The sequence below is a fragment of the Acidimicrobiia bacterium genome (assembly GCA_016650365.1).
Taxonomy (GTDB): domain Bacteria; phylum Actinomycetota; class Acidimicrobiia; order Spongiisociales; family JAENVV01; genus JAENVV01.
In genome coordinates, this window is sequence record JAENVV010000188.1 from 1 (window position 1) to 53,708 (window position 53,708).

General features: G+C 60.5%; 43 protein-coding genes and 1 tRNA gene. 11 read left to right on the forward strand and 33 right to left on the reverse strand.

What is annotated here, in order from left to right:
* Window positions 1-233 precede the first annotated feature (233 nt).
* The gene (locus tag JJE47_11295) at window positions 234-662 is read left to right on the forward strand and encodes a Uma2 family endonuclease (protein MBK5268006.1); all 429 of its coding nucleotides are present in this window, start codon (window positions 234-236) and stop codon (window positions 660-662) included.
* Here the strand turns inward: JJE47_11295 and JJE47_11300 are convergent.
* Together JJE47_11300 and JJE47_11305 are read right to left on the reverse strand one after the other, a co-directional pair.
* On the reverse strand, window positions 652-1,113 hold the full coding sequence (locus JJE47_11300; GenBank protein MBK5268007.1) for an NUDIX domain-containing protein: 462 nt from the start codon (window positions 1,111-1,113) through the stop codon (window positions 652-654). The genes JJE47_11295 and JJE47_11300 overlap by 11 nt on opposite strands.
* A complete protein-coding gene (locus JJE47_11305) occupies window positions 1,110-1,808 on the reverse strand; it encodes a DNA alkylation repair protein (GenBank protein MBK5268008.1) in 699 nt (232 codons plus the stop codon). Before JJE47_11305 ends, JJE47_11300 begins: the two co-directional genes overlap by 4 nt.
* Before the next feature lie 18 nt (window positions 1,809-1,826).
* Between JJE47_11305 and JJE47_11310 the strand changes: the two genes are divergently transcribed.
* Window positions 1,827-2,330 (forward strand): YgaC family protein, encoded by a 504-nt coding sequence (locus tag JJE47_11310; GenBank protein ID MBK5268009.1) that lies wholly within the window; start codon window positions 1,827-1,829, stop codon window positions 2,328-2,330.
* Window positions 2,331-2,353: 23 nt separating this feature from the next.
* Here the strand turns inward: JJE47_11310 and JJE47_11315 are convergent, their stop codons facing one another.
* The 6 genes from JJE47_11315 to JJE47_11340 all read right to left on the reverse strand — a co-directional run bounded on the left by JJE47_11315 (window position 2,354) and on the right by JJE47_11340 (window position 8,797).
* Complete coding sequence (locus tag JJE47_11315) at window positions 2,354-3,952, reverse strand: ABC-F family ATP-binding cassette domain-containing protein (GenBank protein ID MBK5268010.1); 1,599 nt, start codon at window positions 3,950-3,952, stop codon at window positions 2,354-2,356.
* Between the two features lie 134 nt (window positions 3,953-4,086).
* A complete protein-coding gene (locus JJE47_11320; protein MBK5268011.1) occupies window positions 4,087-4,905 on the reverse strand; it encodes a methyltransferase domain-containing protein in 819 nt (272 codons plus the stop codon).
* Between the two features lie 14 nt (window positions 4,906-4,919).
* The gene (locus JJE47_11325; protein MBK5268012.1) at window positions 4,920-5,765 is read right to left on the reverse strand and encodes a PIG-L family deacetylase; all 846 of its coding nucleotides are present in this window, start codon (window positions 5,763-5,765) and stop codon (window positions 4,920-4,922) included.
* Between the two features lie 22 nt (window positions 5,766-5,787).
* Window positions 5,788-6,090, reverse strand: coding sequence for a DUF2087 domain-containing protein (locus tag JJE47_11330; GenBank protein MBK5268013.1), 303 nt, complete (start codon window positions 6,088-6,090; stop codon window positions 5,788-5,790).
* 245 nt (window positions 6,091-6,335) lie between these two features.
* Window positions 6,336-7,382, reverse strand: a complete 1,047-nt coding sequence (locus JJE47_11335) for a hypothetical protein (protein MBK5268014.1) — start codon at window positions 7,380-7,382, stop codon at window positions 6,336-6,338.
* Window positions 7,382-8,797: an MBOAT family protein gene (locus tag JJE47_11340; protein ID MBK5268015.1), complete on the reverse strand. Its 1,416-nt coding sequence runs from the start codon at window positions 8,795-8,797 to the stop codon at window positions 7,382-7,384. The genes JJE47_11335 and JJE47_11340 overlap by 1 nt, the downstream gene beginning before the upstream one ends.
* Window positions 8,798-8,870: 73 nt before the next feature.
* Here JJE47_11340 and JJE47_11345 point away from each other — a divergent pair, with 73 nt between their 5' ends.
* The gene (locus JJE47_11345) at window positions 8,871-9,878 is read left to right on the forward strand and encodes a beta-lactamase family protein (protein MBK5268016.1); all 1,008 of its coding nucleotides are present in this window, start codon (window positions 8,871-8,873) and stop codon (window positions 9,876-9,878) included.
* A 24-nt stretch (window positions 9,879-9,902) separates the two neighbouring features.
* Entirely contained in the window at window positions 9,903-10,343 is a 441-nt protein-coding gene (locus tag JJE47_11350; protein MBK5268017.1) for an SRPBCC family protein, read from the forward strand.
* Window positions 10,344-10,403: 60 nt separating this feature from the next.
* On the opposite strand, the gene JJE47_11355 is transcribed toward JJE47_11350, so the two are convergent.
* From JJE47_11355 to JJE47_11405, 11 genes are all read right to left on the reverse strand, one after another.
* Entirely contained in the window at window positions 10,404-10,730 is a 327-nt protein-coding gene (locus tag JJE47_11355) for a F0F1 ATP synthase subunit epsilon (GenBank protein MBK5268018.1), read from the reverse strand.
* A 1-nt stretch (window position 10,731) separates the two neighbouring features.
* Window positions 10,732-12,156 (reverse strand): F0F1 ATP synthase subunit beta, encoded by a 1,425-nt coding sequence (atpD, locus tag JJE47_11360; GenBank protein MBK5268019.1) that lies wholly within the window; start codon window positions 12,154-12,156, stop codon window positions 10,732-10,734.
* A gap of 22 nt (window positions 12,157-12,178) precedes the next feature.
* Window positions 12,179-13,063: a F0F1 ATP synthase subunit gamma gene (locus JJE47_11365; GenBank protein MBK5268020.1), complete on the reverse strand. Its 885-nt coding sequence runs from the start codon at window positions 13,061-13,063 to the stop codon at window positions 12,179-12,181.
* 4 nt (window positions 13,064-13,067) lie between these two features.
* Window positions 13,068-14,579, reverse strand: coding sequence for a F0F1 ATP synthase subunit alpha (locus tag JJE47_11370; protein ID MBK5268021.1), 1,512 nt, complete (start codon window positions 14,577-14,579; stop codon window positions 13,068-13,070).
* Between the two features lie 15 nt (window positions 14,580-14,594).
* Window positions 14,595-15,131, reverse strand: coding sequence for an ATP synthase F1 subunit delta (gene atpH, locus JJE47_11375; GenBank protein MBK5268022.1), 537 nt, complete (start codon window positions 15,129-15,131; stop codon window positions 14,595-14,597).
* 6 nt (window positions 15,132-15,137) lie between these two features.
* Window positions 15,138-15,680, reverse strand: a complete 543-nt coding sequence (atpF, locus tag JJE47_11380; GenBank protein MBK5268023.1) for a F0F1 ATP synthase subunit B — start codon at window positions 15,678-15,680, stop codon at window positions 15,138-15,140.
* 5 nt (window positions 15,681-15,685) lie between these two features.
* Window positions 15,686-15,940, reverse strand: coding sequence for an ATP synthase F0 subunit C (gene atpE / locus JJE47_11385; protein ID MBK5268024.1), 255 nt, complete (start codon window positions 15,938-15,940; stop codon window positions 15,686-15,688).
* A gap of 51 nt (window positions 15,941-15,991) precedes the next feature.
* Window positions 15,992-16,774: a F0F1 ATP synthase subunit A gene (atpB, locus tag JJE47_11390; GenBank protein ID MBK5268025.1), complete on the reverse strand. Its 783-nt coding sequence runs from the start codon at window positions 16,772-16,774 to the stop codon at window positions 15,992-15,994.
* Window positions 16,771-17,205, reverse strand: a complete 435-nt coding sequence (locus JJE47_11395; GenBank protein ID MBK5268026.1) for a hypothetical protein — start codon at window positions 17,203-17,205, stop codon at window positions 16,771-16,773. The genes atpB and JJE47_11395 overlap by 4 nt, the downstream gene beginning before the upstream one ends.
* Entirely contained in the window at window positions 17,192-17,443 is a 252-nt protein-coding gene (locus tag JJE47_11400) for an AtpZ/AtpI family protein (protein ID MBK5268027.1), read from the reverse strand. The genes JJE47_11395 and JJE47_11400 overlap by 14 nt, the downstream gene beginning before the upstream one ends.
* 110 nt (window positions 17,444-17,553) lie before the next feature.
* Window positions 17,554-19,083, reverse strand: a complete 1,530-nt coding sequence (locus JJE47_11405; protein MBK5268028.1) for a DUF2339 domain-containing protein — start codon at window positions 19,081-19,083, stop codon at window positions 17,554-17,556.
* Between the two features lie 391 nt (window positions 19,084-19,474).
* Between JJE47_11405 and JJE47_11410 the strand changes: the two genes are divergently transcribed.
* Together JJE47_11410 and JJE47_11415 are read left to right on the forward strand one after the other, a co-directional pair.
* Window positions 19,475-19,858 (forward strand): hypothetical protein, encoded by a 384-nt coding sequence (locus tag JJE47_11410; GenBank protein MBK5268029.1) that lies wholly within the window; start codon window positions 19,475-19,477, stop codon window positions 19,856-19,858.
* Between the two features lie 21 nt (window positions 19,859-19,879).
* Complete coding sequence (locus tag JJE47_11415; protein MBK5268030.1) at window positions 19,880-20,563, forward strand: DUF3159 domain-containing protein; 684 nt, start codon at window positions 19,880-19,882, stop codon at window positions 20,561-20,563.
* An 89-nt stretch (window positions 20,564-20,652) separates the two neighbouring features.
* Here the strand turns inward: JJE47_11415 and JJE47_11420 are convergent, their stop codons facing one another.
* Window positions 20,653-21,924, reverse strand: coding sequence for a serine hydroxymethyltransferase (locus tag JJE47_11420; GenBank protein MBK5268031.1), 1,272 nt, complete (start codon window positions 21,922-21,924; stop codon window positions 20,653-20,655).
* A 73-nt stretch (window positions 21,925-21,997) separates the two neighbouring features.
* Between JJE47_11420 and JJE47_11425 the strand changes: the two genes are divergently transcribed.
* Together JJE47_11425 and JJE47_11430 are read left to right on the forward strand one after the other, a co-directional pair.
* A complete protein-coding gene (locus JJE47_11425) occupies window positions 21,998-22,471 on the forward strand; it encodes a VOC family protein (GenBank protein MBK5268032.1) in 474 nt (157 codons plus the stop codon).
* Window positions 22,472-22,642: 171 nt separating this feature from the next.
* Window positions 22,643-23,068, forward strand: a complete 426-nt coding sequence (locus JJE47_11430) for a GNAT family N-acetyltransferase (protein MBK5268033.1) — start codon at window positions 22,643-22,645, stop codon at window positions 23,066-23,068.
* On the opposite strand, the gene JJE47_11435 is transcribed toward JJE47_11430, so the two are convergent.
* From JJE47_11435 to lysA, 10 genes are all read right to left on the reverse strand, one after another.
* Window positions 23,069-23,641: a threonylcarbamoyl-AMP synthase gene (locus JJE47_11435; GenBank protein ID MBK5268034.1), complete on the reverse strand. Its 573-nt coding sequence runs from the start codon at window positions 23,639-23,641 to the stop codon at window positions 23,069-23,071. It lies immediately after the preceding gene.
* Entirely contained in the window at window positions 23,638-24,444 is an 807-nt protein-coding gene (prmC, locus tag JJE47_11440; GenBank protein MBK5268035.1) for a peptide chain release factor N(5)-glutamine methyltransferase, read from the reverse strand. Before prmC ends, JJE47_11435 begins: the two co-directional genes overlap by 4 nt.
* A complete protein-coding gene (locus JJE47_11445; protein MBK5268036.1) occupies window positions 24,441-24,977 on the reverse strand; it encodes a hypothetical protein in 537 nt (178 codons plus the stop codon). The genes prmC and JJE47_11445 overlap by 4 nt, the downstream gene beginning before the upstream one ends.
* A gap of 26 nt (window positions 24,978-25,003) precedes the next feature.
* A complete protein-coding gene (prfA, locus tag JJE47_11450) occupies window positions 25,004-26,083 on the reverse strand; it encodes a peptide chain release factor 1 (protein ID MBK5268037.1) in 1,080 nt (359 codons plus the stop codon).
* A gap of 2 nt (window positions 26,084-26,085) precedes the next feature.
* The gene (locus JJE47_11455) at window positions 26,086-27,030 is read right to left on the reverse strand and encodes a DUF1385 domain-containing protein (GenBank protein ID MBK5268038.1); all 945 of its coding nucleotides are present in this window, start codon (window positions 27,028-27,030) and stop codon (window positions 26,086-26,088) included.
* A gap of 57 nt (window positions 27,031-27,087) precedes the next feature.
* Window positions 27,088-27,354 carry a 50S ribosomal protein L31 gene (rpmE, locus tag JJE47_11460; GenBank protein ID MBK5268039.1) on the reverse strand — a complete coding sequence of 89 codons (267 nt, stop codon included), beginning with the start codon at window positions 27,352-27,354 and terminating at the stop codon, window positions 27,088-27,090.
* 79 nt (window positions 27,355-27,433) lie between these two features.
* Window positions 27,434-28,999: a transcription termination factor Rho gene (gene rho / locus JJE47_11465; GenBank protein ID MBK5268040.1), complete on the reverse strand. Its 1,566-nt coding sequence runs from the start codon at window positions 28,997-28,999 to the stop codon at window positions 27,434-27,436.
* A gap of 164 nt (window positions 29,000-29,163) precedes the next feature.
* Window positions 29,164-30,567 carry a threonine synthase gene (locus JJE47_11470; GenBank protein ID MBK5268041.1) on the reverse strand — a complete coding sequence of 468 codons (1,404 nt, stop codon included), beginning with the start codon at window positions 30,565-30,567 and terminating at the stop codon, window positions 29,164-29,166.
* Window positions 30,560-31,846, reverse strand: a complete 1,287-nt coding sequence (locus tag JJE47_11475; GenBank protein MBK5268042.1) for a homoserine dehydrogenase — start codon at window positions 31,844-31,846, stop codon at window positions 30,560-30,562. The genes JJE47_11470 and JJE47_11475 overlap by 8 nt, the downstream gene beginning before the upstream one ends.
* Window positions 31,847-31,893: 47 nt before the next feature.
* The gene (gene lysA / locus JJE47_11480) at window positions 31,894-33,138 is read right to left on the reverse strand and encodes a diaminopimelate decarboxylase (GenBank protein ID MBK5268043.1); all 1,245 of its coding nucleotides are present in this window, start codon (window positions 33,136-33,138) and stop codon (window positions 31,894-31,896) included.
* Window positions 33,139-33,283: 145 nt separating this feature from the next.
* Between lysA and JJE47_11485 the strand changes: the two genes are divergently transcribed.
* The 3 genes from JJE47_11485 to JJE47_11495 are packed head-to-tail and all read left to right on the forward strand — an operon-like array spanning window position 33,284 to window position 37,797.
* A complete protein-coding gene (locus JJE47_11485) occupies window positions 33,284-33,586 on the forward strand; it encodes a hypothetical protein (protein ID MBK5268044.1) in 303 nt (100 codons plus the stop codon).
* A 36-nt stretch (window positions 33,587-33,622) separates the two neighbouring features.
* The gene (locus JJE47_11490) at window positions 33,623-33,868 is read left to right on the forward strand and encodes a hypothetical protein (GenBank protein ID MBK5268045.1); all 246 of its coding nucleotides are present in this window, start codon (window positions 33,623-33,625) and stop codon (window positions 33,866-33,868) included.
* Window positions 33,865-37,797: a hypothetical protein gene (locus JJE47_11495; GenBank protein MBK5268046.1), complete on the forward strand. Its 3,933-nt coding sequence runs from the start codon at window positions 33,865-33,867 to the stop codon at window positions 37,795-37,797. The genes JJE47_11490 and JJE47_11495 overlap by 4 nt, the downstream gene beginning before the upstream one ends.
* Window positions 37,798-37,879: 82 nt before the next feature.
* Here the strand turns inward: JJE47_11495 and JJE47_11500 are convergent.
* From JJE47_11500 to JJE47_11510, 3 genes are all read right to left on the reverse strand, one after another.
* Window positions 37,880-37,951: transfer RNA gene (locus JJE47_11500), tRNA-Arg, on the reverse strand.
* Window positions 37,952-37,982: 31 nt separating this feature from the next.
* Entirely contained in the window at window positions 37,983-38,411 is a 429-nt protein-coding gene (locus tag JJE47_11505) for an aminotransferase class I/II-fold pyridoxal phosphate-dependent enzyme (GenBank protein ID MBK5268047.1), read from the reverse strand.
* A 71-nt stretch (window positions 38,412-38,482) separates the two neighbouring features.
* Window positions 38,483-53,695, reverse strand: a complete 15,213-nt coding sequence (locus JJE47_11510) for a DUF11 domain-containing protein (protein MBK5268048.1) — start codon at window positions 53,693-53,695, stop codon at window positions 38,483-38,485.
* Window positions 53,696-53,708 lie beyond the last annotated feature (13 nt).

A 53,708-nucleotide genomic window follows, 5' to 3' on the forward strand; every position in this document is an offset into this window, starting at 1 on the left:
CTAAGGTCCTCGCCGCACCGCAGCATCCGGACTCCCCGACAACCCATCCGCCGACCATCAGGGGCACCTGGCAGCTGATCCCAATCTGGCCAGTTGACCACGTAACACCTCAGTCCCGGCACCGGACCGCCTCGCGATGCGGAATCACGTTTTCGTCACAGTCATGCGATACGTTTTGGCCCGGTGCTGATGAGCGATCTGGAGGTGTACTGTGTATGCCATGTTGCAGACCGGTGAACGAGTCACCATGGATCGGGAAACGTACGAGTCGCTCGGCGCCGAAGTACGCGGCGAGTACGTCGATGGCGAACTTCGACGTACTCTCGGAGTGGGCTTGGAAGCCGGCCACGGACGAATTCATCCCCGACGTCATCGTCTTCGACCGCACTGAGGATCAACCACGACTTGGGCCCGTCCCGCATTTGGCGGTCGAGGTTTTGTCAAACGAACCAGCCCGAGACATGATTCGCAAGTTCCACAAATACGCATCGGCCGGCCTCCAACATTATTGGATCATCGACCCGGACGAACCAACCATCATCGTATATGCATTGAGGGACGGTACCTACATTGAGACAGGCCGGCATCCGGCGGGGACGCTTGCAACGCTCGACATTGGGGTCTTGCACTTATCGATTGATCCAATCGACCTCATAGCTTGACCAGCTGGAGGAGTCGGTCAACCAGCTCGGTTTGGGCAGGATTCAGTTTGGCCTTGGCCCGGGCCGGGCTGGCCCATTCGACCCGATCGATCTCAGGAAACTCTGCCTCCTGACCCGACCTTGGCGGCCACTCCATGGTGAAGGTGTTGGACATCACTGCCTCGGGATCAAGCTCGGTTTCGACGGCCCAGGCCGTAACGATCTTGCCGGACTTCTGGGTGATCGAGCCAAGTTCGAGGAACGGACCCTCCGGGCACCGGACGCCGAGTTCCTCGGAGAATTCCCGTTTGGCCGCCAACAGTGGAGCCTCGCCGTCCCCTGTCTCGCCTTTCGGGATGGTCCACACCCCGTCGTCACGGTGTGCCCAGAACGGACCGCCCGGGTGGGCGATCAACATCTCCAGATCGCCCTCCCGCCACCGGTACGCCAGGATCCCGGCACTCTGTTTCATCGGTACGGAGGCATGTCAGGGATACGCTTGGCACCCTCCCGATATGTCAATCCGGACATCTCGTGCCGATGGTCAAGAAGGAATCGGCGAACCGACTCAGCATTGAACCAGGAGTAGTCACGGAGGGCCCAGCCTATGGCCTTGCGAATGAAGAACTCCTTCTCGGGCAGGCGGGCCAGGCAGTGGTCGAACAGCAATGCCTCGTCTGTCTCCAGCTTGTGGCGAACCTGGCAGATGATGGCGCTTCTTCGTAGCCACATATCTTGACTGTCAATCCACGATCGCACGATCGGAGTGACTTCGGTCCGTTGCTTCAGGAGAGCCCGGCCAACGGCGTGGATCGCCAGCTTGTCGACCAGATCCCACCATCCCCCCTCAACGATCAATCGCTCGTAAAGATCGATCCACTCGACGGCGACGAACTTCTTGTGTTCGGTGGCATACCCCAGAGCAACGTACTTCATTTCACGCTGTGGCTGGTTCCAAAGACCCAGCACGGATAACTCATAATCGTCTGGCGTCTCGACGAGAAAGAGCTGTTTCGCCTCCCTAAGAACCAACTTGAGGTCCGCCGAGCCGACCCCATAGAAGGGCGTGTCGGTCTTCATGTAGGCGGCCATCTGGCTGGCGCGCTCGGCATCGGCCAGACCCGACAACTCAGAGTCCACGAACGAAACGAGACCTTCCACATCCACGCCAGCTAAGTTACCCGAATGGTCGACCGGATGAGCTTGCAGTTCTTCAAGTACCCCGACGTTCCTCATTGGCGCCATGAAAACCTGCTCGTACTTGGTAAGGACGAGCACGGCACCTGGCTGGGATGCGAGCCGGGCTCTGAACAACAAAAAGGGAACGGGCCCATCACAACTACGATGCACCCGTGGGTTTTTTGCTCGGTCCCCGACGCCTGGTGGTCGCTCGTATTCAACAGCGAACGCCCACTAACCCATTTCCTCGACATCATCACGCCGCCCAAGATCAACGGCGACCGGATCGAGATGGTCGACCTGGATCTCGATGTCGTTCGAACTGCTGGGGGCGAGGTGTATATCGACGACGAAGACGAATTCATCGAACACCAGAAGCTGTACGGTTACCCGCCCTGGATGATCGACAAGGCCCGCACCACCACCGCCGAACTGGTGATCGCTCTCGAGAAGGAGGCGGAGCCCTTCACGCGCGCCTGCCAGGCTTGGTTCGACCGGTTCACGGCCTGAGCCTGGCCGATTGGGTGGCATGGCTACGCGAGCGCGACGAGTTCCAGCATTGATTCGTCGAAATAGGCCATGGTTCCTTCAGGCATAAGGATGGCCTTGTCCGGCTTGAGGTCCGCGACGAAGTCGGAATCATGGGAAACCAGGATGATGGTGCCGCTATAGGCGTTGAGCGCTCCAAGCAGGGCCGTTTTGGCCTGGGGGTCCAGGTTGTTGGTTGGCTCATCGAGCAGGAGAACATTCGGCCGAGCGACCACCAACTGGGCCAACGCCAGCTTGGTTTTTTCCCCACCTGACAGAGTGGCGGCATCCTGATCAACCTTGTCGGCCAACAGGAAATGGCCGAGCAATGAGCGCAGTGTCTGATCGGGCTGGTCCGATACCTCGCGCATATGGTCGATCACCTCGACGCCTGGTTTGATCTGCTCGTGCTCCTGGGCGTAGTAGCCAATCGTGGTTTTGGCGCCGAGCTCGACCTCGCCGAGATCTGCGGTCTCCACGCCGGCCAGGATCCGCAACAGTGTCGTCTTCCCGGCCCCATTGAGTCCCATGATGATGATCCGCTCCCCACGGTTGGTGTCGACGTTGACGTCCAAAAACACCAGGTTGTCGCCGTACGACTTGGCCAACCCGTCTGCAACGAGTGGGGTCCGAGCCGAGGGATCTGGTTGTGGAAACGAGACATTGACCGCCTTGCCGCGGGCGGCTACTTCCACGAGATCGTGGCGGAGGCGACCAGCCCGAGTCTCCATGGTCTTGGCCTTGCGAGCCATCTTCTCGGTTGAACCCTTGAACCGGCGAATCGTCGTTTCCAATTGATCGATCTTGGCCTGCTGAGTCTTACGTTCCCGCTCTCGCTGAACACGGCGCTTTTCGCTCTCATCGAGGAAGTGGGAATAATTACCACGGTACGCCTCAATCCGGCCGTTCTCCAGCGCCAACACCGACGTAATCGACTGGTCGAGCAGCGGGAGATCATGACTCACGACGAACAGGCCGCCTTTATAGGCTTCGAGATAGTCCATCAGCCAGGCTTTCGCATCAAGGTCGAGGTGGTTGGTTGGCTCGTCCAACAACAAGATGTCCGTTTCTGAGTACAAGATCCGGGCAAGTTCGACTCGCCGTCGTTGACCACCGGACATTGAAGTCACCGGCTGGTCAAGGTCCTCGTTGTCAATGCCGATGGCCGCCGCGATCGCCTTGGCGCCGGCTTCCAGTTGAAATCCGCCCTTGGCCTCAAACTCGTCGTGCAGCCGACCGAACTGGAGGATGGCTCGTTCCTGCTCCTCACCGGTCGAGTGTTCGATCTTCAATCGAGCTCGCTCAATGCCGCGTTGCATTCCGCCGACATCACGGGCTGTCAGGATGCGCTCCAGGGCAGTCATGTCGGGATGCTCAAGTTCGTCGAGTGGGACTTCCTGCGAGAAATAGCCCACTCGACCGGTCTTCGTGATCGTGCCGTCGGCCGGCTGCGTCTTGCCGATCAGCGTCTTCATCAGCGTCGTTTTGCCCGCGCCGTTCCGCCCGACCAATCCGACCTTGTCGCCAGCTTGAACGGTGAATGAAACGTCTTCGAGGAGGACCCGAACACCCGCTTCTATACGGACATCTCGTACGAGGAGCATCAGGACGAGGAGGCTAGTGGCGACCGAACCTGGACTACTAATCCCACTTCCGCCAACCAAGGCCGCCGGACGAACCCGGCCCGATGCAACGAATGAAACAGCGATCCGTCGGATCTTCGATTTTGCCGACTCGCCTAGACCCGCCACCAGACGGTGGCCAATGATTTCTGCCGGTCCTCGAGCTGGACCCGCCCAGCATCGAGTTGCACGATCTCCGGGTCAAGGGCCGCTTCGAGCTCCGCCCAACGGTCGATGGGTACCAGCAGCCGCCTGCCGTAGAACGTCAGGAGCTCTTCTCGATCCGCAAACCACATCGGCGCCCCGCCGTCCCAACGTTCAACGATCGGAGCCACGTCCAATGACTCCTCGATGACTGCGACCAGATCGTCAACGGTCGGCCCGACGGGTCGGTCAAGGTTGTGGAGCTTCCGGTAGTACGGCCCGAGATGGGCCCATGGATGGTTCTCGAACTCCTGGATAACGACTGCGGTTCGGGCAGCCGACTGCATCGCGGTCAAGAACGGCACCAGATCCGGGACATTGTGGATCACATGCGAACAGGTAACGACATCAGCGCGATCAGCGAGACCAGCCGATTCGGGCCAACCACCTTCTACGACCAGAACACTGAGCCCTCGCTCAGCTGCCACGGTTCGAAGCTTGGCAGCCATTCCGGCGTCACGCTCGACGGCGGTTACGGAGACCCCTTCGGCCGCCAGGTCGAGGCAACTCCCACCTGCTCCGGCTCCGATATCGATCATCGATCCTGGTCTGAAGCGCCGAATAACTTTGCGGGTGTGTCGTTCAGGAATGTGCCCATCGGCCGCCATGGAATCTCGCCTGGCAAAGAGATCTGCCGGCCACTCGTATGGATTCCACGGAACCGCGTCGAGCAGCTCTTGTGGAATTGCCCAGGCTTCGAGCTGCTCCCGCCATCGCTGAGCCGCAGTCATTCGGTCGTCCGGGCCTATCGGAGTCCGGTGAAGAGGTCGTCTTCGGGACTCGCCACATCAACATCTGAAAAGATCCGTACAAAAGACTCCAACCCGAATACCGTCGGGCGAATGTCGGCAGGAACCTGAAAGAAGAACCAATCCTCGGGAATCTGAGTTCTGTGCGCTCTCCAGGCGTCCTCTTTGCGACCGAACTGATCCTTGACGTCGATCCAGGCGTCGATCATCTCATCTGGTGTGCCACCGTGACGCTGTTGTTCATACTCATCGTCATTGATCAAACCGGCCTCAAGCCTGGCGAGGGCAAACCCGGCCACCCTCGTGCGGGGCCACGCCGACCAATACACCTTCGACGGCCGCCACAATTCTTCGCCGCCGGCCAGCGGAAACCGTCCCAGATCCATGGCACCCCAGTAGGCAGCCAGGCCGATTCTGTGAACCTGGATGTGATCAGGATGTCCATAACCACCAAACGGGTCATAAATCACCAGAACTTCGGGCTGATACTTCCGGATAAGTTTGATGAGCCGACCGGTTGCCTCCATAAAATCTGCTTGCCAGAAACAGCGCTCGTCTGCGTTGGGCTCCGTACCCATCATTCCCGAGTCGCGATATCCGAGGAACTCGTGATTCTGAACCCCGAGAATCTTCAAGGCATTGGCAAGCTCTTCGGCGCGCATCTCGACAAGCCGTGGCTTGAGGTCGTCCGGGTTCTCGTAATTGTGAATTTCCCCCTCGGCGCCGTCGGTTGCCGTGACGACAACGACCTCTTCGCCCCGGTCGGCGTACCAGGCCAGTGTGCCGCCGGTTGAAGTGGTCTCGTCATCGGGATGGGCGTGAAACGCCATTAGTCCAGGCATGGCAGCCAGGATAGCCGGATGCTCAAGTTGGCCTGGTTTGACCCGGATACCGGCCGCCAATGCGCCAGTAGACCCCATCGGCCCTGGCGAGTAACTCCTCATCGACCAGATACCGACGCAGCGCTGCATAGTCCGAAAAGAAGAGTTGGAGCATGAACGACACCTGACGCTCCGGATACCGAACCCCCGGTTCAAACGCCTGCACCAGGCGCTCAAGAACCACCAGACGTTTTGTGCGGTTCGTCGGGATGGAAATCAACCGGGTGCCCTGAAAGAAGGCATTGAGGACCTTGACTTCATCTTCAGACCAGTCTCCGGCCAGGATTTCGGGAGCGGCTCGCTCCTCATCGGGGAGTTGGGCACCGAGCTGATCAAAGACCTCTCCGTTGAGTGAATGATCTTCCTTGAGCAGTCCCGCCTCACGGAGCCGCGCGGCAGCCAGGAGCAGCTTCTTGCGATCGCCCCCCGTTGTCTCGGCGAAGTCGGTAACCGAAAAGGGTCCCAGCGCCGCCCGCCCGAGCAGCGCCAGTCGATCGCGATCGACTACCACCCTTAGGAACTCGGTGGGAGTCACGGACGGCCGGCCACTTCAGGCTCAGCCGGCCGGATCCCGCACCGGTGTTCGGTCGGCTCCGGGAACAGGCGTTGGAGATCTGACCCGAGCCGACGAGACAACAGCTCGGTTCCGGAGAGATTCAGATGATATAAGTCGGAGAAGAACTGCCGGTCGTCGTCCATGTCGACATACCTGATTACTGGAATGTTGTAGTCGACTCCAAGTTGGCCGATTGCCTCCTCAAACGCAAGAACATCAGCCATTCCGTCAGGGAGAACCACAGACAACTCCTCATTGAGCGTCGGCATCCTGACGACCACAACTCGCATCCCCAAACCAGTAGCGTCCTCGATCATCGCTCGAACCGCCCGATCTTCGTTGCCGCCAACTGAGAAGTTCACGAAGACCTCTTGTGCGAGTTGATCGAGCCCGGCTTGGGTAGGTACTTGGTACACATTGTTATCAAAGCCTTGAAACCGCCCTCCGTCGGTGAGTACGGTGACCGGCCAGCCAGGGGTTCGCCCCCACACCAGATATCGAGCAACGTTCTCAGGTTCCCGAAGCCGGGAGCGGATCCGGACGAACGTGGAGAAGCGCCCGACCTGCTGTTCGAGTGAAGCCCAGCTGAACTGACCGTACAAGCCCAACCGACCAGCCGATGGCAGGTACTCGCGCAGGTCGTAGGAAATCCCCGGATTGGCATCGTTGTAGTCACGGATCGATATCCCGATGACTACGACCTCCGGACACAAATCCGGCCAGACGAGATCACGTGACCAGACCTTCCAGGTACTCGGAGTAGTCGAGGGAATTGCCGCGTTGTAACCCGACGAGAACCGGCTTTCCTCTCCGACAAAACCCGAATCAATTCCGGCATTCACGACTGACGACCCGATAAACACAACGTCAACCTGACCAGCCCGGTCGATCTGATCTGCCTTGTCCTGGGTGAACTGGTTGTCCCACAAGAGTTGGCCGGGAATGTGCGGCGCCAGCAAACGGGCTCCCCCTTCAAGGAGCAGCACCACGACGAGGAATCCAAGAATGAGCGAACGACGCATCAGAACTGGAAATATAGGAAGGGGACAACTTCTTGACCAGAGAACAAGACGATCGCCATGAAGAACGCACCGTAGACCAACCCTTGGGCGAAGGCGGGAAGCTGAAGCAGGCCTTCGTGGCGTCGGGTGCGGCGTTGCACGAGATCGACAAACAGGACCGCCAGACCGGCGGGAACCACCAGCACCAAACCGCCATAGGGGATGCCGTCGGCGTGGCGGGCTGTAGCGATACCCGATAGTACGTCCCATGCCTGTGGGAAGGAGTCAGCTCTGAAGAACACCCATGAGAGGGCAACCAGGTGGAACGTCAGGAGCACGGCAGGCACATCGCCCCATCGGGGCGGGTCCGTTTCCGAGCGCTCGGATCGGCTGCGGAATCGACGATGAATGACCAGATAGAGTCCATGCAAACCGCCCCATACGACAAACGTCCATGCCGCGCCATGCCATAGGCCTCCGAGCAGCATGGTCACCATCAAGTTTCGCTGGGTGGCGACCGCCCCGTTGCGGCTTCCCCCGAGGGGTATGTAGAGATAGTCGCGTAACCAGGTCGAGAGTGAGATGTGCCAGGTGCGCCAGAACTGGGTGATGTTGCGTGACAAATACGGCTGGTTGAAGTTCACCATGAGGTCGAAACCAAGCAACCTGGCGGACCCCCTGGCGATGGACGAGTAGCCAGAAAAGTCGCCGTAGATCTGCAAACTGAACGCGTAAACGGCTACCAACAGCTGCATCCAACCTGCGGTTCCCGCCGTTTCAAACGTTTCTTGGACGAACGGCGCGAGCGCGTCGGCAATGACCACCTTCTTGAACAGCCCGATGAAGATGAGCAACAGTCCTGACGAAAGATCCGCCCCCGTGAGCTTGGGCCGATCGGCCAGGAACTGGGGCAACAGTCGTTTGGCCCGTTCAATCGGACCGGCCACCAGTTGAGGAAAGAACGCCACAAAAACGGCAAAGGTCAACAGATTGTCGGTTGGCTCGAGCTCCCTGCGGTAGACGTCAATGGTGTACGACATCGTCTGGAACGTGTAGAAACTGATTCCGACCAGCAGCACGATGTGCAGGGTCACAAAGTCCGCTTGTATCCCGAGGGTTTCGAGGAGTTCACGAGCCGAATCGGCAAAGAACCCGAAGTACTTGAAGAATCCGAGGATTCCCAGGTTGACCGCCATCGAAACCTGTAGAAGTCGTTTCCTGACGACCGGGTCCTTCGAGGAGCCCATCCGTTTCCCGACGGCGAAATCCACCAGTGTCGAGATCCACAGCAATGACAGAAATCGCCAATCCCAGAAGGCATAGAAAACGTAGGAAGCAACCAGGAGCAACAGGTTCTGTTCGCGGCGCCGCAGTAGACGGTAAAGACCAAACACCACCGCCAGTAGGACGGCGTACTGCATACTATTGAATGCCATGAGTCCGTGACATTAGTGGTCGGCCCAACCCATTGACCGCACCTTGCAGCGACGCTTCGATACACTCAGCGAAATGGTCAAACTCGCAACGGAGTCCAAGTACCAGTCGCTACTGGACGAACTGATACGGGGTGGTGCTGCCCCGGGTGCCGCCCTGGGGATCGTCACCCTCACGGGTGAAATGGTCCTGGCCACATCGGGAGTTCGCTCCCTGATCGACGACAGTCCCATTCGATCCGGTGACCATTTCCATCTTGGATCCTGTGCCAAGGCCATCACCGCCACGGTCGCAGCTGAGCTGGTCGAAGAAGGCCTCATCAACTGGTACGAGCCGATCAGCAGCGTTTGTGACCTCCCGACCGAGGCATCACTCGCCCAGCTACTCAACCACACGGCAGGACTCCCCCCATTCGAAGAGGAGCGCGAGCTGCTTGGGATGCCCGAGCTTCCGAAAGACGCCGTCCAGAATCGCCGGGGCTTTGCTGAGTTCGTGCTCGGCCATCGGGACAGCTCGCCGCCGGGCACAGCCATGCGCTATTCGAATGCCGGGTATGCCGTGGTAGGTGCCGTAATCGACACGCTCACGAATTCCAGCTGGGAAGAGGCGGTGCGCCTTCGGATCTTTGAACGCCTCGATCTGGCAGCCGGATTCGGGTGGCCTGCCGCCGCTCGAGCATCCAATCCGTGGGGACACCAGCTCATAGATGGACGACTGGTTCCTCATCCGCCCGATGACTCGTATCAACTCGAACCCTGGATAGCGCCAGCCGGGGACATTCACATGTCATTCATGAGTTTCCTGCGATGGCAGCACGCCAACCTCGAAGCACTGTCGTCGGGGTCCGGGGCGCTGAGCCCGCGGGTCATCCGGACCGTCCACGAGAACGGCTACGGATGGGGACGTCAACAATTCGCCGGTCACAACATCAGCGGACACACCGGTTCAGCCGACACATTCTTCGCAGCCGCCATCATTCTCCACGACATCGGGATGGGCGTCGTGGTAACCACCAACGCCACCTGGGAGCGATGCGAGCCGGCCACGATGGAGCTACTCAAGGAGATCGTCAGGGCCCTCTGAGGAATCCGGCTACGCTCTCCTCCCATGCCGGCAGCTCATTTCACCCACACCGTGACTTCTTCGGCCACCAACCTCGATCAGGCGTGGGCCGGCCTTCAAGATCCCCTCACATGGGCAACGGTTGCCGGCATCACAGAGGTGAGTAAAGCCACATTCGATGGGGGTGGCAATCTGACCGGTTATCTGTTTACCGCGGTGGTTGCCGGCAAGGAATACGCAGGAAAAGCCGACGTTCGCTTGTCCTCACGCCCGACAGACATGGTCGTGCACATATCAACGTCAGAGATCGCCGGAACCATTGCCGCCAATCTGGTGCCCGGCGAGGACGGGGTTCGGGTCACCATCACCCTCGATCTGCAGACCAGGGGTCTCCTGGCCGCAATGATGTTCCCCCTCATAACGGGTGCGATCCGCAATGGACTACCCGAACAGGTCCACCAGTTCGCCGCTCACCTGGCTGCGTAGCCAGCCATCATCAGGATCACCGCGAGCTTGCTTCACCCGGCGAAGAAGCGATTTCTTCGCCTAGGCCTCATCTTCGATAGCCGCCAGGGCGGCGGCGGCCAATCGGGCCTCGTTGGCGTCTCCCTCGACGATTTGAGCCCGGTCGGTTAGCAGAGTGACCTGGTTGTCGAGGACCTGGATGAAGCCACCGTGGACCGCAATGGTGGTTTTCTTCCCATCGGCGCCCTCAACATGCACCGCGGCGGTTACCAGGGCACCCATGGTCGGTTCGTGGCCGGCCATGATGCCAATCTCACCGTCAGGGGTCCTTGCCACGATGAACGTGGCTTCCCCCGACCACAATGTGGCCTCGGGGGAAACGACGTCAACACGGAAGCTGGCAGCCAACTCAGGCGCCTACCTTCTCCATGTCCCGGGCCTTGGCCATGACATCGTCGGCGCCGCCGACCATATAGAAAGCCTGTTCCGGGTACTTGTCCATCTCGCCAGAAAGGATCAACTTGAACGAGGCCATTGATTCCTCAAGGGACGTGTAGATGCCCTCCTGGCCGGTAAAGGCCTTGGCAACAAACATCGGCTGGGCGAGGAACCGGGTGATCCGCCGGGCCCGACCGACGATGAGCTTGTCCTCTTCTGACAACTCGTCGATTCCGAGAATGGCGATGATGTCCTGGAGGTCCTTATACCGCTGGAGGACCTGCTGCACCTGGGCGGCGAGGTTGAAGTGATCCTCACCGACCACCTGAGGATCAAGCGCTCGCGACGTCGAGTCAAGCGGGTCGACGGCTGGATAGATACCCTGGGCGGACAATGGTCGAGACAACACGGTCGTGGCGTCAAGGTGGGCGAAGGCCGTGTGCGGAGCAGGGTCCGTGATGTCATCAGCAGGGACGTAGATCGCCTGCAGTGAGGTGATCGACTTGCCCTTGAGCGAGGTAATTCGCTCCTGGAGGAAGCCCATCTCGCCGGCCAGGGTCGGCTGGTAACCCACCGCGGACGGCATACGACCCAGCAACGTTGACACTTCAGAGCCAGCCTGAGTGAAACGGAAGATGTTGTCGATAAAGAGCAACACGTCCTGATTCTGCACATCGCGGAAATATTCGGCCATTGTCAAAGCCGACAGGGCCACCCGAAGACGGACGCCCGGTGGCTCGTCCATCTGGCCAAAGACGAGCGCAGCTTTTTCGATAACGCCCGACTCCTGCATTTCCAAAAAGAGGTCGTTACCTTCACGGGTGCGCTCGCCAACGCCGGCGAACACCGAGACACCACCATGGTGGGTGGCGACCCGGTTGATCATTTCCTGAATCAGGACGGTCTTGCCGACACCGGCACCACCGAACAAGCCGATCTTCCCGCCCTCGAGATATGGCGAGAGCAGGTCAATGACCTTGATGCCCGTTTCGAACACCTTGGTCTGCGGTACGACATCCTCGAAGATCGGAGGCTGACGATGGATGGGCCAGCGCTCACCGGTGAACTCCAGTTCGGGAGCGTCAAGCGACTCACCCCAAAGGTTGAAGATATGACCGAGCGTTTGATCTCCTACCGGTACCGTGATCGGGCCGCCGGTATTGCGGACTTCGGCACCTCGAACGAGACCGTCGGTACCGGACATGGCGATGGCCCGTACCCGCCCACCACCAAGATGTGCGGCCGTCTCGGCGATAATCGTCTTGGTTTCACCGGCGAGCGTCAGGTCAACTTCCAACGCAAAAAGAATCTCAGGCAGACCATCGGGCGGGAACTCAACATCCACCACCGGACCGGCCACTTTAATGATTCGCCCGACGCTCTTTACTTCTGCCACGTTGCGTACTCCTTATGCTTTCTTATGCCTGGCTGAGCGCTTCGGCGCCGCCAACAATCTCGGAAATCTCTGTTGTAATTTCTGCCTGCCGGGCCCGGTTGGCACGCTGGGTTAGCGCCCTGATCAGATCCTCGGCGTTATCGGTGGCCGCTTTCATAGCCCTCCGTCGGGCAGAATGCTCCGAGGCGGAAGCTTCGAGAAGCATCGAGAAGATGGTCGCTTCTACATACCTCGGAAGTAGACGATCCAGGATCTCGCCCGGTGATGGCTCGTAGGAATAGTCAATCGACTTGGACGGCTCCCCCTCCGATTCCTCCCCGACCTGAGTAATCGGCAACAACGCCGTCAGCATTGCCTCCTGGGAACCCGCCGATTTGAATCGCGTGAAGACAGCATCGAGCGAATCGATGGTTTCGCTCGCATAGGCATCCATCACCACGTTGGCGACCGCCCTGGCGTCACCATAACCGGGAGCATCGGTAACGCCCAGAAAGGCTCGATCGACCTTGTACTTGCGGTACTCGAAATACGACTGAGCCTTCTTGCCAACCGCGAAGAAGCGTACATTCTTACCCTGCCCGAGATACTCAAGGGCGCGTCGTTCGGCGATCCGAATGACCGTCGAGGCATAGGCTCCAGCCAATCCACGGTCCGAGGCGATCACCAGGATGCCAACCGTTTCGACTGATCGTTCCTCGAGCAACAGGTGGGATGCTCCCCCGGATGCTCCGCTGACGTTGCGAATCACTTCGACAAGCTTGTTCGAATACGGCTTCGACTGATTCACTCTCGAGGTCGCTTTGGGAATCCGCGAGGCGGAAATGAGCTCCATGGCGCGCGTGATCTTCATCGTCGACTGGACGGACTTGATCCGCCGTCGGGTATCGCGAAGTTCAGCGCTGGCCACTTACCTACTCCCCAAGTGTTTCTTTGAATGCGTTGATCGCCGCATCGAGGGCGTCGGCTTCGGGCAGCTTCCCGGTCTGGCGAATCGTATCCAGTAACTCGGGATTGCGGGTCTTCACAAACGTCCGCAAGGCGGCGTTGGTCTTCACAATCCGTTCAACCGGCACATCATCGAACAGGCCGTTGGTGACCGCGTAGATCTCCAGCACCTGCTCCTCAACGGGTAGCGGCGAGAACTGAGGCTGTTTGAGCGTCTCGACGACCCGCCGGCCCCGCTCCAACTGGGAGAGTGAGGCATCGTCAAGCTCGGAACCGAATTCGGCGAACGCTTCCAACTCACGGAATTGGGCGAGGTTCAAACGCAACGAACCCGCCACCTTCTTCATAGCAGAGATTTGCGCCGCGCCACCAACTCGCGACACCGAAATACCAGCATTGATGGCCGGACGAATACCGGAGAAGAACAAGTCCGTCTCCAGGAAGATCTGTCCGTCGGTAATCGAAATCACGTTGGTGGGGATGAATGCCGAGACGTCGCCTGCTTTGGTCTCGATGATCGGTAACCCCGTCATCGACCCTCCGCCGAGCTCGTCTGACAGCTTGGCGCAACGCTCCAACAGGCGGCTGTGCAAGTAGAAGACGTCACCCGGATAGGCTTCACGGCCCGGTGGGCGACGCAGAAGCAAGGAAATCTCACGGTAGGCCACAGCCTGCTTGGATAGATCGTCGAAGACGATGAGCGCATGCTGACCGTTGTACATCCAGTGCTGACCGATGGCCGACCCGGCGTACGGAGCGTACATTTGGAGAGCGGCCGGATCCGAAGCGGTGGCGGACACAACGACGGTGTACTCCATGGCCCCGTTACGTTCCAATGAGGCGACGACCTCGGCGACGGTCGATGCCTTCTGACCGATGGCAACGTAAATGCACTTTACGTCCTGGCCCTTCTGGTTGATGATGGCATCGACCGCGACGGCCGTCTTGCCGGTCTGACGGTCACCAATAATCAGCTCTCGCTGTCCACGGCCAATGGGGATCATGCCATCGATGGCCTTGATACCGGTCTGGAGAGGTTCACTGACCGGCTGACGTTGGACGACCGACGGCGCCTGGGTTTCTAGCATGCGTCGTTCGGTGGTCGCAATCGGGCCTTTTCCGTCGATGGGAGCGCCGAGCGGATCAATCACGCGACCGAGCATCGCATCGCCAACCGGAATGGAAAGAATGTCACCGGTCTGTCGAACCGGGGAGCCCTCTTCGACGTGGCTGTACTCACCCATGAGTACGACACCGAGGTCGGCTTCGTCGATCTGAAGGGCAACACCGAGCAGACCACCCGGGAACTCAAGGAGCTCCGAAGCCATGGTGGCGGGAAGTCCCTTGACGCGGGCAACGCCATCGGCGATTGCCGTCACGTACCCGATTGTCTCAGTTTGTATGGAAGGCGACCAGTCGGCCAGGTTCGCTTTGAGGGCCGACGTGATGTCTTCGGGATTGATGGTCATCTCTGACATCGTTACTCCTGGTTCCTATGCCTTGAGTGCCTGGCGGAGGCTGCTGAGCCGCTTCTTTACCGAACCATCGATTACGGTGTCACCGACCTGGGCGATAATGCCGCCCAACACGGTCGGGTCGACCACAACCTTGGCTTCGAGCGACTTGCCCGTCTTTCGTTCGAGCGCACTGATCAGGCGGCCCACTGTTTCATCGTCGAGCTCGATCGCCGTGCGAATCTCTGCGACTTCTCTGTTCGAAGAAGCCGCCGCCGTTTCAGCCAGGGCATCGGCGATGGCCGGAATGGAGTTAGCCCTCCCCATGCCCACGATTAGCGATACGACGTTGCGGGTGAGATCGGTCGCCCGAGAGCCAAGTAGATCATTGACAATGGCCTCTTTGCGCTCGGCCGGCAGCTGCGGGTTGCTGAGCGCATCACGCAGCTCATTCGAGCTCTGAAAAGCCCGGCCGATCTCAAGAAGCTCGGCGCGAACCCGGTCGAGCTCACCCTCACCTTTGGCAATCGCGAAGATGCCGCTGGCGTACTGTGAAATCCGATCGTCACTCGACATGGAGGTTTAGGCCCCTTCCAAAGAAGCCAGGTAGTTGTCGACCAGGCTCTTCTGAGCGGCGCGGTCGAGGCTGTTGCCGACGACTTTTTCCGCAAGGTCAATTGACAGGTTGGCGACTTCCTGACGAGCCTCGGTCATTGCCCTGGCCTTTTCGCTCAAGGCATCTTCCCTGGCCTTGCCAACGATGCCTTGGGCTTCTATCTGAGCTTTGGCAATGAGATCTGCCTTTACCGTGTCGGCCTGGCTTCGAGCCGCTTCGACAATTTGGTTGGCTTCGGACTTGGCTCCGGCCACTTGCTGGCGATAGTCGTCAAGCAGGCTTTGAGCCTCGGCTTTGATGGCTTCAGCTTCCTGGATCTGCCCGGCAATAGCCCTCTGACGGTTGTCGAGGAGCTGTTGCATCTGAGGCCAGGCGAACTTCCACATGACGAAGAAAACAACCGCGAAAGCCAGAACACCACCTACCAGTTCGGGAACGGTGGGGATCAACAGGTCGATCCCGGAGCTTTCGGTCGCCTCTTCGGCGAGGATGAGTACGTCGGCAATCATGACGATTACGCCAAGAAGAACAGGACGAAGCCGATAAGGGCCAACGCCTCGGTGAAGGCGATACCCAGGAACATCGTCGTCCTGACCATGCCGGCCGCCTCTGGCTGACGGGCCATGGCCTGTACGGCGTTGCCGGCGAGAATGCCGATGCCGACCCCGGGGCCGATAGCTGCGAGGCCATAACCAATCACGGCCAAAGAACCGCTGATGTCACCGGTTAGGCCCGTGGTGGCTTCCTGAGCCAATGCGAGTAGTTCCATTCCTGCTTTCCTTTCTATGCGACCGTTGCCGGCCAGTAACTGAAATCTGTATCAGTGCTGTGGGTGGAGTGACGATTCGATATATACCGCTGACAGAAGTGTGAAAATGTAGGCCTGCAAAAACCCGACGAGTACCTCGAACATGAAGATGGCCACTCCGACGACGAACCAGGCCGCTCCGATCGATCCCCGGAGAACGCTGATGTCACCGCCCAACACGCCGAGGAGGAAGAATCCGGCTGAGCCCAGCAGCAAAGCGAGCATCACATGCCCGGCCACCAGGTTGGCGAACAACCGGACCGTAAGGGAGAAAGGCCGAACAATCAGCGTCGACACGAACTCGATGAGCCCGACCAGCGGCTTGAGAGCCACTGGTACGCCCGGTGGCCAAATCAAATCAAGAAAAAAGTGCAAACCTTGCTTGCGGATACCCTCGACCACAAAGATGACCCAGGTCAGCAATGCCAGGGTGAGCGGGATTGCCATCCGTGACGTGAACGGGAAGTTGATCCCCGGGACGAGTTCCATGAGGTTGCCGACCCAGATGAAAAAGAAGAGAGACAAAAGGTAGGGAACGTATTTCACGCCTTCGGGCCCAATGACGTCGCGAGCGATGCTGTCGCTCACCAGGCTGATCAAAGATTCAACAGACGCCTGGAACTTGCCAGGAACCAGCTTGGGTTTGCGCAAGGCAAAGTACATAACCAAGGCAATGATGACCGCACCAAGGCCGATGAAGATCGGTACCGAGTTGAATTCGAACAAGTCCAAAACGTTGGCAGGAACACACACCACCTCGCGGGCAATGTCACATTCCTCGGATGCCAGGATCAATGGATCCACTCAAGTTCCCTTTCCGCTCCGCGTGAGATGGCCACCGTCTCCCAGGTCAGGAGTATGAGGTAGGCCACCACCGCCGTGATACCAAATGCCATTTTGTCTAGGTCCGTGAACTTCGTAATCAAAATCATCGCGCCGGTTAGAAGGCCCAACCGGACGAAGAAACCGAACAGAGCCGCCGCATAATAGGCAGACAACCCCAGTCGAGCCGAAATCGAGAGCATCCAGCCCGAGACAAGGAACATCATCACGACCACTCCACAGCCGACCGCCGAGGCGATCGCCCCGTCGGTCCCCCGCAACACGGCAAACAAACCAATGAGCACCGGGGCTACGAATACTGCCCTTCTGACGGTGTGTTTGGCGATGACGGCCTCGATATCGGTGGACGCTCGCTTGCCCGTCGGGTGCTCAGTCTCTGGCATGACGGCGCTCCTCTTCCTGACGTTCACCGACCACGACGGCGTATCGCCACATGGCGCGGAAACCCGAGTAAGAACCGAGTAAAACGAAGGCGATGGTAAGCCATGGATCGGTACCGAGCCAACGATCGAGGAGAAAACCGATGAGCAATCCGCTAAGAACCGATCCGAGTAGGGCACTGGTGCCCCATCCCTCGTCTGCTGCTCCAGCTACCTGACTGGTCACCGACCGCTTCTCCAACGTCCTGTCCTCCGTTGCGCATTATGGTCCTTGTGAATTGTTTCACAAAATCCAATAGGGCACAAGTCCTCTAGTCAGCATCGAACAATATGTGCCCCGGCGCGTAACGGTCAATCCTCGTTGGAGATCCAGAATCCGACCATCAAGAGAACCACGCCAAGGGCGAGGAACAGGGCCATCTTCCAGATCGTCTCGACGGTGGCAAGGTCGACGAGGAAGACCTTCACGAGAATTCCCGCCATGGTGCCGAGGCCGAGGCGCATGATGGTCTTGCGCTCCGCCACGCTGCCGTACACGATCAGACCGACGGCAATGGCGCTCCAGACCGCAGTGGTGAGCGCCTGGCTGTACGTCGCCAGGTCTATCAGACCAACAAGAAAGCCGGCCAGGTACACGTACCCCGCCGCGAAGTTTCTCCCGACCATGGCGTCAGAGCCGGTTTGCCGGTCTAGTGCGATTGCCACGAGTCCGATAATTCCGATGACAGCGACCCGGGCAACCGAGTCACCCGACCCGCCAAGGTCGACCAGTGTGGCGATATTGAGATACCCCGCCCCGGCCAGCGCCAGGCCACCGGCCCACTTGGGCCCTACTGCCTCTGAGTGGAAGCCGATGATGGTCACGGCAGCCGCAATCACGGTGATGGCGAGTACCGCGGCCGGACCATCGAGCAACACGGTCGAGCCAACGGTGGCCAGGGCGGCCGCAACCAGAGCGTGCGTAACCCCTAGGGCATCGTCGTCTCTCATCGAAAACGCCACCAATGCATGAAGGCCGGCGAGTCCAAAGGCCGTGGACGCCAGGACCGTTGACTCGCCTGCGTGAGCGAGGTAGGCGATGGCAAAGACGACCGGGCCAACTGCTCCTGCACCAAGGGACAAGCGATTGTCCAAAACGGTTCCTACCAACCTGGCGATCGAAGGGGCGACGAGAAAGGCAACAACGATGCCAGCCAGCATGACATCGATTTCGAGAAGAGAGGCGCCTCCCAAATCCAGCGCGGCTCGGAGGACCTCAAAACCAACGACCACGACGGCCATGACGAACGTCGTTGCATACAGGACGACCCATTCGCGGATAAGAAACAGAGCGACGGCAGCTCCGAGAATGGCGAGGAAGTAGAAGGCGTCGCCCGAGCCCTGGAGCATCCGGCCCGGCAACACCAACGGCGCAATCAACGCCCCGGCCAGGCCCGCAACTCCGAGCGATTCGGCGTCCCAGAACAATGCCAGTCCGATACCCAAAGTCGAAACGACGACCAACTGGATGAACGCCGACGATGCGGTGGTCAGTGAATACCACTCAAACGCGGCATAGCCCGTCAGGTATAGACCGGCGACGCCTCCCCCGGCCAACAACGTGCCGAAACCCCGCCGGCTCGGAACAAGTTTCGCTCCGAGCCCCAACATGGCAACGCTGGCTGCCGCACCGAGGCCAACCCGGGCGGCCGCCGTGACCCAACCAGCTTCGACGGCGTAACGAAACATGAAGACCAGGCCGAGCAGAACGAGGGCCAAGCCAACGCGAAACAGGTTCTTTCCGGTAAGGATCGTGTCCCAGAGGTCATCATTGGCAGGGCGCCTCTGTGGTGGTCGTTGTCCTGGAAGGGGTGGCGGTTGTTCGGTGACTGTCGGTGTCATGGTCGGTCTCCCTCTCGTCTACTGAGAGCATCGACCCTGACGATCCAATTGACCAGGGGTGACACCACCCATTCGAGCCGGGGGTTCCACTAGGGGTCGTTTCGAAACGACCTCGAAGCGTCGCTTGGGGGCAGCAGGATCAACGCGCCGAACCCCGGAATACCGGGGGTTCGGCGCCTGTGCGATTCCGGGAGGAGTGGGCATTCACCTGTAAGGGGTGGGACCGTACCCGGGTTCCGCACTAAGCCTCTTTGCCTGTGCTTACACTATCGCGCCGCGCTGCCAACCTGGCTAGGGACCAATGGACCATCGCAAGTCGACCATCAGCCCAACCGCAGATACCCGTATGATCTCAAGGCATGATCCTATTCGGCACGAACGTTCCTTCACGATGAGTGGTTTCATGGGTGGCTTCATCGTGGCCATCGCCGGCGCAGCCGTGGCACTGGGGGTCGTGGCCCTCGTCGGGGTTTTCCACAAAGCGATCAATGTCTATCGCGGGGCCGGGCTTCTGACAGTCCTGGCGCTCATGGCCGCGGTCGTCTGGTTCGCGTATGGGCTGGTGGCCGATCCCAACATCTCAAGCGACCCCTACCTGGGGAGCTTCCTCGGCTTGGGGGGCGCTTCCTTCGCACTCCTTACCAAGGCGAGACACTTCGTTCCGACGGCGATGCTCCCACCTCCCCCACCACCCACTCTCGGAACGGTAGAACGTGACGCTCCACCGACGAGCGGCGACCCCTTCGCCCGGCGTGAGGTCGATCCGAACGGCTGACCGCTCCGTATGCTGGTTGTGATGACACAAGAGCACCTTTGGGATGACCTGCGCTCCGATCTACGAGGCCTATTCGTCGGTGATCGCACGGTCGGGGACTCGTTCCTGGCCCCGATTGCCTTTGTGGCCGTCAACGCGTTGACGAATCTCGGCGCGGCGTCTGTCGCCGCGTTGGCCGTTGGAGGTGGCGTAGCGGCCTGGAGAGTTCGCAAGGGCCAGAAGGTGTTCTATGCCCTCGGGGGCATACCGGCGATCGGATTGGCCGCTCTTCTGGCTCTCCGGTCGGGTCGGGCCGAGAGTTTCTTCCTGCCCGGAATCGTCGGAACGGGGCTGATGGCCGTCGTGTCCATCGTGAGCATGGTCGCCCGACGCCCACTGGCGGCTTGGTCCAGTTGGGCACAACGGCGCTGGCCACTGGCGTGGTACTGGCGGCCAGATGTCAGACCCGCCTACACGGCGGTGACCGGCGTATGGGCAATCTACTTCGCAGCACGGGCGGGCCTGCAATGGTTTTTGTACGCCACCGGGCGACCCGAGGCATTGGCGGCGACCAAGGTCCTGACGTCGTGGCCAACGATCATCCCACTCCTGATGGCCACCTACGTGTACGGGAACCGACGGCTCGTCCGGTTGGGCGGCCCAACCGTCGCCGAGTTCGAGGCCGGCCTGGTTGGCCCCTTCAACGGAGGTCAACGGGGTTTTTGACCCGTTGACTCGCCCCACTCGTAACGTGACCACCGCCCGCCGGCACTCCATGCTGAATCAACCCCCTGCAGAGGTTGCCTGGCGATCGCCTATACGTGACCTGAGAAGTCGGACTCGTATGGCGTGAACTTCGAAGCCAACGCCGCCACCTCTCGCTTGACATCGGCCAGAACCACCTCGTCCTGATAGTGGTGAACGGCCCGTGAAATGAGCTGAGCCGCAGTTCGACAGTCGGCTTCCTCCATGCCCTGGGTTGTTATCGCCGGCGTCCCCATGCGAATACCTGAGGTTACGAACGGGGGCCGGGGATCGAAGGGAATCGAATTACGGTTCATCGTGATGCCGAGTTCGTTGAGCATCGTGGCGGCATGCTTACCGGTGAGATCGGGATCGACCGATCGAAGGTCCGCCAGGATGAGATGGTTATCGGTACCTCCAGAAACCACGCGAACCCCTTCGTCGATGAAGGTCTCGGCCATTGCCTTGGCGTTGGCCACCACCTGGGCGGCGTATGCCCGGAACTCAGGCTGGGCAGCCTCGTGGAAGGCCACTGCTTTGCCGGCAATCTGGTTGTACAGAGAACCACCCTGAGCACCAGGGAAGACGCCCTTGTCAATGGCCTTTCCGAACTGCTCCTTGGCCATGATCAAACCTCCCCGGGCTCCCCGGAAGGCTTTGTGGGTGGTTCCGGTCACGATGTCAGCGATCGGAACCGGGTTGGGATAGGCCTTACCGGCTATCAGGCCAATGAAATGAGCGGCATCGACCATGAAAATGGCACCGACCTCGTCGGCGATCGAACGAAACGCCTCGTAGTCGAGATGCCGTGAATAGGCCGAGTACCCGGCCAGAAGAATCTTGGGACGGCTTTCGAGGGCAATCCTTCGTACCTCATCCATATCGATGAGTTCGGTTTCGCGGTCGAGTCCGTACGAAACGAAGTTGTAATACATCCCCGAGAAGTTGACATGCGAGCCATGGGTGAGATGCCCACCCTGATCAAGAGACATTCCCATGACGGTGGCGCCCAATTCGATGAGCCCGAAGTACACGCCCATGTTTGCCTGAGCACCCGAGTGAGCCTGCACATTGACGTACTCGGCATCGAATAGATGTCGAACTCGGGCGTTGGCCAACTCCTCCATCTCGTCGATCACTTCACAACCCTCGTAGTAACGACGGCCCGGGTAACCCTCGGCGTACTTATTCGTGAACACCGAACCAGTCGCCTGCATCACCGCTCGCGATGCGAAGTTTTCAGAAGCAATCAGGTGGAGATGAGTGTTCTGGCGTTCAAGATCCTTGCGGATCAGAGCGGCCATCTCAGGGTCGACCTGTTCGAGTGGACGGTTGTCAATCATGGTCAGAACTCCACTTGGCGGCGAAACCGTGATCGTACCAGCGCCCGTCACCGTCACGGTCTAACGTCCTGGTATGGACTCGATAGGCCACCTCATCGAACGGTTCGACCATGTTGCCTACGCCGTGGAACGGATCGAGGACGCCCTCCCTCTCCTCGACATGCTCGGCGCCACGTTCTACGACGGGGCCGACCATGTACGAAACCAGTTCCGCTGGGCCCAGTTCACGCTGCCAGACGGAAGCAAAGTTGAGTACCTCGCTCCCCTCACCAACGCCAGTTTCCTGCGCCGCTTCCTTGATACTCGCGGGCCCGGTATGCACCATGTGACGCTGAAAGTGTCCGACCTCAAGCAGGCAGCAGAGCTCTGCGAAACGGCGGGCATCGCCGTCACCGGGTTCAGCGAGTCCGAGATGTGGAGCGAGCTGTTTATCCATCCAAAAAGCACCAACGGCGCCCTCATCCAGCTCGCCCAATGGGACTACTCGTACACCCTGGCCGGCTCGCTCGATCAGGTGCTTGGCGGCACCGTGATTGACGAGACGTAGCTCCGCAGCGGTTGACCATCGGCGCAGAGGCCGGTCGCCGACCCGCCAATAGGATTATCCGCAAACCGGATCGACCGCCAGACATGAGGGGTTCCTCTGGACACCCGGTCCCGGCCGGTCTCAGGCGGTCTCATGGCGCGGCGGCCAACTTTACGGACGTAGACTGGCGCCATGATCTTCGAAGCCACCTCGGTAACCGACGGACTTGTTGACGCGTTTTCAGAGCTGATACCGCAGTTGTCATCGTCGAGCCCACCCCCAACGAAGGAAGCGCTCGCCACGATCATCGCCGATCCGAATACCCACCTGTTCATCGCCGGAGACGATGGGACAATTGTGGGGTCGTTGACCCTCATCATTTTTCGCAGCCCGACCGGCGTGCGAGCTCGAATCGAAGATGTGGTTGTTGCCGAATCAGCCCGGGGCATGGGTATCGGGCGTCTGTTGACCGACGCCGCCATCGAACGAGCCCGAACCAGCGGGGCCAAGGCCATCGGTCTCACCTCTCGCCCATCGCGCGAAGCCGCCAACGGCCTTTACCAAGCGATGGGTTTCGAACGTCGAGAAACCAACGTGTATGAGCTTCGCCTGATCTGATCAGGGAGCTACCGGTCCCGGCCTTAAGACAACCGGCTCCGGACCGGTCACATCGAGAACCGTCGAAGCCAGGCCGATGACCGCCTGCCCCTTGAGATATCCTTCGATGGCCGACCCCAGCAGAACATGGGCCGATTCGTGCGAGTGACACTCCTCCGGTTGCCCACTGAGGTTCGCCGAGGTTACCGCCAGCGGGCCAGTCCTCTCGAGCAGTGTCAGGGCTACATCATGGTTGGGAACCCGCACCCCGACCGTATGCCGCACGGGATCTCCAATTCCTTCGGGGAGCAACGGGCCCGACTGACAAACCAAGGTAAGCGGTCCCGGCCAGTAGCGCTCGGTCATCTCGACCGCCCAATCGGGCATTGTCGCCCAGCCATCTAGCGCCTCAGGAACATGTGCCAGGAGACCGATTGGTTTATCGACCGGACGCCCCTTCAAAACGTAGAGGCGGTCAATGGCAAGGCGGTTGCCCGGGTCTACTCCCAGGCCATATACCGTATCGGTGGGTATCCCGATGATTGCTCCGGAAACGAGCAGCTCAACCGCTCCATCAACGGAAACGAGATTCACGATCTGTGACCTACCAGATACCGGTCCCGCCCGGTGAGGTCGCGTCGCACCTGCGCCTGAAGGCCAGGTGGTACCAGAGCCAGCGCTTCGATCGCATGTGCGGATCCGACCTCGATGAAGAACCAACCGGTCTCTGACAACCAATCGGGGAGCCCAGCGAGAAGCCGTCGGATGACGTCAAGTCCGTCGATTCCGGCAGCCAGAGCCAGGGGGGGTTCCCAGTCGGCCACTTCGGATGGCAATTCAGACATTTCGGTATCTGACACATACGGCGGATTGGCGACTAGTAGATCCACCCGGCCTCCCATTTCTTCTGGCAGCGCATCAAACAAGTCGCCGGCAAAGAACCGGACCGTGGTGCTGTTGGCCAGGGCATTATCGCGAGCGAGGCTCAGGGCAGCCTCTGAGATGTCCGAGGCGACCACCTCAGCGTCCCGATAGACCGATGCCAGGCCGATGGCCAGGGCGCCACTCCCTGTGCACAGATCGACGATAAGAGCCGGAGGCTCATCCGGAAGCGTCGAAGCCAGCTCCCACAGGTATTCCGTCTCCGGTCGCGGAATGAGCACCCGGTTGTCGACCGCAATCTCGCATAAGGCAAAGGGAATCGTCCCTTCGATGTACTGGATCGGCTCTCCAGTCAGTCGACGCCGACACAACAAAGAGTAGGCAATGGCCGTGTCATCATCGAGTGGCACTCCGATGATCACTTCGGATCGAGACCTACCCGTCACCTTCATCAGCAGTCGTTCGGCTTCGTGACGGGGCAGACGGGCGGCCGCCAGGACGTCTCTGGTAGTCATGGGGACGCCACCACACCGAGCAGAATCGTGTCCTCATTCGAAGCCCGGTAGACCGTCACCCCGCCAAACGAGTATTCAGTTTCAGCCAAGCCGAACAGCGTCCCGTTCTCACCGAACCCCAACTCGCCGAATGCAGTATCCACAGAGCTCGCGCCTGACCCTTCGGGCAGAATGAGTCCCAGAAAGGCAAGTACGGCCGCCGAGGAGCGCAACTCATCGTCGTCGCCGGAACCGGCGATCAGCGCCAACTGCACGACCGAGACCGCCTGATCCGCCACGACCGCCTCCAGCGAAATGGGAGCGTTTCCGGCCCCGGCTTCAATCCGGCCATCCAAGAGCACGGCCGGCGGGGCGCCCAGTTCCGTCTCAAGTATTTCACTCCATCCGCTGATCAATTGATCAGCGGTCAAATCCAGGGCGTTCCCGGCGGGAGGGTACATGATGGAAACCGCTCCGGCGGTCGCAGTGGGCCCGACCGACGATCGGTCAACATCGCGTTCTCCACCGGGCGTGCAAGCCACCAGTGCAATCACCAAAAGTAAAGCTGTGAGGAGTCGCATCAGTCGCCGTCGGCGAGTCGACTGGCCATCTCCTCGGTCTGTAACTGGGTGACGAACTCGTCAAGATCGCCATCGAGAATCGAGGTGAGCTGTTTGATGGTCAAGCCGATACGGTGATCGGTAACCCGGTTGTCCTTGTAGTTGTAAGTCCGGATCTTCTCAGACCGGTTCCCGGTGCCCACCTGGGAACGACGGTGCTCGGAGTATTCGGCAGCCTGTCGTTCGCGCTCGGCTTCGTAGAGGCGAGCCCGCAAAATGCGAAACGCCTTTTCCTTGTTCTGCAACTGAGACTTTTCATCTTGACATGAGACCACCACACCGGTTGGCTCGTGCGTGAGGCGCACCGCCGAATCCGTCGTGTTGACCGACTGCCCGCCCGGTCCTGAGGAACGGAAGACGTCGACCCTCACGTCGTTCATGTCCAACTCAAGTTCGACCTCTTCAGCTTCCGGAAGCACCGCAACCGTCGCGGTCGACGTGTGCACTCGCCCCTGAGATTCGGTCCGGGGGACTCGTTGCACCCGGTGCACGCCAGCCTCGTACTTGAGCTGTCCGAAGGCTCCTTTGCCTTTTACGGCAACTGAGATCTCCTTGTATCCGCCCGCTTCGGCCTCAGAAGTCGACAAGGTCTCCAGGCGGAGGTTGTGACGTTCCGCGAATCGTTGATACATCCGCATGAGGTCTCCAGCCCAGATGCCGGCTTCATCACCACCGACCCCGGCGCGAATTTCAAGGATCACGTCTTTCGTATCGTCAGGATCCTTGGGCACCAGCCCAAAACGTAACGCTTCAACGAGTCGATCTGCGGCTTGAGCTCGTTCGGCGGCCATCTTCGTAAACTCAGCTCGCATGTCCGGATCGGTCTCGAGCGCCGCCAGCTCGGTTGCATCGTCACGATCCCCGACGGCTTGCTGCCAGGCCGTAAAGTCCTCAACGATCCCTTTAAGCTCACTATGACGCCGACTGAGATCTGCATAGGCGTTCGGGTCATCATGGATGTGGGGGTCAAGCAGATCGCTCTCAACCTCGCCGAAAGTGCGCTGGATCTCTTCGAGACGAGCCAGCAGCGTCTCATCCATGCTCACTCCTCCTCATTGGCCGAGGCCGGGGTAGCCGGTCGAGGGATCGCAACGTCACCTCGGGCGAACAACGCATCGACAGAGTCCTCATCGAGGGCGGCGATCAGACTCGCCACGGCTACTTCGACCTGGCCGTCGTCCGGTTGTCCGGTCGTCAACCGCTGAAGCCACAGTCCCGGTACGGCCAGAGCCCTCCCCAGCCTGGAATCGGCCGAGAGACCTGCATAGCGGAGGATCTCATAAGACATACCGGCGATGACCGGAATGAAAATCAGGCGACTCGTTATGAGCCACCAGATGGGGCCTTTGCCGATGATCGTGAACACCGTGATCGCCAGAAGCAGCACGATCAACAGGAAGTTCGTGCCACACCGCGGATGTTCTGGCCGATACCTCTGGATATTCTCTACCGACAGCGCCTCGCCCGCTTCGTAGGCATGAATCGTCTTGTGTTCGGCACCGTGATACTGGAACACCCGCTTGATATCTTCCATCCGCCCGATAAGCCAGATGTACCCCACGAAGATCACCAGACGAATGACCCCCTCGTAGACACCGAAGAGAACTCGACTATCTCCAGCCAGCCAGTCCGCGAGTGCGGCAGGTCCGAGAATAAAAACCGCCGCGAAGAAAAGCATCGCCAGCGACATCGATCCGATCAATTGCCAGTTGGAGAGTTCTTCTTCTTCTTCACCAGCCTGCTTCTGTGCCGACCAGGTAAGGGCACGCATTCCCAACGTCACGGATTCACCGAGAACCATGACACCGCGCACAAACGGCATGCGGGCTAGACGGGAGCGTGACGACAGCCTCGGAAGCTCCTCACTTCGGGTCTCTATGGCCCCGGAAGGCAGACGAACCGCCACCGCCCATCCGCTCGGGGCGCGCATCATTACGCCCTCAATGACGGCTTGGCCCCCTACGGTTTGTTCGGGCGACGCGCCCATAGTTCCTCCATGAACAAAACCACCGCCTGCGCGGTGGTTTTGTCGGACGTTGGTGAGTTAAGCCTCTTCGGAAACTGCGGGTTCGACCGCCGGAGCCGCCGCCGGGGATCCGGCCGGCTTCCCAGCCGCTTTGGATGCTCGACGCTGAAAGCGCTCGACCCGACCACCGGTATCGACGAGTTTTTGCTTGCCGGTGAAGAACGGATGGCACTCATTGCACAATTCTGCCGTGATCGCCGGAACGGTCGAACGGGTCTTGAACTCGTTGCCACACGAGCAGTGCACGGTTGTTTCGATGTAATTGGGGTGAATTTCGGTACGCATGAGGGTTATAACTCCTTGTCTGCCTCAATTATGCCGCGCAAGTCGAAAACTGACGATTCGACCGCCACGGCAAGTCCGGTTATGAGTTCTTGGCCACCTCGGCCAGAAACTCGGCGTTCGACTTGGTGCTCTTGAGCCGGTCGATAAGCAACTCGATGGCCCCGTTTTCCAACGCCAACAAGACCCGACGGAGCTTCCAGACCTGGGCAAGTTCGTCGCGATCGAACAACAATTCTTCGCGACGGGTACCCGATGCTTCAATGTCAATCGCCGGATAGATTCGTTTGTCGGCCAGACGACGGTCGAGACGAAGCTCCATATTGCCGGTCCCTTTGAACTCCTCGAAGATAACCTCGTCCATCTTCGACCCGGTCTCGACCAGCGCCGTACCGAGAATAGTCAGGCTGCCGCCCTCTTCGATGTTGCGAGCAGCTCCGAAGAACCGCTTCGGTGGGTACAGGGCGGTCGAATCGACGCCACCAGACAAGATGCGTCCGGAGGCCGGAGTCGCGAGGTTATGTGCCCTGGCCAACCGCGTGATCGAGTCAAGCAAAATCACCACGTCCTGGCCCATCTCCACCAGCCGCTTGGCTCGCTGAATGGCCAGCTCCGACACCTGGGTATGTTCCTCGGCAGGACGGTCGAAGGTCGAGTAGATGACCTCACCCTTGACGGAGCGCTGCATATCGGTAACTTCTTCAGGGCGTTCGTCGACGAGAACCACCATCAGGTAACACTCAGGGTTGTTGGCGGTTATCGACTGGGCAATCTCCTTCAAAACAGTGGTCTTGCCGGCCTTTGGCGGAGACACGATCAATCCACGCTGACCCTTGCCGATCGGAGCGATCAGGTCGATGATGCGGGTCAGCACCTGCTGCGGCTTGCCCGCTTCTTCGAGACGGAGCCGCTCATCGGGGAAGAGAGGCGTCAGCGTGTCGAACTTGGGCCGCTTACGAGCCGTCTCGACATCCATGTCCGAGATGGACTCGATCCTGACCAGTGCCGCGAACTTTTCCTGCGAACGGGGAGGACGGACCGGACCCGCCACCATGTCGCCGCGGCGGAGGCCAAATTTTCGAACCTGACTGGCGGAGACGTACACGTCCATGTCGCCGGGCCGGTAACCCGAGCAACGCAAGAAGCCGTACCCTTCGGGGAGAATGTCGAGGAGGCCTTCGCGGATCTCCATCTCAGATTCCGGAATGTCTGGTTGATTATCGCGGGGGGTGCGACTCCGTTTGCGGTTCCGGTTCCGGTTGCGGCTTCTGTTGGAGTCGCCAGGCTGCTGATCGTCGTTGTCGTCGTCGTCACGGTCGTTATCGGCCGAGTCGTCGCCAGAGTCTTCCGAGTCTGCGTCGGTATCGCGTGAAACTGGTCTGCGCCGGGCTTGCCCGGTGGAGGATGCGGTCTTCTCAGACTTCGATTCGCCATCGGTAGCTGACGATTCACCGTTGCTGTCTACCTTGGGTGATGCGGCCGGTAGGTCAACCGGCGCGGGAGCTTCGGACGAGTCGAAATTGTCAGAGCCCAAAATGGCGTCAATGAGTTTGGCTTTTTGCAGGCCGTCGGCCCCGATGCCAATCGCGGTTGCAATCGACCGGAGGTCATTGATCGTCTTGCCCTGAAGGTCGGCTCGACTGGTCATAGTGTCCTTTCCGAAACCGTGTGTCGGTTCGAAGTGTGGGGAGGATCCTGAGCCGATTTCGACGCATCGATGGATCGAACCACAGGGACTTCTCAGAGGTGACGCAGGACTGCGTCGGCACCTACTCTAGCGCATATTTCGGAATCCACCAACCGCCGGTAGTCCTAGCGCACATCGACCACTGATCGAATGTGGGCCTCGATGAGTGCCAGGTCGGCGGGAAGCGAAACGTACCGTTCGGGAAGACCGGTTAGGGCGGCCAGGGCGGCAGGGACATCGGGAAGGCACCCGGTCGCCCGCTCCACCGTCTCGGCGAATTTGGCAGGGTGAGCGGTGGCCACCGCGACGACCGGGACATTGACACGGTCAGACCGCATCCGGGCGGCGGCAATACCGATGGCCGTGTGCGGATCGACGATGATGCCGTGGGAGCCATACAAATCACCCATGTACCCCTCGATGGCCTGATCGGACATCCATGCCGACCGGAAGAGCGATACGGCCCCCGCCATTTCTGGCGCCGGGATGATGAGAACGCCTCGCGCTCGAAAGTCGGCCATCGTCGAGGCCAATAGACGCGCATCCCGGCCCAAGATGTCAAAGAGCAGGCGCTCAAAGTTGGACGGAACGGCAATATCCATGGCTGGCGCGATCGTCGGCACCACCTCTTGAATGGACAGGGACCCGGTCGAGATCAACCGACTGACACCGTGATTGGCATTGTTTCCGATAATGATCGACTCGATCGGTATCCCCATGGCGGAAGCCACATAAGCCGAGTAGGCGTTTCCGAAATTGCCCGTGGGGACGGCTACTGAGAACGGACGTTGATCGAGTCGGAGATACGCCCAAACGTAATAGACAACCTGGGCCATGATCCGGCCGAAGTTGATCGAATTGACCGCCGACAAGTGCACCTCGGACCGGAACACCTCATCGGCGAACATGGCCTTCACGAGATCCTGGCAATCATCAAAGGTTCCTTCGACGGCCACGTTATGGACATTGGGGGCGTCGACCGTGGTCATCTGCCTGCGCTGAACCTCTGACACGCGCCCGGCCGGGTGCAAAATAACGACATCGACTGCGGCTCGATTGGCCAGGGCTGCGATTGCTGCGGACCCCGTATCGCCCGAGGTAGCCCCCACAATCGTGAGTCGCTCCCCTCGCCTCTCAAGCAAGGCATCGAGCATCTGGCCAAGCAACTGCAGCGCGAAGTCTTTGAACGAAAAGGTCGGCCCCCAGAAGAGTTCGAGCAAATACAACCCATCCCCCAGATCGGTCAGTGGAGCTATGTCCGGGTGGTGAAAACTCCCATAGGCGGCGGCGCTGAGCGCCCGGATCTCCTCGGGGCTGAACGTGTCCCCAACGAAGCGAGCCACCACGGCCGCGCAGACATCCGGATAATCAGCCCCGGCGAGATGTGCCAGGTCCTCCGACGAAAGCATCGGCCAGATGGATGGAATGTACAGTCCGCCATCGGGAGCGAGACCTCCCAGTAGCGCATCTTCAAATGAGGCGTCAACTACTCCGCCGCGCGTTGACAGATAGCCGGGTCGCTCAAGCATCATCCGAGTACACGCGAATCGCCGCGGCTACCTGTGAGACACCTTCATAGTTCGCCAGATCATCGAGCGCGGCTCGCATTTCTCGTTCAGGAGCGGCGTGGGTCACAATGAGCAGCGTCGCATCATCACCACGGCCTTCCTGCCATACCGACCCGATACTGACCCCATGCTGACCAAACATGCCGGCAACGGTTGCCAAGACCCCAGGGCTGTCATCCACTTCAAGGCGCAGGTACCAGCTGGTCGATACCTCGGCGAAGTCCACCAGTCGGGACGGTTGAAACTGGACCTTGGGGGTGGCCGCCGTCCCGGCCAGGAGTTCACGACCGGCATCAATCATGTCTCCGAGGACCGCCGTGGCGGTTGGCTCGCCACCCGCGCCGGGACCCGAGAACATAAGTTGACCGATGGCCGGACCTTCCAAGAAGATGGCGTTTTGTGCGCCGCGAACCGAAGCCAGGGGATGACCCTCGTCGACCAGCGTGGCGTGCACGCGCACACATACACCGCGCTCGGTCGCCTGCCCGATGGCGAGCAGTTTGACGACGTAGCCAAGTTGACGGGCGTAGGCAATATCGCTGGCGCCAAGTGTCTCGATACCATCCCGATATACCTGGTCACCGGCCACCCAGGTTCCGAAGGCGAGACTGGCGAGAATGGCGGCCTTGGCCGCCGCATCTCCGCCACCGACATCGGCGGTCGGATCGGCCTCGGCAAAACCGAGCGCTTGAGCCTCAGCCAGGGCGTCGGCATAATCCATTCCGGCTTCGGTCATGTTGGTCAGGATGTAATTCGTGGTGCCATTTACGATGCCAAGAACCGTGGTGATCTTCTCGCCGGCCAGTGACTGTGACAGAGGTCGGATGATCGGGATCCCCCCACCCACGGCCGCCTCGAAAAGCAGTGAGACGCCTGCCTTTTCTGCGACCTTCAACAATTCGAATCCTCTGGCAGCCATAAGTTCTTTGTTGGCGGTTACCACCGGCTTGCCGGCGGCCAGTGCACGTTCGACGAGGGTTCCGGCCGGTTCGAGCCCCCCCATGAGTTCAACCACCAATTGCACAGCCGGATCGTCGACTACTCGCTGAAGGTCATCGGTCAGCAGGCCGGAATCCGACGCGAACGGGCGGGGTTTCGTGAGGTTCCGCACACCCACGTGACGGAGGTCGAAAGAGATGCCCGATTTCAAGGCGATAACTTCGTGCTCTTCAAGCAGCCGTCGGGTAAGCGAACCCCCCACGGTTCCGCCACCCAGAATTCCTACACCAATCGTGGACATGTTTCTCCTTGAACGTCCGGCACAATAGTCGTCCGGGCCGAAAACTCTTACCTGACCAAATCGTCGAGTGTCTCGCCAGGAACGGCTACCCGCGCCTGGCCATCCGCAACGAATATGACCGGCCGGCGAGGGAGCATGTTGTAGCGACTGGCCATCGCGTGGGCATAGGCTCCCGTGGCCGGCATCACGAGAAGGTCACCCGGCACGGTGTCCCCTGGAAGCAGCATTTCACCCAGCCGATCGCTGGTTTCACAGTGCCGTCCAACCACCCGGAAGGGCGTGTCGTGTGGGCTATCTGCGCGAGTGATCGACCGCATCTCGTACCGGGCATCGTAGAGGGCGGGACGAGGATTGTCCGAGATTCCACCATCGACAGCCAGGAAGGGTCGCTCGCTTCCCTTTCGAGACATGGCCCGATACAAGGTCACACCCGCGTTCGCAATGACGGACCGACCGGGTTCGATCATCAGGCGAAGGTTGACATGTTCGCCAACGGCGGCAGTAAGAACCCTGGCGTAACGTTCAATTGGAATAACCGGATCGTCGTCGACATAGGGAACACCAAATCCGCCCCCGACATCCACGTCGATCACCTTGCCTGTAAACCGGTCGCGGCGTGTTTCGGCGAACGCCATGACCTGATCGAGGGCCATCCGATGTATCTGCGGATCACGTAGTTGTGAGCCGATGTGAATGTGAAGACCGTGCAGGGTTATTCCGTGCCCCGCCACCGCTCCGAGGCGGGCAATCGCCTCATCGGCCTGATGTTCACTCATACCGAATTGTGCTTCAGAGCCGGTGGTACGGATCTTGGGGTGAGTGTCGGCCCCGAGTTCGATGTTGAGACGCAGCATGGTTCTGACCGGGCGACCGGCGGCAATCTCAATGAGCCGGGACATTTCGGCCGGGTCATCGATCACGATGCGCCCAACGCCGGCAACGATGGCTTGCTCGAGCTCGGCGTCGGTCTTTACGTTGCCATGAACCACAATTCGACCCGGGTCAATCCCGCCCGCCAGAGCCGTCGCCAGTTCCCCACCGGACACAACATCAACCCACCAGCCGGCCGCGGCGAGTAGCTCAGCCATCGCAACACAGAAGAACGCCTTGGCGGCGTAAGCGGTGACCGTGTCACTCCCGAAGGCGCGCTGAAACGCCGCCAACCGATCAACGACATGGCGCTCATCGACGACGTACAGCGGGGTTCCGTAGGTGTCTGCCAGATCGGACAGGGAGCACCCGCCCAGGGCACGACCTTCCCAGTTCATCGGCAACACGTCTACGAGACCCATGTGTTCTCCCTTTCTCGGTATGCAGAGTAGCCGACCCACGGTGCACAATGAACTATTGCAAACTATCTTGACACACTGTTATATATCGTTATTGTCACCAGAACAGCGACTTCCGAGCCGGAAGCGACCACCAGGAGATGTGTGTATGGCACAGACGATCTACAACCCTGAGTACATGGCATCCTTGCGCAGCCAGGTTGGCACCACCCGAAACACGATGGAACAAACGTTTCAGGATCTGCGATCCCTTTACGAGGGACACGGCGGGCTGTGGCAAGACGCCGAGGCGAACGGACCGTGCGCCACTTTCGGGCAGTTGGTCGCCGACTTCCAGACGGTGATGACGACCTTTCTCGCCAATCTGGACACCACCTCGGGCAACGTCCAGGGATACGAAGAAGCCATGTTGAACGTCTCCCAGACCTTCAATTTCACCTCAGGCACCTAACGATGATCGACGGGGAGACCAGCGGTCTATCGAACGATGCCAAACCGGGACACCCTCATACTGGCGAAGAACCGACTCGTGATGCTGCGCGGCGACCTGGCAGCGATCGAAGCCGATGTAGTCAGCTATCGCAATGTCGTTCCGAATGCGATCGACGCCCCGGTGACCGCCGGCCTCCAAAATGAGGCGTGGGCGTGGAAACTGGTGATCGAACGGGCCTCCTCTGCGCTCTCGTACTGGATCGCGGACATCCAAACGGAGATCGATGAGCTTCAGCCATGACGGTGCGGACCAAATCGATTCCGGGAACCAGAGCGGTCATCTGTGTCCTCGACGACGGCCAGGCATCCGACCTGAATCTGACGTTCGGCCCGGCCTCCACGGTCGGTCACCTTGCACAGAACATTGCCGCCGTCTTATCTGGACAGTGGGGACCTCACCTCTGGATCGACGGGGTTCGCTTCGAGTCCGATCGGCTCCTGGCTGATTTACCGATCACCGACGGGATCACCGTCTCATCGACCGAACCAGCCTCCCATCCTCCTGCCATCGGCCAACTGGTGGCAGTGGCAGGCTCCGACGCAGGTCGCACCATCCGTCTGGCCGAGGGTCGTTACCCGCCAGGGTCCGTATTGAACCAACGCCTCGATGTGGCGGGTGAACGAATACGGATTGGAGACTCCGCCCCGATTCCCTTTGGGTCGTCGGTCACAGACCCAACCACGGTGTGGCGGTACGAACCGATCGCCTCGCCAAGCGCGGCGACCCAGGGACCCTTCAACCGCCCGCCCCGCCGGCTTCCGCCCCCGTCTACGGCCCCACCTGCCCTCCCCCGGCGAGAAGTGTCAGCCAGGGCGCAGACCGTGCTGCGCTGGACAATGATCGTCGGTCCGTTGGCTCTCGGGGCAGCGATGACCGTTATCTTGAAACGACCAGCGTTTGCCATCTTTATGATGCTCGGGCCGGTCATGGCGACAATGAACTGGATCGAGTCACGACGAATAGGGCGAAAAACGGATCGGTTAGCCGATGCCGCCTACCGGGCAGCCGTCTCGTCAACCAGCAAGAAACTTCGGACCTGGCTCGCCTCGACTCAGACGGCGGCTCTCAATCAGCATCCCGACCTTCCATCCGTGTTGAGTTGGCCCGCCCTTCGGCACCCGCGACTCTGGGAACGGCGACCCCACCACTGTGACTTCGGTCAGGTCATGGTGGGATACGCACCGTTCCACAACCGGCTAATCGGCGGCGAACCAGTCGACCCACGCTTCTTCGAACTGCTGGCCAGGGACCTCCAGGCCACCACGATGCCGATCGTCGTCGATCTCAGCCCCGGTCGGGTCGTCGGAATCGTCGGCCCCGCCGAACAGGTCGGGGCCTCGGCAATGGCCATCATTGCCCAACTGGCAATTCATCATGGCCCCGCCGATCTCGCCATCAGGGTGGCTTCAGCACCGTCCCGGGTTCCCCATTGGGCCTGGACAGCCCTCCTCCCCCACACTCAGATCGACCCGGACCAGACGGCGGTTGCGGTAACCCGGGAGGCGGTCGAAGCGCTACTCACCACGTCCGAGCCAACCTTGGTCGTGATCGATGGTTCGTATGAACCGATGCTCTCTGGACTCGTTCGGGAGTTCGCCGCGTCCGACGGGAGCATCCTCGTCACGGCCGGCAACGCTGACGAATTACCGGCCGCCGTTGATCAAATCGTCCGGGTCGCCAATCCCACCGTCACGGTCACCGATCTGGCAAGTGGATCGGTTGTCGCAGGGAGCGGACTATTCGTCCACAACGAAGTGTGCGTCGATGCCGCCCGGTCACTTCTAGGCATCACCGATCCTGAGTTGGCGACCAACGGAACGATTCCCCCGGCGGTCGCCCTGGTCGATCTCCTCGGACCAGACGGCATCGACGAAACCACCGTGATCAATCGGTGGCGTCAAAGCTCTGATCGGATCTCGGCTCCGATCGGCATTTCATCGACCGGGGTCATCGAGATCGACCTGGTCCGCGACGGACCGCACGGCCTGCTCGCCGGCACGACCGGTGCGGGAAAGAGCGAACTTCTCCGTACCCTGGTCGCCTCTTTGGCCGCCAGTGTCGACCCGGAACGTTTGAATTTCGTTCTCATCGATTACAAGGGCGGGAGCGCGTTCGACGCCTGCGCCGACCTGCCCCATGTGGTCGGCGTCGTCACCGATCTTGACGATCAGCTGGCCGCCAGAGCCATGACCTGCCTGGAGGCCGAGCTCGGCTTTCGCGAACGGGTATTGCGTCAAGCCGGTGCCAGCGATCTGTCTGGCTATGAGGCCGCGGCAGATCAGCCACCCCTGCCTCGCCTCTACCTGGTCGTCGATGAGTTCGCGGCGATGGCAGGTGACCTACCGGAGTTCATCGATGCTCTCGTTGATATCGCTGCCCGAGGTAGATCGCTGGGAGTTCACTTGATGCTGGCCACCCAGCGCCCCGCCGGGGTGGTCAAGGATACGATTCGAGCCAATACGAATCTGCGGATCGCACTGCGAGTCCAAACCGTCGCCGACTCGCGCGACGTGCTCGACGACGGCATCGCCGCCCTGATTCCCCGTTCTGTCCCCGGTCGGGGATATGTGCGATTCGGGCCGTCGGAACTGACCGACTTCCAAACCGCTCTGGTAACTTGCTCATCGTCGGACCAGGCCCCTGCGAGGTTGGATCTGCACCCGATTGGATTGCCACGTCGTCCGGACGTCGGTGGCGAGGACGGCGCCGGCACCACCGATCTGGAGCGACTTGTGGCAGCCGTCCAGGCGGCGTCCCACCAAACCCAGATGAATCCTCCCCGCACTCCCTGGCCACCAGCCCTCCCTGAGTCGCTCGCACTCTCCTCGCTCATGGCTGACTCAGGCGCGTTCGGACTGATCGACGAACCAGGGGAACAACGCCAACGACCCTTCATCTGGGAGCGCTCAAAGGGCCATCTAGCGCTCTACGGCATGCCGGGAACCGGTCCCGAGCGAGCCGCGGAGAGTGCCGTCGCGTCCGCCTGCTCCATACCAGAGGACCTCCAGGTATTCGTGCTGAGGTTCGGAAACCATCGATACGATTCACTCGCCAACATATCCGGGATCACACCCGTCATCGAACCGGACGACTTCGAGCGACAGGCGCGCTTGATCCGGAATCTCGGGGCCGAACTCAGGCGGCGCAACAGATCAGCCTCCAGCCCCGAATCGGCCATCATTGTCGTCATTGACGATATCGGAGCCTGCCTAAGGAGCTTCGAACCGTTCCACCTGGCCCCGCTTCTTGAGACCCTCACCGAGATCCTCACGAGGGGCTACACCGCCAGGATTCACGTCATCGCCACCGCCTTCTCGGCGGGAGCCATCCGCACCAGGGCGGCGATTGGGTTTACCACGCGGCTGGCGTTCAGCTTCGCCGACCGTTCCCACCATGCCGGACTCGGCATCCGCGGCCGGTATCCGCAAACGCTCGGTTTTGGTCGCGGGATCGATGTGTCATCCGAGCTCATGGTCCAGGTCGCAACCGACCACTCCGGATTGCAGTTTCCTGCCCGGGCGATCGTTTCCCCGATTCGAATCATGCCACGGATCGTCGAAGACCTCCCCACCTCCGCCCAGACCGTCACCCGCCCATGGCACATCCCCCTCGGGATCGGAGAGCGCCTTTTAACCGAGATCGGAGTTGATCTCGACGTCGGCGATCACCTGCTGGTCGCTGGACCGGTCCGTTCCGGCAAGAGCACCACCCTGGCCCTCATCGCCGGCCAGGTCTACTCGGCCAACCCGCAAGTTCATCTCGTGGCGGTGACCCCCCGACGGTCCTCACTCGGCGATGCGGCACGATTTGAACATATCGTTGACGACCCGGCGGCTGTGCCAGAGTTGGGTCGGGCCCTGGTGTCAGCCAACCGGTCGATCCTGATACTGGTTGACGATGCTGAACTCGTAGAAGGACTTGAAGACGTACTCAAAACGCGCCAGCCGAACGTAACAATGGTGGCAGCGATTCGCTCAACCGAAGCCACCCGTCTGTATGCACACTGGACTCGACGAATACGGGATTCGGGCAACGTGTTGCTCCTCGGAACGGACCACGGCGACCAGCTCGGTTTGAGCGTTCCCAGGTTCCTGACCAACCCACCCGCCGGACGTGGATTTCTCTGCACCCACGGCTCGGTGGAGGCAATCCAGGTGGCCAGAGGCTAGGTGCGGTCATGGGCATCAGTTGGCCAATACCCCGACCGACGAAACCGGAGAAGGCCGATCGACCGTGCAGGATCCAGACGCGTGCCCCCGGCAGGATTCGAACCTGCGCACCCGGCTCCGGAGGCCGGTGCTCTATCCCCTGAGCTACGAGGGCGTCGGGGGCAGTGTATCAGCCGCCACCGGTTTCAGATCTGGCTCCTTTGGCCCACCCATTCGACGATCCGACCCATGGCCTCGCCTATATCGGCCGTAGATTCAGCGTCTGAAATCCGAATGTGACGATCGCCGTCGGTTCCATCGAAGTCCAATCCGGGTGTTACAGCCACGGAGATGTCACGCAGCCACCGTGCCGACAGTTCGGTGCTGGTCAGGTTCAGTGATTCAATATTGACCCAGGCGTGAAAAGCCCCGTCCGCGGGGGCGACGTCGGTAAGACCGGCTTCGGCCAGTCCGGCAAGCACGATCTGGCGATTCCGAGCGTATCGTCTGACGTTGTCCTCCAACTCGTCGGTTGCATCGAACGCGGCGATGGCAGCATGCTGGGAGAGAACCGGTGGACAGATAAACAGATTCTGGGCGAGTCGGGTGATCGGTTCAACCATTTCGGGAGGCATGACCATCCATCCCAGTCGCCAGACGCACCCAGTTCCAACCTTTGAAAAACCCACCCTGCCCGGTTGAAGCGCTACAGCAGGTCTTCGTCGGGTTCGCGTCCAACCGCCAGACTCCGTGGAACGGGCCGGTCTTTCGACATTCCCACAAGTACCAGCCCGCCGAGGATGAGCAGAAGTGCCAGCACCAGCTGGGCCATCGAGTTGTAGCCGGTGTACGGAATACCCGGTTCCCCGCCTGACCCGCTCGGCCCCGGTGGAAGAAGCACCACTACGGAAACGGTGACCACCGTACAGGCCCCATCTGTATCGCAGACTCTGACCACAAATGTGTAGGTTCCGGCGCCCTTGGTCGTTCCGGTGAACGTTCCGTCAGGGTTCATGGTCACGCCTGGCGGTAAGGCCCCTCCGATGAGAGTAAATCGGACTTCGGAACCTTCCGGGTCGGTGAAGGTGAGAGACGGGACGGTCTGACCAACGGTAACCGTGATGATGGTTTCACCTTCATTGACGGGTGGGTCGTTGACGTCGGTGACGGTGACCGTGACCACGGCGGTAGCGCACTCACCGGTCGGGGCGATCCCGGTGGTCGGTATGGACGTGTCTTCGCAGATCGTATAGGTGAACGAATCCACCCCGGCAAAGTCGGGATCGGGTACGTAGGTGATGGTGCCGTCCGAGTTTATCGTGACGGACCCGTTGGGAGGTTGGGTCACGGTCGTCACAATCAGCGTGTGACCTTCCGGGTCACCGTCATTGTTGAGCACGACGATGGTTACCGGCTGATCTTCGAGCGTCACGGCGCTGTCGTCGGTGGCGATGGGCGGTAGGTTCCCTCCCAGTCCGAAGTCTGCGTCGAGATAGATTTGACCTGCGGAGAGACTCACTGAAACGGGGAATGCTCCGCCCAGACCAGGCGGGAGGGTCGTCGGGTCAAGCGCCACCACATACGATCCGGCGACAAGTCCAGATACGAGGTAGTGGCCGGCAGCATTGGTTACCTGAACGTAATCCACATCGTCAGTCGTACCTGCAAGGCCGTCCGGGCCTGCCCACGTCACAATCACCCCGACACCCGGTATACCTGGCTCCCCGGCGCCCTGGATACCATCGCCATCAAGATCGCTGAACACGGTGTCCCCGAGGGCTCCGGTGCCGGTGTAGCCGAAGGGCCCAACTATCACCGCTTGATTCGGACTCACGGTCACTGCCGTCGCCCCATCCACGATGGCGTCCGGGTCGTCGGTTTGGATCACTCCCGGAGGCAACGTACCGGCGTCAATCGCGATCGTGTATGCGCCTGGCATCAAATAGGGAACCGTAAGATTACCGGCCGCATCGGTGGATACGAGGTAGGTGACATCGTCGGCGTTACCTGGAACACCATCCGGCCCTGCCCAGACCACTGTTACGTCCACGCCTCCGATACCCGGGTCACCGGCATCGGCGGCTCCATCGGCATCGATATCAAAGTACACCCGATTGGTGAGGGACCCTTGGCCGGCGACTCCGAAGTCCTCCCCAACCACAGCCTGTCCAGGCAGCAAGGTGACCAGGTCGATACCGTCGGGAGTGAGGTCCGGATCGAATGACCATGCGGCACCCGTCGGTAGAGACACGACGATCCGGTAGTCCCCGGACGGCACGTTCACGAACTGATAGAAACCGCCCGCGTCGGTGGCCGTCGGATAGGACACGTCGTCACCGTTCCCCACAATTGCGTCCGGACCGGCCCAGGTTGCTACGACAATGATCCCGGACAGCGGGGGCTCGGAGCCACCGTCGGCGCCATCACCGTTGACGTCGAGCATGACTCGGCCCGCAATGGAACCGACGGCGTAGATGCCGAAGTCGACCATATCGACGGCGTCTCCACTCATCAATGCGAGGCTGGTTGGATTATTGGCGGTCGTGACCGATGTCCCAACCGGCTCGACCACGGCGACGTCATAGTTGCCCGGCGGGAGACTGAACGAGTAGCCGCCTGCGGGGTCGCTGGTTGTGGTGAAGACGGCGCCACTCGACGTATTCGTTGCAGTAACGACGACGCCACTGAAACCAGGTTCGCCTACGTCGCGTACGCCATCCCCGTTGAGATCGATATACACGAGGTCGCCGACTGAGGCAGGAACGTAAACACCTACGTCGATATCAACCTTGGATCCGGGCAACACTGACACCGGACCGCTCAAACCGGTCACGGGATCGAGGTCGGAATCAATCGAATCGTCGCCGCCGACGTCCATTGGACTCACGTAGGAGGCGATCACTTCAACCGCGTAGACACCGTCCGCGATACCGATGAAGGAGTAATCACCGTTGCCGTCGGTAGTCGTCGAGGCGACGACCGTGTCGGGATTGCCATTGTTATCGGTGTCAAGCCACAGATTGACGACAACGCCAGGGCGACCCGACTCGCCCACATCCTGGAGCCCGTCGCCGTCGACATCATCCCAGACCATTCCCGCGATGTCGCCAGCCGGCGCGTACCCGATGTAAGACGCTGTGACCGGGACGGTATCGTCAACGTTGACCGTCTGGCCGTCCGTTCCGGTCGTTTCGTTGCCGTAGCCGACCGGGAAGTCGACATCTGTCTCGTCGACGTTGACCGAATAGTTGCCAACCGGAAGGGTGGCCGAATAGAGGCCCGAACTGTCGGTGACAACGGTGACCGGTGGTCCGCTTGAGCCTGTCAGAACAACGTCAACATTCGAGAGAGGGGCATCGCCGTCGGCCGGGTTGAACACGCCGTCGCCGTTTTCATCGGTGAAGACAAAGCCACTGAGGTCCCCGGTCCGGATGACGGTTACCGAAGCGCTGTCCGTGCCCGTCACTGCGCCGCCGATCGGATCGGTCGCTGAGGCGTTCACCGTGTTCGTGAAGTCGGCCGTGACCCCGAAGACATCGCAGGTGTACGACTGGACCTCTCCGATGGCCAACGTCGCGTACGTACCGCCGCAAGCCGGGTACGCCAGATCGGTGATGGTCACGGTGTCTAGTGCCGTCTCCCCCGTGTTGATGACGGTGATCGTGAAGGTGGCCGTTCCGGACTCGAGCACCGTCGGGGTATCGGCGGCCTTGAAGACGGAGAGTTCAGGAACCAGGACGTCCACCACTTCGCTGGCAGAGTCGACCACGTCGTTGCCGGCCTCATCTTGGGCTGTCACGCTGATGGTGTTGACAACCGGATCGCCGGTAGTCGCATCAACCCCGGCCAGCGCGCACGTATAGGTCTGGGTGGCGCCGACCGCCAGAGCGGCGAAGGCGTTGTCACAAGCCGGCAATGACGGATCCACTACCGAGACGTTGGCCAGATCAGCCGGACCGTTGTTTTGGACAGTGATCGTGTAGGTGATGTCTCCGCTGTCAATGACTGTGCTGAAGTCCGCAACCTTGCCGATGGTGATGGAGGCAGGCAGCACGGTGATCGACGCTGAGTCGGACGAGGTGGCCGGGTTGCCATTGCCATCGAGGGCTGACGCATCCACGGTGTTTGTGAAGCCGACCAGGACGTCGGCGACGGTGCACACATATGACGTGCTGGCGTTCGGCGCCAGTGGCCCGACGGTGTTGTCACAAGCCGGGTAGCCGGCATCAACCACATCGACCGTGGTGAGGGTGACGTCACCTGTGTTCGTGACCGTGATTGTGAACGTGGCGTCCTGACCGATGCCGATAGCTGTTTGGGAGGCGACCTTTTCCACCAGGACACCTGGCAACAGAACCGTGACGTCAGCCGAGTCGTTCCCACCGTCAACCGGATCGAGATTGGGGTCAAGACCCGACGCCACGATCGTGTTCGTGAAGTCGCCATTCACGGTTACGACGCAGTTGTAGCTGACCGATTCGCCGACGAGCAGCGAAGCAATCGTGGAGTCGCAGGAAGGCACGGAAGCGTCGACCAGGCTCACGTCGGTCAGATCTACGTCACCGGTGTTCGTGACCTCGATGACAAACGTGGCATCGTCGCCGAGCGGCACGGATTGCACATCTGGCGACTTTGTCACGGCAAGACCGGGAGCGATCGCATCGACGTCGGCGGTATCACTGTCGATCCACGGATTCCCGAGCGGGTCATTGGCGGTGACCGACGCCGTATTCGTGAAGTCGGCGCTGACCGTCGCGGTACACGAATACGAAGTCGTTGCGCCGATGGCAAGCGAACTGACGATCCGGCCACAGCTGGCCGCGAGCGGATCGGAGACGACGAGGTCAGCCAGGACGGTCGCACCGGTGTTGGTCAGAGTGATTGTGAAGGTCGCCGCCGAACCCACCGGCACCTGCTGGAAATCCGGTGTCTTCTGGATCTCAATTCCAGGAACCAGCACGACCACGTCGGCGCCATCCGCGTCGGTCACTGCGTTCCCGAGGGGATCGGTCGAAGTCACACTCGCGGTGGCGGTGACGTCGGCCGTCACGTTGTCCAGCGTGCACGTGTAGGTGACGGTCTCACCGACCGCCAGGGTTGCGATCGTGACTGCGCAGTTCGGAGCGTTCGGGTCGGTCACGATCACATTGACCAGATCGACGTCACCGTTGTTGGTCACTTCGATGGTGAAACTGGCGGTCGCATCATAAATAACGGTCTGGGCGTCCGGTGTATTCGAGATGGTGATCGACGGGTCGATCGCGTCGACCGAAGCATCATCGGAATCGCTCACGGGGTTGCCAAGCGCGTCGGTCCCGGACACCGAGGCAATGTTCGTGAAGTCTGCCGAGACTGTCGTTGAACAGGTATAGCTGGTGTTGTCTCCGACCACCAGATCGAACGGCCCTGAATCACAAGCCGGGGTGAGTGGGTCGTTGACCAGGAGGCCGGTCAGGTCCTGGTCACCGGTGTTGGTCACCAAAATGGTGAAGGTAGCCAAATCTCCGACGACCACGATCTGCTCTGGGTCAGGAGTCTTTTGGATCTCAACACCGGGGAACACGACATCGACATCCGCAGAGTCGCTGACACTGATGGTGCCTCCGAGCGGGTTGTCCGCAGTGGCGGCGGCGTTGTTGGTGAAATCGCCAGTGACGTTCAACAGCGTACAGGTATAGGTCACCGAGGACCCGGCTGTCAGGAGTCCAATGGGATTATCACAGTCGGGTGCCAGCGGGTCGGAAACGGCCACGTTGGGCAGGTCTATGTCGCCCGTATTGGTCACGGTGATATCGAAGGTGGCCGTCTCACCAGACAGTAACGTCTGCAGGTTCGGGGTCTTCAAGATCTCCAACCCTGGATCGACGAGATCTACGTCCGCAACGTCGCTGTCGGACCAGACTCCGCCGAGGGCATCGGTGCCGGTCACGTTGGCCGTGTTGGTGACATCAGCCGCCACCGGGTTCGAGCTACATGAGTAAGAGGTCGATTCGCCGATGAACAACGAGCCGACGGACGCATCGCACGCTGGAGTCAACGGGTCGGTGACCGCCACGTTGAACAAATCGGTCTGGCCCGTATTGGTAACCGTGATGGTGAAGTCGACGGTGCCACCCAGTCCGACGATCTGGTAGTCCGGGGATTTTTGGATCTCGACAGCCGGAACCAACACGGTCGTGTCCGCTGTGTCGGTGGCGGTGACGGTGCCTCCAGACGGTTCGTCGGCGACGACATTGACCGTGTTTGTGAAACTGGCGACAACGTTGGACAGCGTACAAGAGTACGAAACCGTTTCACCGATCAAGAGCGTGGCGATGGTTGAGTCACAGGCCGGCGCATTCGGGTCCGACACGACAATCGTGGTGAGGTCGGCGTCTCCGTCGTTGGTCACCTCTACGGTGAAGCTGGCCGTTCCGTTATAGGTGACGGTCTGGACGTCCGGTGTCTTGGAAATCGAGATGGCAGGCAGGATGACGTCTACCTCGGCCACATCGGAATCGGTAACGGGATTACCGACCGCGTCTTCAGCCGTGACCGCCGCCGTGTTCGTAAAGTCACCGGGAACCGCCGCCAGAACACATGCATAGGAAACGGATGAACCGGCTGTCAACGTTCCGATGGCGTTGTCGCAGGCCGGGGCAAGCGGATCCGACACGACAACATTGAACAGGTCAATGGTTCCACCATTGGTCACTGTGATCCCGAAGGTCGCCGGGTCGCCGGCGAGGATCGTCTGAAGGTTCGGGGTCTTCTGGATGTCGATTCTGCCGGATACCACGGTAACGGCAGCTGAATCCATTGACGTGACGGCCTGGCCAGAGAGATCATCGGCGGAAGCGCTGACCGTGTTGGTGAAGCCGGCAGTTACGGGCGACAGAACACACAAGTAGCTCTGCGTTTCACCAACCGCCAGCGTTGCGAACGTCGCATCACAAGCCGGGGCGAGAGGATCGGAGATGACGACGTTACTCAGGGCGCTGTCTCCAGTGTTCTCGATGGCGATAGTGAACGTAGCGTCACCGTTTACGATCGCTTCCTGGGAAGCCGGGCTCTTCGTTACGAGAATCCCCGGGGCAATGACATCGAGGTCTGCCGAGTCGCCGGCAGTCACCGTTCCACCGGAGGGTTCATCGGCCACGACTCCGATGACATTGGTGAAGTCTGCTGTGGCCGTCATGGTGCACGTATACATCTCGGTTACCCCCACCGCCAGGGAGGGGAAGGTGGCATCACAGGTTGCGGTCAGCGGGTCGTTCACCACGACATTCGTCAGACCTATGTCACCGGTGTTGGCGATGTCAATCGTGAATGTGATCGTGTCACCTGCCCTGGCGAAGGTCGGATCAGGACCCTTTTGAATGTCGATGGCAGGCTGGATCATGTCGACCGAAGCGGTATCAGTGTCGCTCACCGGGTTGCCTGCGGTGTCAGTCGCTTCGACGTTCGCCTGGTTGATGTAGTCGCCCGTGACCGGCGATTGAGCACAGGAGTACGTCTCGACTCCACCGACCGGAATAAGTGAGAAGAACGTATCGCAACCGGGGGCGAACAGATCCGTGACGCTGACGTTGGTCAGATCGAGAGCCCCCGTGTTCGTGACCGTGAAGTTGAAGGTTGCCGTGCCACCAAGTACTACGTATTGAACAGCGGGATCCTTGGTGATCGAGACACCCGGTACCAAAACTGTTACGTCGGCAGTGTCCGATCCGAAGAGCACGGTTCCGAGTGGGTCTTCGCCGGTGACGTCGACGGTGTTGGTGAGGTCGGCCGTCACGCCACTGGTCGTGCAGATGGCATCCTGGCTCGCACCTATTGCCAGGCTGGCGATCGACGTGAGGTCGCACACCGCCTGGCCGTCAGTGATCGTGATATTCGTGAGAGCCGTTTCACCGGTGTTCGTGATGGTTACGGTGAAGACGGCGTCACTGTTGAGAGCCACGTTTTGGGTCGCCGGATTCTTGACCACGGAGAACGCCGGCGTGAGGACCACCACGTCCGCCGTGTCGGTCGAGGTGACCTCGGTCAAGAGTGGATCGTCGGCGGTCACGGTGACCGAGTTCGTGAAGTTGGCCGTGACATTTCCCGTCGTACAGCTCACATCCACGGATTCACCGATAGCCAAGTTGGCGATCGCGGTGCTCGCACAACTCGCCAGTGGATCATCGATGACGACGTTCGTCAGATCGGTTGCGCCATCATTGGCAACTGAGATCGTGAAACTTGCCGTGCTACCCGACACGACCTCCTGGGTGGCCGGGCTCTTGGTCACCAGAATGCTGGGGTTCAGTACCACCACATCAGCACTATCCGATTCGTTCAGCGCGCCCGCAGGCGAATCGGCCGTGACGGTTACTGAGTTCGTGAAGTCCGCTGTCACGCCTGAAGTGGTGCAGTTGACAACCGACTGTGCCCCGGCCGCCAACGAGGTGACCGCGGTCGGCGTACACATTGCGAGCGGATCGTCGACCGCCAGGTTCGTCAGGGTCGTTCCGCCCGTGTTGGTGATAGTGATCGTAAACACCGCGTCACCGCCGGATACAACCGTTTGGGTGGCCGGATCTTTGACAACCGTCATCGCAGATGGGGGCACCCAACCAAAATCAGCCGCAGTGACCGAGTCACCGGACAATACGATCACCGCGAGCGGATCGGTGGTGGTCTCCATGTATCCAGCCGGGACGGTCGATCCGTCAACGGCCACCGTGTAGCTGCCTGGTGCCACGTTCGTGAACAGGTAATTGCCGCTGGCATCGGTCACCGCCGTGTCGGTCGTCGTGCCGACGCCGTCGATGAGGTTGACCGTAACCGTCGGCAGCCCCGGCTCACCTGGATCGAGGACGCCGTCCCCATCAAGGTCGGAGAACACCGTATCGCCGATGGTCGCCGGTACGACGAGTCCGGCATCAAGATCTTGTGTGCCGATTCCGTCGGTGATTCCGATGACGCCAGTTCGTCCGGTGATCTGGGCGGCGTCCGAATCGAGCGTGACGTCACCTCCCTGATTCGGAGCCGAGAACACCGATCCACCAGGTGCGACAAACTCGACGACGTAGGCGCCGGGAGCCACCGCAAACCCGTACAGGCCGCCGCCGGATGTGGCGGTGCTTGATATTGGGGTGATCAGGTCGGCGGCGTCATAGAGGTTCACGACGACACCGGCGACGCCCGGTTCTCCGACATCCTGGATGCCGTCCCCGTTGAGGTCGTTCCAGACGCGGTCACCCAGGCTCGCCGGCAGATACCCCGCATCGGGTCCATCGATGACGTCACCCGAGTTCACCGAGAAGATCGGTGATACACCCGTGGAAGCAACGTCGGAGTCAATCGAGTCGTCGGCGCCACTGTCCTGAGCTGTGAATGTGAACCCGACACCGTCGACGATGACCACATAGTCACCAGGAGCCACATTGGAGAAGGTGTAGGTGCCGGTCGCGTCCGTCGCCACCGTGGCAGTCTGCGTATCTGCGATCCCGTTCTCCGTGGTGTCGCTCCACAGCTCAACCGGGACTGCCGGCACGAATGGCTCGCCGTTTTGGATGCCGTTTGCATCGAGGTCGCTCCAGACCTGACCGGTCACGGTGGCGGGTTCGTAATATCCGAAGTCGGCTCCGCGGTACGCTTCGGCTGTCGCGAGACCGTAGGTCTGGGGATCGCCAGTCGTCGGCACCGGAGCCGTCAACCCGGTGGCTGTCGCGTCAGCATCGATGGTGTATTCACCGGCCGGCAACAGGGCAAGGTTGTACAAGCCCCCTCCGTTGGTGGTGGTCGTATAGACGACGTCGTCGCTGTTACCGGCGACTGCGTCAGGGCCAGCCCAGGTAGCGAAGACCGGTACGCCGTCAAGTGGTGTGTCGATCCCGGCGGAATAGACGCCGTCCCCGTCAACATCCTCGAAAACAAGATCTCCGATCGATCCTGAGCCGGTATACCCAAAGTCGGTCGTGGTGTTGACCTCGCCGGAGGTAACGGTGACGGTTGCCGTGTCATCGGCGTTGCCGTCAGGGTCCTGGGTTATGACCATCCCGGCGGGAACCGTGGCCGTGTCAACGGTGACGCCGTAGGTGCCGGGATCTACCGTGAAGGAGTAGGTACCGCTGGCATCGGTGACAGCCGTGATCGTCGAGGTGTCCGGTTTGGTAAGGGTCATCGTGACTCCGACCAGCGGAATGTCGGTTCCAGATGTATAGATCCCGTCCCCATCAACATCGTGGTAAACAAGATCCGATATGACAGTGGCTTCCACGAGACCGGCGTCGACCGTTGCGTCTGCCTGGCCGGAGGTGAGGACGATCGCCACCGTGCCGATCTGAATGTCGATGGCCGGCACAGGGTCGGAATCGACGGTGTCGTCTCCTCCGGCGTTGGCGGTCGTATACCGGAAGGCCGTCGCAGCGGTCGAGGTGTCGAACACGACCCTATATGACCCCGGCGCAGCAGATAGGACATATGCGCCATTCCCATCCGTCACCGTCGAGTCGACGATGACATCATCCAGCGTTCCGAACAGGCCGTCGAGACCGGCGCCAGAAACCAGCGTCACCGTCACTCCACCAACCCCGGCGGCGCCGTCATCTTGGTGGCCGTTTCCATTGATGTCCTCCCAGACGAAGTCCGAAACGCTTGCATTGGCGAAGAGTCCGGCGTCGACCGTGTCATCGACGAGTCCTGAGGTCAGCGTGGTCGGGGTGATGGCAATGCCGGGATCGGCCGTCACGACCGCGTCCGAATCGACCGTGTCGTCACCACCCTGATTGGTCGGTGAGAACGACGTCACCGCCGGCGCAAAGAACACGACGGTGTAGTCGCCCGGCAAGGCCGTCAACGAATAGGCACCGAGCGCATCGGTGGTGGTTGTATCCACGACGACGTCGTCTGCAGTTCCGAAGAGACTGTCCGTCCCTGGATCCGACACCAGGTTCACCGTGACTCCGTCAAGACCGGGTTCACCGACATCCTGGATTCCGTCGCCGTTGGTATCGGTCCAGACGAAATCGGAGACCGTAGCCAGAGCGGCATAGCCGAAATCGGCCGCGTTGAAGTCCTGGCCGGCAGCCAGATTCACCGTCAACGGATCGTTGACGGTAGTCAACGTGTAGCCGGCGGGTTCCGCAATGACATCGACCGAATACTGACCGGCGGGGAGTAACGTGAAGTCGTAGGCACCGATCGGGCCGGTGGTTTGGGTGGGATAGGTGACGTCGTCACCGGTGCCCGCGGCGCCGTCAGGTCCGACCCAGGTGAGTTCGACCGTCGCACCTGGCAGTCCGGTCGTTTCGGCCACTCCGAGCGTGCCGTCGCCGTTGGAATCTTCGAGAACCGCGTCGCCGATCGAACCGGTGCCGGTGTACCCGAAGTCAACGTCGGCGTTGTCGGTACCGGAGATTGCGGTAAGCGCCGTCGCGGAATCAAGGACCGCATCCAGGTCATAGGTAGCTGTCATTCCGGCCGGCAGCGTTCCAGTTGTAACGGCGACGACATAGTCACCGGGAACCACTGTGAACGAATACATGCCATTGACGTCCGTGATTGCGGTCTCAAGAACCGTCGTACCGTCACTTGCGAAGAGCGTCACGGTGATATTGGCGAGGCCCGGCTCGCCGGCGTCGAAGCCTCCATCGCCATCGATGTCATACCAGACAAGATCTGAAATGATGATGGGCGTAAACAGTCCGGCATCGAGGGTCGCATCGACCTCGCCAGAAGCAAGGGTGGTAGCCGCGATGGCCACCGTCGGATCGGCGGTTACGAGGGCGTCCGAGTCCAAGAGGTCGCTGCCCTGATCGGCGAGCGTGAAGACCATGCCGCCGGGCGCCAGAAACACGACCGTATAACTGCCGGGAGACGCACTGAGCGAATACGCCCCGTTCAGGTCGGTGGTGTCGGTAGTGACCACGACGTCATCGAGTGTGCCGAACAGACCGTCAACACCCGGTCCCGAAACCAGGTTGACGATCGCACCGGCCAGACCAGGCTCCCCGCCGTCCTGGACGCCGTTGCCGTTGAGGTCGTCCCAGACGAAGTCCGACACGGTGGCACCAAGATACGCGCCTGCGTCGAGCGTGTCGTCGGACGAACCGTCAAGCACCACGAAAATTGCCGTTTCTCCGGTGACCGGATCGGCATCGGAATCGACCGCGTCATCGGCTCCCTGATTGGCCGGTGAACTGACCCACGAACCAACGGCTGTCGAATAGTCGAACTCGATGAGGTAGGTACCGGGAGCGGCCGCCAGCTCGTAGATGCCATTTACATCTGTAAGATCGGTGGCAATGACCGTGTCTGGCGTCCCGTCGCCCGAGGTATCCGCCCAGAGGTTGACCGTAACGTTCTGAACACCAGCCTCGCCTCCGTCCTGGATCCCATCTGCATTGAGGTCATTCCAAACGAAGTCCGAAAGGAGTGCAGGTAGCACGCCCGCATCAACCGAGTCATCAACCTGACTTGACGCAACCGTGACGGTGCCGGTCGTGCCCGTTGCGTCCACATCCGAGTCAAGGGCGTCGTTCGCCCCGACATTGGCCGCGGTAAAGGTGAAGCCACTTCCGTCGACGACCAGAACATACCTGCCGGGGTCGGTCGTAAATCCGTAGAAACCATCGGCGTCGGTGATGGTTGAGTTCAGTGCAGGGCCGTCCGGATTCCCATCCTGATCAACGTCTGCGAACAGGCTCACGGTGATAACGGCGAGACCAGGCTCTGCGACATCGTGAATCCCATCGGCATCAAGGTCCACAAACACGAGATCCGAGATCGTGGCAAGGCGATACAGCAAGCCATCGAAATCGAAGGTGGCGCCCGAAGCCGCCGCGAAGATCGACGTCGCACCGGTCAAGTCGATGTCGGAATCAATGGTGTCGGCGGCGGCATCTTGGGGAGAAACGAGGTACCCGGTCGTGTCGATAACGACTTGATAGTCCCCAGGCGGAACCACAAATGTGTAGTCGCCATTGATGTCGGTGGTCGTGTTGGCAACTACGTTTCCTAGACCATCGAGCAACGTCACCCCGATCCCTTGCAGTGGCACATCGGCAACGTCCTGCGTTCCCTCGGCGAAGGCGTCTTCGAACACCGAACCCGCAATGGTCACGCCCTCATAAGCGCCCGCATCCACCGTCGCGTTGACTTCACCTGACGCAACGGTGATGGCCGGGGCGCTACCCGACGGATCGCCGGCAGATCCCGCATCTGAATCCAGAGTGTCGTCGCCGGCGTCGGGGGCGGTGAGAACGTACGAGCCGACAGCCGTCGACAGGTCGAAGGTGACGGTGTAGGTGCCGGGCGGAACGTCGAACCCGTACAGTCCACCACCGGCGGTCGTATCACTCACACTTACGACATTGCCGGCACCGTCGACTCCGTTGAGCGTCACCGCGACGCCATCCAGCCCGACCTCGGTGCCACCCTGGAGGCCATCGCCATCGGCATCGACCCAGACAAAGTCGGAAATGGTTGCAGGCTGATAGAAGCCGGCGTCAACAATGATGATTGGGTCGGAAGAATCGGTAACCGTAATCGTCCCGGTTCGGCCAGTGAGCTGGGATGCGTCCGAGTCAGTGCCGTCGTCGGCTCCGACGTTCGACTCGGTGTACTCGTAGCCGGCAGGTGCCACAAACTCGACGACGTAATTGCCTGGAGCAGCCGCCAACGAGTAGGACCCACCTGCGGCTGAGGTGGTGGTGGCTACGAGCGCGTCGGTGGCCGCGTCGCGAAGGTTGACCTCGACGCCCCCCAGTGGCAATTCGCCAGAGTCCTGCAAACCGTTGCCGTTACCGTCCTCCCAGACGTAGTCTCCGATCGTGATCGGCAAGACGCCCGCATCGACCGACAGGTCATCGGCTCCAGAGACGACTGTCACGGCGACGGTGCCGGTGGCACTCACATCGGAGTCGGTAGCGTCACCGCCGCTGTCCTGGAGCGTGAACGTCCATCCGGTTCCATCAACGCCAAGGGTGTAGGTGCCCGGTGCCAGGTTTGCGAATCCATAAGCGCCGCCGGCGTCCGTCACGTCTGACAAGCTGACGGCATTTCCGAGACCATCCGTGCCCACCAGTGTGACGGTTACACCGGCCAGTCCAGGTTCACCGCTGTCCTGGATGCCATCGCCGTCGAGATCGACCCAGACGAAATCCCCAAGGTCAGCCGGGTAGTAGTAGCCCGAATCAGCAGTGAGGTAATTGCTCCCCGACGTCACGAATATCGCGGTGAACGTGGTCGGCGTTGTGGCCGTTGATCCGACCGGATTGCTGACCACGACGTCATATAAACCCGGCGCAAGACTGTCGAAGAGATACAGCCCGTCGACATCCGTCGTGGTGACCAGGGTGGCGTCGTCGCCGGTGCCAACAACTCCGTCGGGTCCGTAGTAGGTGGCCGTCACGGTTACGCTGGCGATCCCGGAGGCCCCGTCGTCCTGGACGCCATTCCCGTTGAGGTCTTCCCAAACGAAATCGCCGATGGAGCCAGCCACATACATGCCGGCGTCAAGGTCTGTGATGGAATCGCCCGAAATGTACGTGACTATGCCGCCTTCCCCGGTCACTGGATCGGCGTCCGAGTCAAGTGCATCGTCGCCGCCGAGATTGGCTCCAGTGATCGTGTAGCCGGAAGGCGCCACGAAGCGAATCTCGTAGGCTCCAGGAATCAGATTACCGAACGAGTAGAAGCCCCCGCCCGATGTGGTGGTCGAAGCAACTACGCCGCCCGCGCCATCAAGAAGTTCTACAGCTACGCCATCAAGCCCCGGTTCGGTTCCATCCTGAATGCCATCACCGTCAGAATCGACCCATACTAAGTCGGATATCGTGATGGGCACGTAAGCCCCTGCGTCCACCGTGTCGCTGGCCGCCCCCGCCAATACGGTGATGGTGACCCGGCTGGTCGCCGGATCGACATCGGAGTCGACCGTGTCGTCCGACAGCTCGTCTTGGAGGGTGAAGACGAACGAGGAACCAGCCGTGTTGGTCGTCAGATCAAACTCAAGCACAAAGTTATTCGGCGACAGCCCCACGAACGAGTAGGCACCGGTGAGGTCGGTCGTGGTTGTCGCAACCAAGGACGTTCCGTCCGCGTCGTAGAGATAGACCGTGGCGCCCGCAATGCCCGGTTCGCCACCGTCTTGGATTCCGTCGCCGTTGAGGTCGTCCCACACAAAGTCGCCGACCGCGCCTGCAAACGCATAGCCAGTCGTATCGACGGTTTCGGTTCCGGCTGTGGCGGTCACCGTCGTGGGGTCGGTCCCTCCGACCAACGCACCTCCGGCCGGAAGGGTCGCGTCAACCACGTCAACCGTTGTCGATCCAACCTCAACCAGCAGGCTGGCCTCCCCGTTGGCATCCGTCGGAATCGTTTGGGATGCGCCGTTTACATCGGTGAACGTGACGTCAACCCCGACCAGGGGCGAGTCGACCCCGAATGTATAGAGGCCGTCCCCGTCGACATCCTCGTAGACGACCTCCGTGACCGTGCCAGACGGTATGACGGTTATCGAGTGGGAGTTGCTAACCGGGCCAACGTCGTCGTTGTCGAGATCAACCCCGTTGACTTCTGCTGTGTTCACCAGCGGATCCGGGTCCGTGGCCCCGATGGTGTACGGCATCGAGTACGTCCAGGTCTCACCCTGGTCGAGGAACCCGTCCGTGTTGGTGTCTCCGCCGACGTACACCGGCACCCCAAACGGGTCCGCCACGTCAACTGAACCGATCGGTGATCCGTCGCCGCCTGTGGTGTCGTTGGTGATGGTGAATGTGTAAGTGACCGTTTCGCCGACGAGTGCGGTGGCGGGTCCTGATTTGGCGATGGCTAGGCCCGGTGCGAAATCAATATCGAGACTGTGGGTGTCGGTGGCGGGGGTGGCGGGTTGACCGTCGGGGTCGGTGCCGGTGACGGTGACCGTATTGTTGAGCGGGTCAGGATCAGACACCAACACCGTATAA

Excerpts from the sequence above, each read along its gene's own strand:
- JJE47_11300 (MBK5268007.1), bottom strand. The coding sequence starts at position 1,113 with ATGAAACAGAGTGCCGGGATCCTGGCGTACCGGTGGCGGGAGGGCGAT.
- JJE47_11310 (MBK5268009.1), top strand. The coding sequence starts at position 1,827 with ATGGTCGACCGGATGAGCTTGCAGTTCTTCAAGTACCCCGACGTTCCT.
- JJE47_11315 (MBK5268010.1), bottom strand. The coding sequence starts at position 3,952 with ATGCTCCTCGTACGAGATGTCCGTATAGAAGCGGGTGTTCGGGTCCTC.
- JJE47_11320 (MBK5268011.1), bottom strand. The coding sequence starts at position 4,905 with ATGACTGCGGCTCAGCGATGGCGGGAGCAGCTCGAAGCCTGGGCAATT.
- JJE47_11325 (MBK5268012.1), bottom strand. The coding sequence starts at position 5,765 with ATGCCTGGACTAATGGCGTTTCACGCCCATCCCGATGACGAGACCACT.
- JJE47_11335 (MBK5268014.1), bottom strand. The coding sequence starts at position 7,382 with ATGCGTCGTTCGCTCATTCTTGGATTCCTCGTCGTGGTGCTGCTCCTT.
- JJE47_11340 (MBK5268015.1), bottom strand. The coding sequence starts at position 8,797 with ATGGCATTCAATAGTATGCAGTACGCCGTCCTACTGGCGGTGGTGTTT.
- JJE47_11345 (MBK5268016.1), top strand. The coding sequence starts at position 8,871 with ATGGTCAAACTCGCAACGGAGTCCAAGTACCAGTCGCTACTGGACGAA.
- JJE47_11350 (MBK5268017.1), top strand. The coding sequence starts at position 9,903 with ATGCCGGCAGCTCATTTCACCCACACCGTGACTTCTTCGGCCACCAAC.
- JJE47_11370 (MBK5268021.1), bottom strand. The coding sequence starts at position 14,579 with ATGTCAGAGATGACCATCAATCCCGAAGACATCACGTCGGCCCTCAAA.
- atpH (MBK5268022.1), bottom strand. The coding sequence starts at position 15,131 with ATGTCGAGTGACGATCGGATTTCACAGTACGCCAGCGGCATCTTCGCG.
- atpF (MBK5268023.1), bottom strand. The coding sequence starts at position 15,680 with ATGATTGCCGACGTACTCATCCTCGCCGAAGAGGCGACCGAAAGCTCC.
- atpE (MBK5268024.1), bottom strand. The coding sequence starts at position 15,940 with ATGGAACTACTCGCATTGGCTCAGGAAGCCACCACGGGCCTAACCGGT.
- JJE47_11395 (MBK5268026.1), bottom strand. The coding sequence starts at position 17,205 with ATGCCAGAGACTGAGCACCCGACGGGCAAGCGAGCGTCCACCGATATC.
- JJE47_11405 (MBK5268028.1), bottom strand. The coding sequence starts at position 19,083 with ATGACACCGACAGTCACCGAACAACCGCCACCCCTTCCAGGACAACGA.
- JJE47_11410 (MBK5268029.1), top strand. The coding sequence starts at position 19,475 with ATGAGTGGTTTCATGGGTGGCTTCATCGTGGCCATCGCCGGCGCAGCC.
- JJE47_11415 (MBK5268030.1), top strand. The coding sequence starts at position 19,880 with ATGACACAAGAGCACCTTTGGGATGACCTGCGCTCCGATCTACGAGGC.
- JJE47_11420 (MBK5268031.1), bottom strand. The coding sequence starts at position 21,924 with ATGATTGACAACCGTCCACTCGAACAGGTCGACCCTGAGATGGCCGCT.
- JJE47_11425 (MBK5268032.1), top strand. The coding sequence starts at position 21,998 with ATGGACTCGATAGGCCACCTCATCGAACGGTTCGACCATGTTGCCTAC.
- JJE47_11430 (MBK5268033.1), top strand. The coding sequence starts at position 22,643 with ATGATCTTCGAAGCCACCTCGGTAACCGACGGACTTGTTGACGCGTTT.
- prmC (MBK5268035.1), bottom strand. The coding sequence starts at position 24,444 with ATGACTACCAGAGACGTCCTGGCGGCCGCCCGTCTGCCCCGTCACGAA.
- prfA (MBK5268037.1), bottom strand. The coding sequence starts at position 26,083 with ATGGATGAGACGCTGCTGGCTCGTCTCGAAGAGATCCAGCGCACTTTC.
- JJE47_11455 (MBK5268038.1), bottom strand. The coding sequence starts at position 27,030 with ATGGGCGCGTCGCCCGAACAAACCGTAGGGGGCCAAGCCGTCATTGAG.
- rpmE (MBK5268039.1), bottom strand. The coding sequence starts at position 27,354 with ATGCGTACCGAAATTCACCCCAATTACATCGAAACAACCGTGCACTGC.
- rho (MBK5268040.1), bottom strand. The coding sequence starts at position 28,999 with ATGACCAGTCGAGCCGACCTTCAGGGCAAGACGATCAATGACCTCCGG.
- JJE47_11470 (MBK5268041.1), bottom strand. The coding sequence starts at position 30,567 with ATGCTTGAGCGACCCGGCTATCTGTCAACGCGCGGCGGAGTAGTTGAC.
- JJE47_11475 (MBK5268042.1), bottom strand. The coding sequence starts at position 31,846 with ATGTCCACGATTGGTGTAGGAATTCTGGGTGGCGGAACCGTGGGGGGT.
- lysA (MBK5268043.1), bottom strand. The coding sequence starts at position 33,138 with ATGGGTCTCGTAGACGTGTTGCCGATGAACTGGGAAGGTCGTGCCCTG.
- JJE47_11485 (MBK5268044.1), top strand. The coding sequence starts at position 33,284 with ATGGCACAGACGATCTACAACCCTGAGTACATGGCATCCTTGCGCAGC.
- JJE47_11490 (MBK5268045.1), top strand. The coding sequence starts at position 33,623 with ATGCCAAACCGGGACACCCTCATACTGGCGAAGAACCGACTCGTGATG.
- JJE47_11495 (MBK5268046.1), top strand. The coding sequence starts at position 33,865 with ATGACGGTGCGGACCAAATCGATTCCGGGAACCAGAGCGGTCATCTGT.
- JJE47_11505 (MBK5268047.1), bottom strand. The coding sequence starts at position 38,411 with ATGCCTCCCGAAATGGTTGAACCGATCACCCGACTCGCCCAGAATCTG.